Source organism: Limosilactobacillus pulli (genome assembly GCF_947381555.1).
Lineage (GTDB): Bacteria > Bacillota > Bacilli > Lactobacillales > Lactobacillaceae > Limosilactobacillus > Limosilactobacillus pulli.
Genome location: NZ_CANCWQ010000005.1, coordinates 1 through 57,671 on the forward strand (window position 1 = coordinate 1; position 57,671 = coordinate 57,671).

57 protein-coding genes, 1 other RNA gene, 2 pseudogenes and 1 other annotated feature (1 of these 61 running past the window's edge) are annotated in these 57,671 nt (G+C 46.8%); of the genes and pseudogenes, 4 read left to right on the forward strand and 56 right to left on the reverse strand.

Annotated elements, in window-relative coordinates; translation table 11 throughout:
• Positions 1 to 141: 141 nt before the first annotated feature.
• The 37 genes from QOS03_RS02530 to tadA form a co-directional block, all read right to left on the reverse strand.
• Positions 142 to 438, reverse strand: coding sequence for a CHY zinc finger protein (locus QOS03_RS02530; RefSeq protein ID WP_408612059.1), 297 nt, complete (start codon positions 436 to 438; stop codon positions 142 to 144).
• Positions 438 to 1,424: a biotin--[acetyl-CoA-carboxylase] ligase gene (locus QOS03_RS02535; RefSeq protein WP_283575232.1), complete on the reverse strand. Its 987-nt coding sequence runs from the start codon at positions 1,422 to 1,424 to the stop codon at positions 438 to 440. Before QOS03_RS02535 ends, QOS03_RS02530 begins: the two co-directional genes overlap by 1 nt.
• 11 nt (positions 1,425 to 1,435) lie before the next feature.
• Positions 1,436 to 1,987 carry a biotin transporter BioY gene (locus QOS03_RS02540; protein ID WP_169461298.1) on the reverse strand — a complete coding sequence of 184 codons (552 nt, stop codon included), beginning with the start codon at positions 1,985 to 1,987 and terminating at the stop codon, positions 1,436 to 1,438.
• A gap of 105 nt (positions 1,988 to 2,092) precedes the next feature.
• Positions 2,093 to 3,280, reverse strand: coding sequence for a pyridoxal phosphate-dependent aminotransferase (locus QOS03_RS02545; RefSeq protein ID WP_283575233.1), 1,188 nt, complete (start codon positions 3,278 to 3,280; stop codon positions 2,093 to 2,095).
• Positions 3,281 to 3,321: 41 nt separating this feature from the next.
• Complete coding sequence (locus QOS03_RS02550) at positions 3,322 to 6,765, reverse strand: pyruvate carboxylase (RefSeq protein ID WP_283575234.1); 3,444 nt, start codon at positions 6,763 to 6,765, stop codon at positions 3,322 to 3,324.
• Positions 6,766 to 6,977: 212 nt separating this feature from the next.
• Positions 6,978 to 7,742: an enoyl-ACP reductase FabI gene (gene fabI, locus QOS03_RS02555; RefSeq protein WP_283575235.1), complete on the reverse strand. Its 765-nt coding sequence runs from the start codon at positions 7,740 to 7,742 to the stop codon at positions 6,978 to 6,980.
• A 15-nt stretch (positions 7,743 to 7,757) separates the two neighbouring features.
• Positions 7,758 to 8,531 (reverse strand): acetyl-CoA carboxylase carboxyltransferase subunit alpha, encoded by a 774-nt coding sequence (accA, locus tag QOS03_RS02560; protein ID WP_283575236.1) that lies wholly within the window; start codon positions 8,529 to 8,531, stop codon positions 7,758 to 7,760.
• On the reverse strand, positions 8,524 to 9,375 hold the full coding sequence (locus tag QOS03_RS02565) for an acetyl-CoA carboxylase carboxyltransferase subunit beta (protein ID WP_272208531.1): 852 nt from the start codon (positions 9,373 to 9,375) through the stop codon (positions 8,524 to 8,526). The genes accA and QOS03_RS02565 overlap by 8 nt, the downstream gene beginning before the upstream one ends.
• Positions 9,372 to 10,742 (reverse strand): acetyl-CoA carboxylase biotin carboxylase subunit, encoded by a 1,371-nt coding sequence (gene accC, locus QOS03_RS02570; protein ID WP_283575237.1) that lies wholly within the window; start codon positions 10,740 to 10,742, stop codon positions 9,372 to 9,374. Before accC ends, QOS03_RS02565 begins: the two co-directional genes overlap by 4 nt.
• Before the next feature lie 9 nt (positions 10,743 to 10,751).
• Positions 10,752 to 11,186: a 3-hydroxyacyl-ACP dehydratase FabZ gene (gene fabZ, locus QOS03_RS02575; protein ID WP_169461305.1), complete on the reverse strand. Its 435-nt coding sequence runs from the start codon at positions 11,184 to 11,186 to the stop codon at positions 10,752 to 10,754.
• A gap of 3 nt (positions 11,187 to 11,189) precedes the next feature.
• Complete coding sequence (locus QOS03_RS02580) at positions 11,190 to 11,615, reverse strand: acetyl-CoA carboxylase biotin carboxyl carrier protein (protein WP_283575238.1); 426 nt, start codon at positions 11,613 to 11,615, stop codon at positions 11,190 to 11,192.
• A gap of 7 nt (positions 11,616 to 11,622) precedes the next feature.
• On the reverse strand, positions 11,623 to 12,855 hold the full coding sequence (gene fabF, locus QOS03_RS02585; RefSeq protein ID WP_283575239.1) for a beta-ketoacyl-ACP synthase II: 1,233 nt from the start codon (positions 12,853 to 12,855) through the stop codon (positions 11,623 to 11,625).
• A 9-nt stretch (positions 12,856 to 12,864) separates the two neighbouring features.
• Positions 12,865 to 13,596, reverse strand: coding sequence for a 3-oxoacyl-[acyl-carrier-protein] reductase (fabG, locus tag QOS03_RS02590; RefSeq protein WP_283575240.1), 732 nt, complete (start codon positions 13,594 to 13,596; stop codon positions 12,865 to 12,867).
• A complete protein-coding gene (locus tag QOS03_RS02595; protein WP_283575241.1) occupies positions 13,587 to 14,519 on the reverse strand; it encodes an ACP S-malonyltransferase in 933 nt (310 codons plus the stop codon). Before QOS03_RS02595 ends, fabG begins: the two co-directional genes overlap by 10 nt.
• Position 14,520: 1 nt before the next feature.
• A complete protein-coding gene (locus QOS03_RS02600) occupies positions 14,521 to 14,769 on the reverse strand; it encodes an acyl carrier protein (protein ID WP_169461310.1) in 249 nt (82 codons plus the stop codon).
• 40 nt (positions 14,770 to 14,809) lie between these two features.
• Entirely contained in the window at positions 14,810 to 15,784 is a 975-nt protein-coding gene (locus QOS03_RS02605; protein WP_283575242.1) for a beta-ketoacyl-ACP synthase III, read from the reverse strand.
• Between the two features lie 16 nt (positions 15,785 to 15,800).
• A complete protein-coding gene (locus tag QOS03_RS02610; RefSeq protein ID WP_272208524.1) occupies positions 15,801 to 16,241 on the reverse strand; it encodes a MarR family winged helix-turn-helix transcriptional regulator in 441 nt (146 codons plus the stop codon).
• A 72-nt stretch (positions 16,242 to 16,313) separates the two neighbouring features.
• Positions 16,314 to 16,760 carry a 3-hydroxyacyl-ACP dehydratase FabZ gene (gene fabZ, locus QOS03_RS02615; protein WP_169461312.1) on the reverse strand — a complete coding sequence of 149 codons (447 nt, stop codon included), beginning with the start codon at positions 16,758 to 16,760 and terminating at the stop codon, positions 16,314 to 16,316.
• Positions 16,761 to 17,061: 301 nt separating this feature from the next.
• A complete protein-coding gene (tsaD, locus tag QOS03_RS02620; protein WP_169461313.1) occupies positions 17,062 to 18,114 on the reverse strand; it encodes a tRNA (adenosine(37)-N6)-threonylcarbamoyltransferase complex transferase subunit TsaD in 1,053 nt (350 codons plus the stop codon).
• Between the two features lie 2 nt (positions 18,115 to 18,116).
• A complete protein-coding gene (gene rimI / locus QOS03_RS02625) occupies positions 18,117 to 18,683 on the reverse strand; it encodes a ribosomal protein S18-alanine N-acetyltransferase (protein WP_283575243.1) in 567 nt (188 codons plus the stop codon).
• The gene (gene tsaB, locus QOS03_RS02630; RefSeq protein WP_283575244.1) at positions 18,667 to 19,392 is read right to left on the reverse strand and encodes a tRNA (adenosine(37)-N6)-threonylcarbamoyltransferase complex dimerization subunit type 1 TsaB; all 726 of its coding nucleotides are present in this window, start codon (positions 19,390 to 19,392) and stop codon (positions 18,667 to 18,669) included. Before tsaB ends, rimI begins: the two co-directional genes overlap by 17 nt.
• Positions 19,393 to 19,498: 106 nt before the next feature.
• On the reverse strand, positions 19,499 to 20,497 hold the full coding sequence (galE, locus tag QOS03_RS02635) for a UDP-glucose 4-epimerase GalE (RefSeq protein WP_169461316.1): 999 nt from the start codon (positions 20,495 to 20,497) through the stop codon (positions 19,499 to 19,501).
• Positions 20,498 to 20,605: 108 nt separating this feature from the next.
• Positions 20,606 to 21,565, reverse strand: coding sequence for a Ppx/GppA family phosphatase (locus tag QOS03_RS02640; RefSeq protein WP_283575245.1), 960 nt, complete (start codon positions 21,563 to 21,565; stop codon positions 20,606 to 20,608).
• On the reverse strand, positions 21,558 to 23,807 hold the full coding sequence (locus QOS03_RS02645; protein WP_169461383.1) for an RNA degradosome polyphosphate kinase: 2,250 nt from the start codon (positions 23,805 to 23,807) through the stop codon (positions 21,558 to 21,560). The genes QOS03_RS02640 and QOS03_RS02645 overlap by 8 nt, the downstream gene beginning before the upstream one ends.
• Positions 23,808 to 23,811: 4 nt before the next feature.
• On the reverse strand, positions 23,812 to 25,311 hold the full coding sequence (locus QOS03_RS02650) for an exopolyphosphatase (RefSeq protein WP_283575246.1): 1,500 nt from the start codon (positions 25,309 to 25,311) through the stop codon (positions 23,812 to 23,814).
• A gap of 307 nt (positions 25,312 to 25,618) precedes the next feature.
• On the reverse strand, positions 25,619 to 26,380 hold the full coding sequence (locus tag QOS03_RS02655) for an acyl-[acyl-carrier-protein] thioesterase (RefSeq protein WP_283575247.1): 762 nt from the start codon (positions 26,378 to 26,380) through the stop codon (positions 25,619 to 25,621).
• An 18-nt stretch (positions 26,381 to 26,398) separates the two neighbouring features.
• Positions 26,399 to 27,265 (reverse strand): 16S rRNA (cytidine(1402)-2'-O)-methyltransferase, encoded by an 867-nt coding sequence (rsmI, locus tag QOS03_RS02660; protein ID WP_283575248.1) that lies wholly within the window; start codon positions 27,263 to 27,265, stop codon positions 26,399 to 26,401.
• Between the two features lie 11 nt (positions 27,266 to 27,276).
• A complete protein-coding gene (locus QOS03_RS02665; RefSeq protein WP_169461321.1) occupies positions 27,277 to 27,627 on the reverse strand; it encodes a DNA replication initiation control protein YabA in 351 nt (116 codons plus the stop codon).
• Positions 27,628 to 27,645: 18 nt separating this feature from the next.
• On the reverse strand, positions 27,646 to 28,662 hold the full coding sequence (gene holB, locus QOS03_RS02670; RefSeq protein WP_283575249.1) for a DNA polymerase III subunit delta': 1,017 nt from the start codon (positions 28,660 to 28,662) through the stop codon (positions 27,646 to 27,648).
• Between the two features lie 36 nt (positions 28,663 to 28,698).
• Positions 28,699 to 29,019, reverse strand: a complete 321-nt coding sequence (locus QOS03_RS02675; RefSeq protein ID WP_169461323.1) for a cyclic-di-AMP receptor — start codon at positions 29,017 to 29,019, stop codon at positions 28,699 to 28,701.
• 34 nt (positions 29,020 to 29,053) lie between these two features.
• Positions 29,054 to 29,695, reverse strand: a complete 642-nt coding sequence (gene tmk, locus QOS03_RS02680; protein WP_283575250.1) for a dTMP kinase — start codon at positions 29,693 to 29,695, stop codon at positions 29,054 to 29,056.
• A gap of 13 nt (positions 29,696 to 29,708) precedes the next feature.
• The gene (locus QOS03_RS02685; RefSeq protein ID WP_272208515.1) at positions 29,709 to 29,960 is read right to left on the reverse strand and encodes a YaaL family protein; all 252 of its coding nucleotides are present in this window, start codon (positions 29,958 to 29,960) and stop codon (positions 29,709 to 29,711) included.
• Between the two features lie 9 nt (positions 29,961 to 29,969).
• On the reverse strand, positions 29,970 to 30,569 hold the full coding sequence (gene recR, locus QOS03_RS02690) for a recombination mediator RecR (protein WP_169461326.1): 600 nt from the start codon (positions 30,567 to 30,569) through the stop codon (positions 29,970 to 29,972).
• A 12-nt stretch (positions 30,570 to 30,581) separates the two neighbouring features.
• Positions 30,582 to 30,890: a YbaB/EbfC family nucleoid-associated protein gene (locus tag QOS03_RS02695; RefSeq protein ID WP_169461327.1), complete on the reverse strand. Its 309-nt coding sequence runs from the start codon at positions 30,888 to 30,890 to the stop codon at positions 30,582 to 30,584.
• Between the two features lie 32 nt (positions 30,891 to 30,922).
• Positions 30,923 to 32,656, reverse strand: coding sequence for a DNA polymerase III subunit gamma/tau (dnaX, locus tag QOS03_RS02700; protein WP_283575251.1), 1,734 nt, complete (start codon positions 32,654 to 32,656; stop codon positions 30,923 to 30,925).
• Positions 32,657 to 32,786: 130 nt separating this feature from the next.
• Positions 32,787 to 32,883, reverse strand: an RNA gene (ffs, locus tag QOS03_RS02705) — signal recognition particle sRNA small type.
• Positions 32,884 to 32,930: 47 nt separating this feature from the next.
• A complete protein-coding gene (gene tadA / locus QOS03_RS02710; protein WP_408612058.1) occupies positions 32,931 to 33,419 on the reverse strand; it encodes a tRNA adenosine(34) deaminase TadA in 489 nt (162 codons plus the stop codon).
• A 266-nt stretch (positions 33,420 to 33,685) separates the two neighbouring features.
• Here tadA and nrdH point away from each other — a divergent pair, with 266 nt between their 5' ends.
• The 3 genes from nrdH to nrdF all read left to right on the forward strand — a co-directional run bounded on the left by nrdH (position 33,686) and on the right by nrdF (position 37,228).
• Entirely contained in the window at positions 33,686 to 33,907 is a 222-nt protein-coding gene (gene nrdH, locus QOS03_RS02715) for a glutaredoxin-like protein NrdH (protein ID WP_169461329.1), read from the forward strand.
• 87 nt (positions 33,908 to 33,994) lie between these two features.
• Positions 33,995 to 36,166: a class 1b ribonucleoside-diphosphate reductase subunit alpha gene (gene nrdE, locus QOS03_RS02720; RefSeq protein WP_283575252.1), complete on the forward strand. Its 2,172-nt coding sequence runs from the start codon at positions 33,995 to 33,997 to the stop codon at positions 36,164 to 36,166.
• A 42-nt stretch (positions 36,167 to 36,208) separates the two neighbouring features.
• Positions 36,209 to 37,228, forward strand: coding sequence for a class 1b ribonucleoside-diphosphate reductase subunit beta (gene nrdF / locus QOS03_RS02725; protein WP_283575253.1), 1,020 nt, complete (start codon positions 36,209 to 36,211; stop codon positions 37,226 to 37,228).
• 68 nt (positions 37,229 to 37,296) lie between these two features.
• Here the strand turns inward: nrdF and brnQ are convergent, their stop codons facing one another.
• The 5 genes and pseudogenes from brnQ to rplJ all read right to left on the reverse strand — a co-directional run bounded on the left by brnQ (position 37,297) and on the right by rplJ (position 44,030).
• The gene (gene brnQ / locus QOS03_RS02730; protein ID WP_283575254.1) at positions 37,297 to 38,667 is read right to left on the reverse strand and encodes a branched-chain amino acid transport system II carrier protein; all 1,371 of its coding nucleotides are present in this window, start codon (positions 38,665 to 38,667) and stop codon (positions 37,297 to 37,299) included.
• A gap of 515 nt (positions 38,668 to 39,182) precedes the next feature.
• The gene (adhE, locus tag QOS03_RS02735) at positions 39,183 to 41,822 is read right to left on the reverse strand and encodes a bifunctional acetaldehyde-CoA/alcohol dehydrogenase (RefSeq protein WP_283575255.1); all 2,640 of its coding nucleotides are present in this window, start codon (positions 41,820 to 41,822) and stop codon (positions 39,183 to 39,185) included.
• A 252-nt stretch (positions 41,823 to 42,074) separates the two neighbouring features.
• Positions 42,075 to 42,974, reverse strand: a pseudogene (locus QOS03_RS02740) (phosphatase PAP2 family protein).
• A gap of 109 nt (positions 42,975 to 43,083) precedes the next feature.
• The gene (rplL, locus tag QOS03_RS02745) at positions 43,084 to 43,449 is read right to left on the reverse strand and encodes a 50S ribosomal protein L7/L12 (RefSeq protein WP_169461334.1); all 366 of its coding nucleotides are present in this window, start codon (positions 43,447 to 43,449) and stop codon (positions 43,084 to 43,086) included.
• Positions 43,450 to 43,523: 74 nt separating this feature from the next.
• Positions 43,524 to 44,030, reverse strand: coding sequence for a 50S ribosomal protein L10 (rplJ, locus tag QOS03_RS02750; protein ID WP_169461335.1), 507 nt, complete (start codon positions 44,028 to 44,030; stop codon positions 43,524 to 43,526).
• A gap of 28 nt (positions 44,031 to 44,058) precedes the next feature.
• Positions 44,059 to 44,178: a sequence feature (ribosomal protein L10 leader region), on the reverse strand.
• Positions 44,179 to 44,499: 321 nt separating this feature from the next.
• Here rplJ and QOS03_RS02755 point away from each other — a divergent pair.
• Positions 44,500 to 45,828, forward strand: a complete 1,329-nt coding sequence (locus tag QOS03_RS02755; RefSeq protein WP_283575256.1) for an APC family permease — start codon at positions 44,500 to 44,502, stop codon at positions 45,826 to 45,828.
• A gap of 655 nt (positions 45,829 to 46,483) precedes the next feature.
• Here QOS03_RS02755 and rplA read toward each other — a convergent pair.
• The 14 genes and pseudogenes from rplA to QOS03_RS02825 all read right to left on the reverse strand — a co-directional run.
• Positions 46,484 to 47,176: a 50S ribosomal protein L1 gene (gene rplA, locus QOS03_RS02760; protein ID WP_283575257.1), complete on the reverse strand. Its 693-nt coding sequence runs from the start codon at positions 47,174 to 47,176 to the stop codon at positions 46,484 to 46,486.
• Between the two features lie 94 nt (positions 47,177 to 47,270).
• On the reverse strand, positions 47,271 to 47,696 hold the full coding sequence (gene rplK, locus QOS03_RS02765) for a 50S ribosomal protein L11 (RefSeq protein WP_033934284.1): 426 nt from the start codon (positions 47,694 to 47,696) through the stop codon (positions 47,271 to 47,273).
• A 149-nt stretch (positions 47,697 to 47,845) separates the two neighbouring features.
• On the reverse strand, positions 47,846 to 48,397 hold the full coding sequence (gene nusG, locus QOS03_RS02770) for a transcription termination/antitermination protein NusG (RefSeq protein WP_283575258.1): 552 nt from the start codon (positions 48,395 to 48,397) through the stop codon (positions 47,846 to 47,848).
• Positions 48,398 to 48,511: 114 nt separating this feature from the next.
• Positions 48,512 to 48,691, reverse strand: a complete 180-nt coding sequence (gene secE, locus QOS03_RS02775; protein WP_169461337.1) for a preprotein translocase subunit SecE — start codon at positions 48,689 to 48,691, stop codon at positions 48,512 to 48,514.
• Positions 48,692 to 48,703: 12 nt separating this feature from the next.
• Complete coding sequence (gene rpmG / locus QOS03_RS02780; protein ID WP_169461338.1) at positions 48,704 to 48,853, reverse strand: 50S ribosomal protein L33; 150 nt, start codon at positions 48,851 to 48,853, stop codon at positions 48,704 to 48,706.
• A 59-nt stretch (positions 48,854 to 48,912) separates the two neighbouring features.
• Entirely contained in the window at positions 48,913 to 49,494 is a 582-nt protein-coding gene (locus QOS03_RS02785; RefSeq protein ID WP_283575259.1) for an RNA polymerase sigma factor, read from the reverse strand.
• A 232-nt stretch (positions 49,495 to 49,726) separates the two neighbouring features.
• Positions 49,727 to 50,834 (reverse strand): annotated as a pseudogene (locus QOS03_RS02790) (MFS transporter).
• A 3-nt stretch (positions 50,835 to 50,837) separates the two neighbouring features.
• Positions 50,838 to 52,133: an alkaline phosphatase family protein gene (locus QOS03_RS02795; protein ID WP_283575260.1), complete on the reverse strand. Its 1,296-nt coding sequence runs from the start codon at positions 52,131 to 52,133 to the stop codon at positions 50,838 to 50,840.
• Positions 52,134 to 52,189: 56 nt separating this feature from the next.
• Positions 52,190 to 52,936: a 23S rRNA (guanosine(2251)-2'-O)-methyltransferase RlmB gene (gene rlmB, locus QOS03_RS02800; RefSeq protein ID WP_169461342.1), complete on the reverse strand. Its 747-nt coding sequence runs from the start codon at positions 52,934 to 52,936 to the stop codon at positions 52,190 to 52,192.
• Complete coding sequence (locus tag QOS03_RS02805; RefSeq protein WP_283575261.1) at positions 52,926 to 53,339, reverse strand: Mini-ribonuclease 3; 414 nt, start codon at positions 53,337 to 53,339, stop codon at positions 52,926 to 52,928. The genes rlmB and QOS03_RS02805 overlap by 11 nt, the downstream gene beginning before the upstream one ends.
• 1 nt (position 53,340) lies before the next feature.
• Positions 53,341 to 54,753: a cysteine--tRNA ligase gene (cysS, locus tag QOS03_RS02810; RefSeq protein WP_283575262.1), complete on the reverse strand. Its 1,413-nt coding sequence runs from the start codon at positions 54,751 to 54,753 to the stop codon at positions 53,341 to 53,343.
• A gap of 306 nt (positions 54,754 to 55,059) precedes the next feature.
• On the reverse strand, positions 55,060 to 55,668 hold the full coding sequence (locus QOS03_RS02815; protein WP_272216005.1) for a phosphatase PAP2 family protein: 609 nt from the start codon (positions 55,666 to 55,668) through the stop codon (positions 55,060 to 55,062).
• Positions 55,669 to 55,797: 129 nt separating this feature from the next.
• The gene (gltX, locus tag QOS03_RS02820) at positions 55,798 to 57,297 is read right to left on the reverse strand and encodes a glutamate--tRNA ligase (RefSeq protein ID WP_169461346.1); all 1,500 of its coding nucleotides are present in this window, start codon (positions 57,295 to 57,297) and stop codon (positions 55,798 to 55,800) included.
• A gap of 74 nt (positions 57,298 to 57,371) precedes the next feature.
• Positions 57,372 to 57,671: the 3' end of a PIN/TRAM domain-containing protein gene (locus QOS03_RS02825; protein ID WP_283575263.1), read on the reverse strand. The gene runs 891 nt beyond the window's last position; the window shows 300 of its 1,191 coding nt (coding positions 892-1,191); the start codon falls outside the window, past its right edge — the gene reads right to left on this strand; it ends in the stop codon at positions 57,372 to 57,374.

Sequence of the window (57,671 nt, forward strand, 5' to 3'; positions counted from 1 at the left end):
ACTGGCGAACTCCAATTGAGATCTTCTTGCTTAATCTGCGTCATTAAATTTGTTCAAGTTATTTATTGCAATCTGCCTTATCTTAATCAGCGTCTCATATTCTAATCCTGTTTTAATTAAAAATCAATGATAAAAAGTGATTTATTTAAAATAGATCTGGCCATGCAGACTGCATTTTGGATTAAAAGCATGCCCACAGCGCGGACAGGTCCCCAACTGATATTGATCGAATCTCATCAGACAGCCACAGATACCGCACATAACCGGCCAATCATCTTTATTGCTGGCGGCAAAACGATAGTTCTCCAGTGCATCATGGCACTGATAACAGGCATAGTATCTTTGACAGCGCGCACATTTCATTGCTGCCACGTCAACTGACAGGTGGTAATGGACACAGCGACCCGCTTGATCCAGATCCAAGCCATAAATCCTCATCATGACATCATCTCTGGCAGATTAACCTTGGTAACCTCGCCACTGATAAATGATTGCTTGGTTCCATCGGCAAGCTCTACTACCAGGCCACCTTGCTCATCAATATCAATTGCTGTTCCAACGACCTGACGATTGCCAATTTTAAGTTCGACTGGCCGATTCAAGACCAGTGAATGATCACGATACTCCGGCAAAAACTTTCCAGAATCATACTCATGATAGATGCTCATGATCTCTACCAACAGTTCAGCAGCCAAACGATTACGATCAACGGTCTGGCCAGGAGCAATGCTGCCGGCCTTTTGGGCAAATTCATTTGGGAAATCTGCTGTCGATAGATTGATGCCAATACCGACAATCAATGCTGCCGACGAAGCTGATTCAAGCTCCAGCGTAGCTTCGGTCAAAATGCCGCAGACTTTGTGACCATTCATGTAAATATCGTTGACCCATTTATATGAAAAATCATGATCGGGAAAAGTCCGTTTAAGCACGTGACCGACCGCAACGGCGACCCCAGTTGTCAAAAGACCGATCTTAGGTAAGGCACTCATTGGGTTGTGCGGCAACACCAGACTGAAATAAAGCCCGGTTTTTTGCGGCGAATAGAACTGACGCCCCCGTCTGCCATAACCAGCTGTCTGCTGATCAGCCAAAAAAGCAACCGGTCGATCAGGCTGATGGCTGCTGAGATACTGCTTAGCCCAGTTTTGCGTTGAGTCAATCGATCTGGCAGTATGAATCTCACCTGCAAAGCGGCCCTTGGTCTGCATTTTGATTACAGCACTATCCAGGTGATCAGATCCCAAATAGCGATAGCCAAGCGAACGCTGACTTTCAATCCGATGTCCTTGTTTACGCAAGGTATCGACGCCTTTCCAAATACTTTCGCGACTAATGCTCAGCTTTTGGGCCAACTGACTGCCTGAAACCCACTGATTTTCATTAAGCAAAAAAATCTTCAGCAGCTCATCTTTGGTACTCATCATTATTCCCCCTAGTCTAGGTTCAGCGTTGGTACGCTGCGCAGCTGACGAGCAATGGCAACGGCAACGCCTGCTTTAATCAAATCACCGGGAATAAAGGCCAGGTTAGACATCAAAGCGGCTGCCAGCGTCATATGCGACTGCCAGCTGAGCCAGACCGAGCCCGTAACATCAATAAACACCACGCCAGCAACGATCACCATTAAAAATTCCTGCCACCAGTTCCAGCTGCCGCCAAAATGTCTTCGCAGACTACCAATCAAAAGCGGCGTAAACAGCCATGCCAAAAGATAGCCACCGGTTGGCCCGGCAAAAACGGCAATACCACCGCTGCCACCAGTCAAAAATGGAAAACCAACCGCTACCAAAAACAGCAGCAATGCAACTGAGGTCGTTCCCTCTTTGGGACCAAGCAGCTCACCAGCCATCATGACTCCCATATTTTGCAAAACGATTGGTACTGGAATAAAACCCAATGGAATTCCTGGAATCATGCCTAAAACGATCAACATGGCCGTCATCAAAGCGGTCTGTGTTAAATGAACTATATTTTGTCGTTTCATTTTATCCCTCTTTTTCTTGTCACCCATTTTTTTAAAAATGGGTGACAACATTTTTAAAATAAGAGCTCAGCTCGCATTGAACTGAGCTCAGCAATTGACGATTAATTATTTTTGATGGTTGGCCATAAAGGCTTGAATCCGCTGTACGGCTTCTTTCAAAACATCCATGCTGGTTGCATAGCTGATCCGTACATGGTTTTCCATCCCAAAGGCGGCGCCGGGAACGACTGCCACATGGGCCTCTTCAAGCAGGGCATTGACAAACTCGTCAGTTGAGGCAAATCCGGTCAGCTTAACGGCCTCGCTGACGTCTGGGAAGGCATAGAAAGCACCGGCTGGCTTAACGTCCAACTTAAAGCCAGGAATCTCATTTAATAACGGATAAAGCGTGTTGATGCGTTCTTCGTAAGTAGCGCGCATTTCTTCAACACAGGACTGGTCACCGGTAATAGCTGCCAGAGCCGCATATTGACTAACAGCGGCCATGTTGCCGGCTGCATGACTCAAGAACGTCTTCAATCCCTTGACTACGTCAGCATCAGCAATTGCGTAGCCGACGCGCCAGCCGGTCATTGAATAGGTCTTGGACATTCCGTTGACCAGAATCGTCTGCTGGCGAATCTCAGGCGACAGATCCAACAGTGAAACAAACTTGGTACCATTGTAAACCAGCTTGCCATAGATATCGTCGGCAATCACGATCACGTTATGCTCAACGGCCCAATCACCAATTGACTGCAGCTGCTCACGCGTATAGACGGCACCAGATGGGTTGTTTGGCGTATTTAAAATCATGGCCTTGGTCTTAGGCGTGCGAGCGGCTTCCAGTTCTTCTGGTGCAACCGTCAGACGGCCTGCTGCCGGCTTGACGAACACCGGCTTGGCACCTGCCAGCTTGACTTGTTCGCCATAAGTTACCCAGTAAGGCAATGGGATCAAAACTTCATCGCCTTCGTTAAACAGTGTTTGTCCCAGGGCGTACAGCGTCATTTTGGCACCATTCATTACTACTACGTTGTCGGCTGTGAAATTGGTGCCATGATCAGCGTTTTCCTTATCGGCAATTGCTTTTCGCAAAGGCTCGATACCGACTGCCGCGGTGTAGAAGTCAACGTCACCGGATTCAATTGCCTTGATGGCGGCTTGACCGATATGTTTTGGCGTATTGAAGTCTGGCTGACCAATCGAAAGGTTTAAGACGTCAACACCTTGTGCCTTCATCGCCTTGGCCTTGCCGGACAAAGCCAGCGTTGCTGAGGGTTGAATGTTGCTTACGCGTTCTGAAATTTCCACTGTTTTAACCTCGCTTTACAAATCAATGCTGCTAAATCTGATTAGCTTAAAGGACTCATCTGAATCAAAAGATCTTGACTTTCCATCGTTGAACCAGCCTTGGCGTAGACTTTGTCGATCTTGCCGTCAAATGAAGCCTTGATCGTTGTTTCCATCTTCATGGCCTCAGTTACGACCAGTGTCTGGCCCTTCTTGACCTCATCACCGTTTTCGACCATCACGTCAACGACCGTTCCGTTAAGCGGCATCCCAATCTGACCTGGATCGTGCGGATCGGCTTTTGGTACGCTGACCTTGGCCGTAGCGGCATGCGTTTGATCCTTGACCGTCAAGACCAGCTGCTGGCCGTTTTCAGAGAACAACAGTTGACGGTTACCATCAACGTCCATGTCTGAAACGGTATTAAGCTGCAAAATCTCGGTCCGCCCTGGCCGCAGGTTGACGTAGATCTTTTCTCCTGGCCGCATGCCTTGGTAAAACGTGTTCGTATCCAGGACGCCAATCTGGCCATACTGGCGATTGCGCTTGACGTAATCCAAAAAGACGTCTGGATAAAGCACGTAGCTGATGACCTCTTCGGCAGTTGGCTGACGCTTCAGCTGTTCAGCCAATTCCTTGGTCGTCTGATCAAAGTCAACTGGCTTGGCCAGACTGCCAGGACGTACCGTAATGGCAGGATGATCCTTTAAGACAACTTGCTGCAGCTGCTTTGGAAAGCCACCATATGGCTGCCCCAAATCACCAGCAAAGAAGTTGACGACTGATTCTGGGAAGTTCAGCGTCTTGCCACGTTCCAAGATATTACTGCTGTCCAGACCATTTTGAATCATAAAGATGGCCATATCGCCAACCACCTTGGAACTTGGCGTAACCTTAACGATGTCGCCGAGCAGGGCGTTAACTTCACGATACTTGGCCTTGACCTTATCAAAGTCGTCCAGTCCCAGTGACTTGGCCTGCTGCTGCAGATTGGAGTACTGGCCACCAGGCATTTCCGTCTGGTAGATATCGGTCTGTGGCGACGTGATGCCGTTCATGAAGTCTTGATACAATGGCTTGACCTGAGCCCAGTAATCATTGATCTTTTCAACCGTTTCAATATCCAGTTCTGGTTGCCGCTCATTGCCAGCCAGAGCATAGTAGAAGCTGCTCATGCTTGGCTGACTCGTAGTCCCAGAAAGTGCGCTGGAAGCCACGTCAACCACGTCAACTCCGGCTCTGGTAGCCTGAACGTAGGTTGCAACCCCATTGCCGGTCGTGTCATGCGTATGCAGGTGAACCGGTACGTCATACTTGCTCTTCAGCTCACCAACCAGCTCATAGGCTGCCTGTGGCTTGAGCAGACCGGCCATGTCCTTGATCCCGATGATCTGGGCGCCGGCATCAACCAATTGACCAGCCAGCGTCTTGTAGTAGTCCAGCGTGTACTTGTGCTCGTCAGGACTAAGCAGGTCACCAGTGTAGCACATCGTTCCTTCCGCAATCTTACCGGTTTGACGAACGTATTCAATGCTTTTTTGCATCTGTTCAATCCAGTTCAGACTGTCAAAGATCCGAAAGACGTCAACGCCATCTTCAGCACTCTTGTCGATAAACTTCTTTAAGGCGTTATCTGGATAGTTCTTGTAGCCAACCGCGTTTGATCCCCGCAAGAGCATCTGCAGCATGGTATGTGGCATCTTTTCACGCAGAATCTTCAGACGTTCCCAAGGATCCTCACCCAAGAAGCGATAGGCCACGTCAAAGGTTGCGCCACCCCATACCTCAGCAGAGAAAACGTTTGGCATGGCACGATCATAAAGATCTGCAATTGGCAGCATGTCCTTGGTCCGCATCCGCGTGGCAAACAGACTCTGGTGGGCATCCCGCATCGTTGTATCAGTAATCAAAACGCGCTTTTGATCACTAACCCACTTCATAGCAGCCTCAGCCCCGTCACGATCCAAGATGTCCTTGGCATTGACGATTGGCAGGCCATTGTGCCGTTCCAAATTGATCTTTGGCACTTTTAATTCGGCAGCATGGACCTGTTCGCGTGCCTTAACGCCATTAAAGCCATTAACGGTAACGTCACCAACGTAGGTCAGCAATTGCTTGGCTGAGTCTGGCTTTTCGTGCTTAAAGTCAAATAATTCTGGTGTCTGATCAATAAACGTCGTGTGGGCCTGCCCAGCCTCAAAGACTGGATGGTGCAGCACGTTTAGCATAAATGGAATGTTGGTCTTAATCCCGCGAATCTGGAACTCATGCAGTACCCGAATCATACGACGGACGGCTGATTTAAACGTCCGTGCATGCACGCAGGCCTTAACCAGCAGTGAGTCAAAGTATGGCGTGATTACGGCTCCCGCATAGGCATTGCCCCCGTCAAGCCGCACGCCCATCCCACCAGGTGAACGATACGTTTCAATGCGACCCGTGTCTGGCATAAAGTTGTTTTCAGGGTCTTCGGTCGTAACCCGACATTGGATCCCATAGCCGTTGTGCTCCAATTGATCTTGAGCCGGCAGCTCGAGATCCTTATATAAATCAGCACCATCGGCAATCAGGATCTGTGACTGCACAATGTCGATATCGGTAATCAGTTCCGTAACGGTGTGTTCAACTTGAATTCGGGGATTGACCTCAATAAAGTAAAAGTCATCATCGGTTACCAGAAATTCAACCGTCCCGGCATTTTGATAGTGTACGCTTTCCATCAGCTTAACGGCTGCCTGGCAGATTGCCTGGCGCTTTTCTTCGGTCAGGGCCAGACTAGGCGCGAATTCAATTACTTTTTGATTCCGCCGCTGAACTGAGCAGTCACGCTCAAATAAGTGCATGACGTGCCCGTGTTGGTCAGCCAGAATCTGGACTTCAATATGTTTAGGATTCTTCAGATACTTTTCAACGTAGAGCTCATCATCGCCAAATGACTGCTTGGCCTCGCTGCGAGCTCGGTCGTAGGCGCCATCAAGCTCATCATCATTATGAACGATCCGCATCCCGCGGCCACCGCCACCCATGGCTGCCTTGATCATAATCGGATAGCCATGGGTATGTGCAAACTCGCGGACTTCATCAATTGATTGAACCGGCTCATCCGTACCAGGAATCGTCTTTAAGCCAGCTTTGATTGCAACCTCTTTAGCGGCCACTTTGTCACCAAACAGCTGCAGCTGACGAACGGTTGGGCCGATAAAGATAATGCCGTTGTCCGCACATTTTTGTGCAAACTCTTCATTTTCAGCTAAAAAGCCGTAACCGGGGTGCACCGCATCGGCACCGGTCTGCTTAGCGACCCGAATAATGTCATCCATGTCCAGGTAGGCTTCGATTGGCTTTTTGCCGGCACCAATCTGATAAGCCTCATCCGCACGGAAACGATGGACGCCGTATTCATCTTCCTTGGCGTAAACGGCAACCGTCTTCAGACCCAGTTCATGACAGGCCCGAATGATCCGGACTGCTATTTCACCACGATTGGCAATTAAAACTTTCTTCACGAAATACACCACCTTGAACAATCGTCAACAGTAACGAACTTTCTCCCTACCTCAAGGCAAAATTATATCATAAATTTTTAGCTTGATTGCCTAAAAAATGAGAAATCAATAAGATTTATCAAGTAAAAACGAACCATTTTTTTATTTTTAAAACTGCCTAGCAATTTTTCGCAAAATTAAAAGGATTCAGAGCGCTGAATCCTTTTAATTAGTTAGATTAAATGAACACCTTTGTCAACGTAAATGACATCGCCGGCGATTCCTTTTGAAAGATCACTCATCAAAAAGGCACAGGTACCGCCGATCTCTTTCAAAGTCACAGATTGACCATCAGTCGTCCGATCCTGCGACATCTTTAAAAGATCGCTATGGTTGTCGATTCCAGTAACGGCCAGCGTCTTCATGGCCCCAGCGGAAATGGCGTTTACTCGTACACTCATTGAACCCATATCGCGAGCCAAATAGCGAACACTGGCCTCCAGTGCCGCCTTGGCTACTCCCATAACGTTATAGTTTGGAATTGCCCGCTCCGAGCCAAAGTAGGTCAGAGTCGCAATGCTGGCGGGATCGTTAAGCAGATCCAGTTCATGAGCAGCCTTGGCAACGGCAATCAGTGAATAGGCCGAAACATTTTGAGCCAGGGCATATCCTTCACGACTGACGTTTAGAATCGAGCCACTCAGTTCTTCTTTTTTTGCATAGGCAATTGCATGCACCAAACCATCAACCTTGCCAAATCGCTTCTTAATGGCCTTAAAAGCTGTCTGAATGCTGTCATCGTTGGCAACGTCGCATTCAATCAAGCGCTGTTCGTCATTTACCAGACGACTGACGCTTTTTTTCATGCGTTCGTTTTGGTAGGTATAAATGACCGTTGCCCCTTGCTTTTCCATTTCCTGGGCACATCCCCACGCAATTGAGCGCTTATTGGCCACACCCATGACAATGATTCGCTTATTGCTTAAAATTCCTTCCATTATTTTCTTCCCTCACTAAAACTTTCTAAATCGCTGCTGACGACGCTGTAACAGCTCAGTAGGCGTTAACTGTTGCAAAGCTGCCAATTCACGAGTCAAGACTTCATCCAGATTGGCAATTACGGCTTGATGATCAGCCGGTTCAGCAATGATCCCTTCTATGATCCCTTGTTTTTTTAGAGCCTGAGGCGTCAGCTGCATGATTTCAGCGGCCTCAGCTGCCCGTGAACTGTCTTTCCACAGAATCGATGCAAAACCTTCTGGTGAAAGAATTGAATAGGTACCGTTCTCAAGCATCCAAACCTCATCACCGCATGCCAAAGCCAGCGCCCCGCCACTGCCGCCTTCACCAAAAACGACCGTAATAATTGGAATGGCCAGCTGGCTGATTTCCAAGAGATTCTGAGCGATTGCCGCACCCTGACCGTTTTCTTCGGCTGATTGCCCCGGATAGGCACCTGGTGTATTGACAAAGCAAAAGACCGGCCGTTTGAATTTTTCAGCCTGCTTAATCAAGCGCAGCGATTTTCGATAGCCGCCTGGTTCCGGACAGCCAAAATGGCATGCCATGCGTTCTTCAATGGTCTGGCCACGATCAGTAGCAATCACGGTGACTGGCTGACCATGAAAATCGGCAATTCCGCCTTTAATGGCCGGATCATCAGTGCCATTGCGATCACCGTGCAGTTCAATAAAATCAGAAAATAATTGCGTTAAAATCTCGGCACTGGTGATCTTTTCCTCGCTGCGGGCAGCTTTAACAATCTCAACAGCTGTTTTTTCAGACACGCATGGCACCTCCCATCTTAAGCAGGCGCTTTAGGACTGCCTTTTCATCGGACCGCTTGACGATTGCATCAACAAAGCCATGTTTGAGCAGGTTCTCAGCTGCCTGCAGGTCATCAGGAATCTTTTGGTGCATCGTCTGTTCAATCACTCGCCGACCGGCAAAGCCAACCAATGCATGCGGCTCAGCCAAGGTAACGTCTCCTTGCATAGCAAAGCTTGCTGTCACCCCACCAGTCGTCGGGCCCGTTAAGACAACCGTGTAGAGCAGGCCGGCCTGATCATGAATAGCGACGGCATTGCTGATCTTGGCCATCTGCATCAGCGAATGAATTCCTTCTTGCATCCGTGCCCCGCCAGAAGCCGTAACAATGATGACCGGCAGCCGATGCTTGGTTGCATATTCAAACAACCGCGTAATCTTTTCGCCGGCTACGGTCCCCAAAGATCCCATGATAAAACCAGGATCCATGATGCCTAAAGCCACTCGATAGCTGCCAATTTCAGCCACGCCGGTTAAGACGGCATCATTGAGTGCTGTCTTTTCCTGGGCGGCTTTTAACTTGGACTGATAGCCAGGAAACGATAATGGATCCTTGGTCTGCAGATCATTATCCATTTCCTCAAACTCATCAACCAGCCATTTGAGACGCTGTCTGGCACCAATTCGAAAGCCATAATAACATTGAGGACATTGAGCATAGCAGTCCAACTGGCGACTGACGATCGTCAAGCCACACTGCGGGCACTTGCGCAACAGGTCATCGGGAACCTTGGCATCGGCTTTGCGATCAGCTTTGACGTGGCGTTCGCTAAGCGTATTCTTTTTTTGAACGTAAAGCTTCACCTGCCGTCCTCTCCTTTCCAATACGGCATGAAGTCCTGCTCCAGATAATTGGTTGTCATCGTCCCTTGCAAAAATTCAGGATCATTTAAGATTGCCAGATGAAAATTCTGATTGGTCGTAATCCCGGTAATCACCATCTCACCAAGCAACCGCTTAAGTTTTTCAATCGCCTCAATTCGATCATGTCCCAGGGCAATTACCTTGGCAATCATCGAGTCGTAATAAGGCGTTACCTTTGCTTGCGGATAGAGTGCGGTATCGATTCGCATCCCCAGATTGCCAACTGGCAGATATAGATAATTGACTGTGCCAGTCGAAGGCATAAAGTCTTTTTGTGGATCTTCAGCATTGATGCGACATTCAATTGCCACCCCATGCAGCTTGATGTCGTCTTGCTTAAAAGGCAGCTGCTCACCGGCGGCAACCATCACCTGCGCTTTAACCAGATCAATACCGGTTACCATTTCCGTAACGGTGTGCTCAACTTGAATACGCGTATTCATTTCCATGAAATAAAAATGATGCGTCTGATCCATTAAAAACTCCAAGGTCCCGGTATTCCGATAGTCGATTGCTCGCACTGCCTTGAGTGCCAGTTGTCCTAAATACTGTCGCTCATTTTGAGTAATCAGCGAACAGGGACTTTCCTCGATTACCTTTTGCTTATTGCGCTGCAAAGAGCAGTCACGCTCTGGAAACCAGACGGCATGGCCAAAGTCGTCACAAAAGACTTGAACCTCAATATGCTTGACGTTTTCTAAAATCTTCTCCAGATACATTCGGTCATCATTAAATGATATCCTGGCCTCGCTTTGCGCCTCATCAAACGCACGCTGCATCTGCTGCTCATCTTCTATGCGCCGAATTCCCTTGCCACCACCACCAGCAGCGGCCTTTAGCAAAACCGGATAGCCGATCTTTTCAGCTGCTGCTCTGGCACTGGCTGCATCGCTAAGATAACAATCACTACCGGGAATTACCGGAACGCCGCTTTTTTTCATCTGTTCTCTGGCATGTTCCTTGTTGCCCATCAGATCAATCGTTTGCGCCTTAGGACCAATAAAGACGATTCCACAGGCTTCACACATCTCAGCAAAAGCCGCATTTTCCGAAAGAAAGCCAAAGCCAGGGTGAATTGCCTGGGCACCCGTACCGATTGCGGCCGCTAAGATATTCTGCATATTCAAATACGAATCCTGGGGCCGAGCACTACCAACACAGACAGCCTCATCAGCCAACTGAACGTGCAGGCTGTCGCGATCTGCTGTTGAATATACGGCTACGGATTTGATCCCTAGTTCCCGTAAAGAGCGAATGATCCGCACTGCGATCTCGCCACGATTGGCTACCAATACTTTCGAAAACATACTCTTCACCTAGCCAATCAAAAAGGTAAGCTCTGCTGTGCAGGCCTTTTTCCCGTCAACCGTTGCAATTCCCTTGCCAAGTCCCACGTGACCACGAACCTTTTCCAGCTCTACTTCCAATCTCAGCGTATCGCCGGGCCGCACAACCTTACGAAACTCGGCGGACTTGATGCCGCCAAAATAAGCCGTTTTGCCCTTAAACTCCGGCTCAGACAAAAGCGCTACAGCTCCAGTCTGTGCCAGCGACTCAACGATCAGCGCACCCGGCAGCACCGGATTTTTTGGAAAGTGGCCATTAAAGACCTCCTCATTGATCGTAACGTTGCGAATTGCTGTCGCCTTCTTGCCTGGTTCCAGCTCAACCACACGATCGATCAAAAGCATCGGATAACGATGTGGAATGATCTTTTGAATCGCATTTGAATCCAAAATCGTTTCAGTCATTGACTAATCCTCCGTAACTTCAAACAAGGGCTGATCAACCTCTACCAGTTCGCCATTTTTAACCTTGACTGCACTAATGACGCCATCCTGATCGCTTTTAACCTCGGTCATCATCTTCATCGCCTCAATAATGCAGACGATATCACCCTTATGCACGCGATCACCGACTTTAACATAGGCCGGCTGCTCTGGCTTGGCCTGCAGATAGACCGTACCGACCAGCGGTGCTTTGATCTGCTGAGTAGCTGCAGTGGTTGCTTGCGCTGGATACTCAACGGGCGGGATCGTTGCCGCACTTGCAGCCGTCGTGCTGACTGCCTGCTGATTCTTGCTTAGGTAAAGATGAAAGGATCCGTCATCGATTTTTAGTTCTCTGGTGTCATAGGCTTCAAACGCCTTCATTAAGTGTTGAACGTCTTTTAATTCCAATTAAAAATCACTTCCATTTTCGAAAAGCCAATACGGCATTATGTCCACCAAAACCAAATGAGTTGCTCAGCGCATATTCAGCATCGGGCTGCTTTTGATTGGTTTGGTCAACCAGATTGACCTGACAGGCCGGATCTTGATTCTCACAGCCAATGTTTGGCGGCAAGATACCTTTTTGCAATGCTGCAACGGTAATTACTGCCTCAATAGCTCCAGCTGCCCCCAGCAGATGACCTGTCATTCCTTTGGTTGAGCTGACCATTACCTTACTTTGATCGCCAAAGACCTTGTTGATTGCCAAGGCCTCACCGGCATCATTGGCATGCGTAGCCGTACCGTGTGCATTAATGTAGTCGACCTTGTCTGGTTCAATTCGGGCCTCGTCGATTGCCTGCTGCATGGCTCTGGCAGCGCCACGTCCCTGTGGATCCGGCGAGGTAATGTGATAGGCATCCCCGGTCGCACCATAGCCGACAATCTCGCCCAAGATTTTAGCACCGCGCTTTTGGGCATGCTCAAGGCTTTCCAAGACCATCGCAGCACCGCCTTCACCAAGAACGAATCCATTACGATCCTTGTCAAATGGTCGCGAAGCTTTCATTGGGTCAGTCGTTGTACTAAGGGCCGTTAAAGCCGCAAAGCCAGCAATGCCAATCTCGTTGACGGAAGCTTCCGAACCGCCCGCAATCATGACTTGGGCGCGCCCTTCCTTAACTTGACGATAGGCCTCACCAATCGAGTTCGTTCCTGTTGCACAGGCCGTCACGATTGACGTACATATATTTTGGGCATTAAAGCGGATGGCAATGTTGCCGGCTGCCATATTGGCAATCGCCATTGGCACAAACATTGGCGAAACCCGCTTAGGACCCTTGTCGTGCATCTTGATCACTTGTTCTTGGATCGTGGTCAGGCCACCGATCCCCGATCCATAAATAACGCCCAGATCCTCAGGGGCCGTGTTTTCTTCAGTAATCCCAGCCATTTGAACTGCCTCAGCCGCGGTTTGGATGGCATATTGCGAATAAAGATCCATCCGCCGCGCTGCTTTTTTGCCAACCACTGCACCAGGATCAAAATCGTCAATCTGACCAGCTACCGTGATTCCAGTTGCTTGTGCATCAAATTTGGTAATTGGCTTAATACCGATCTCACCGTTTAAGGTATGCTCGACAAAGGCATCAAAGCCATTGCCGTTTGGGGAAACAGCCCCCATACCTGTAATTACAACTCTTGTCATAAGCTTCTCCTAAATCGTCATTCCGCCATCAACTACAATCGTCTGACCGGTCACATAATCGTTTTGCGCCAAGAACAGTGCTGTCTGGGCAATTTCATTGGGCAGACCGAATCGTTTCAGAGGCAGGCTCTCTAAAATCTGGTCCTGCGCTTTTTGCGGCATAGCAGCCGTCATGTCGCTGGCAATCATCCCCGGTGCAATGGCATTACAGCGAATCCCTCGCAGTGCGCCCTCTCTAGCTACCGTCTTAGTTAAGCCAATGATTCCCGCCTTGCTGGCAGCATAGTTGGCCTGGCCGGCATTACCATGCAGACCAACGACGCTGGCTAGATTGATGATGACGCCCGCCCGCTGCTTATACATCTTTTTAAGCAGCGCCTGAATCATTAAAAACGGTCCTTTCAAGTTGACTTGTAGAACTTCGTCAAAGTCTGCCGTCTTCATGCCAATCAGCAGGCGATCACGCGTAATGCCAGCGTTATTGATTAATACATCAATTCCGCCAAACTTTTCCCACGCAGTCTTGGTCAGTTCCTTGACGACCTTTTCATCACTGACATCGCCAGGCAAAAAGGCGTATTCAGCACCCAGTTCATCCAGCTGCTGTTTTAAAAAATCTGGCAGCTCATGTCTGGCATTTAAGATCACGCGGCTGCCAGCCTTAGCAAATGCCAGGGCCGTGGCAGCACCGATTCCTCTTGAACTGCCAGTAATCAGTACCGTCTTGTCGGTTAGCTCCATTGGGCATGCTCCTTTACAAAGTTCTCATAGTCCTGACGCGTTTCAATATGCTCTCTTGTCAGCCCCACAGCAACTTGCTTGGCAAACTTGCTGAGCGTCTTGCCAGGACCAATTTCTAACGTTCCATCGATTTGAAAGTGATCGATCAGATACTGCAGATCTTCACCAAAATGCGTTGGCACAGCCAATTGACGCTCCAAAATTGCAGCCGTTGCTTCAGGTTGAAAAGGTGCAATGGTCGTATTGCTGATAACGGGTAGCTTAGGCTGAGCAAACTCAACCCCTTGCAGGCGCGTCTTCATTTTTTGGCGCGCCCCATTAAATAATGGCGTATGAAAGGCCCCGCTGACGTTTAATTTGATGACTCGCTTGGCTGCTTGATGCTCATTTAAAAGATCAACGACTTCTGCAATCCTTGCTTGCTTTCCACCAATTACCAATTGCCGTGGCGAGTTGTAGTTGGCAATCCAAGCATTTGCAGCTTGTTCACAGATCTTTTCAACTTTTTCAACGTCAGGATCGATTACGGCAGCTAAGGTACTTGAAACCTCATCCGCATCTGCTTGCATGTATTCACCGCGATCCTTGAGCAGTGCAAAGCCAGCATCGATTGACAAGGATTCAGCCGCCATCAAGGCTGGATATTCACCTAATGAAAGTCCGATCATGCCGGTTGCTGGCAAGTTGGGCAAATCTCGCTGCAACATGCGCCAGATTCCCAGACTGAAAGCTGCCAAAGCTGGCTGGACGTATCTGGTCTGGTTCAACTCGCCATGCTCGCTTTTCAAGAGCTTGATGATATCAAGGCCTGCTGCCTCACTAGCTTGACTGAGCGTCTGTGAAAACGTCGCGTCTTCAAGCAGGTCGCAACCCATCTGCGGCTTTTGTGCTCCTTGACCGCTAAACAGAATCCCCAGTCGCATCCTAGTCTTCCTTAGCTGCCAATTGCTTAGCTACCAGTTCAACGACATCGTTGATCGTTTCGGCACCGTCTTCAACGTCCAGTTCAATGTCAAACTTGTCTTCCAGTTCGTTCATGATTTCAAAAACATCCAGGCTGTCGGCTTCCAAGTCTTCTTTGATCTTGGCATCCAGCACGATCTTAGCTTCGTCGATGTCCAGTTCTTCAGCTGCAATTTCTTGTACCGTTGCAAAAATTTCTTCTTTAGTCATTTGTTTGTCCTCATTTCTTTTGTTAGTTAATTGTTAAAAACTAATATCTCAAAATAATCGTTCCCGTCGTCAGACCGCCGCCAAAACCACTCAAGGCTAAAATATCGCCTCGTTTGATCATTTCTTTTTCAATACATTCGTCTAAAAGAATCGGTTCGCTGGCGGCAGAAGTATTGCCATATTCAGCAATGTTGATAGGAAACTTTTCTAAAGGCTGATCGAGGCGCTTGGCTACCTGCTTAATAATGCGGGCATTGGCCTGATGCAGCAAAAAAACATCAATCTGATCCAGCGTCAGACCGCTTTGTGAGCTGGCAGCCAAAATCGATTTGGGAACCTCATGCGTGGCAAAACGGTAGACCTCTCGTCCATTCATCTTAAACGGCGTCAGTCCCGTCAGCTGCTTGGGAAAATCACATCCTGACGTCGTATTGCCAGCACTGAGCTCATCGCTGAACTCACCAAACGTCTTGAGGTGGGTACTAAGCAGCGTTGGTGTCTCAACCAGCGTCTGTTCCAGTAAAACGCCACCGGCTCCATCCCCGAATAAAACAGCCGTCGTGCGATCCTGCCAGTCAATCAGCTTGCTTAAGACCTCACTGCCGATCACCATAGCCTTTTTAACCATTCCTGAACTCATCATCCGACTGGCAATCGTCATTCCATAGACAAATCCCGAACAAGCTGCTGAAATATCAAAGGCGATTGCATTTCCTGCCTGCAGCCGTCCTTGAACAATCGCCGCCGTTGAAGGCGTATAGGCATCTGGCGACATGGTGGCAACCAGAATCAAATCAAGATCCCTTGCCTGCCAGCCGCTTTTTTCCAAGAGCAGCTGACCAGTCTTAAAAGCCAAATCAGCCGTATTTTCACCGGTACTGATATGACGCCTTTTGATCCCCGTTCTCGATTGAATCCATTCATCAGACGTATCCATGATTTTGCTCAAGTCGTCGTTTTCAACGATTTGATTGGGAACCCAGCTGGCCGTCTGTACGATTCTTAAGTCTTCCAAAGGCTTTCTCATCCTCTCAGGCATGTTCATCCAGAAAATCTTCCAAGTTGCGTAACGCCTTGCGAACGACTTTCAGTTCTTCATCGTTCATATCTTTTAAAAAGCCCTTAACCATCATGTTGTGAAAGGCACGGTGCGCACGAAACAGCACGCGGCCCTTATGAGTCAAGCCAAGCCGAATCACGCGCCGATCCTCTTCATCACGGTAGCGTTCCACATAGCCCTTTTTCACCAATCGATCAGCCGTTGCCGTCATCGTGCCTGGTGATACATGCAGCTTTTGCGCAACCTGTGAAACGGTCTGGTGATTGTACATGGTGATTGCATCGATTGCGTGCATTTCCTTGATCGTCAAATCACGAAACATGCTTTTACGCAGCTCGTGTTCTTCAACCCACAAGATTCCGTTATAGGCCCGTACCAATGCCTGATTAATTTCTTGGTAGTCGTCATTCATAATGTATTTTTCTCCTTTGCTTATCAGCTCAAATAGTTTGATTATCAAAATACATTATAGACTAAACCGCGGCTAAATCTTAGCTTGGCGATCCGCCACAATAAAGACTAATTCAGCGCTGCAGACCTTTTTGCCCAAGACCTTGGCTACTGCCTTAACAATTCCCATTTGCCGCCGCTTTTTAATCATTTCGATCTCAAGTTTTACTACATCGCCGGGGCGAACCATCTGGCGAAACTTAGCATTGTGAATTGCTCCCAGATATGCCGTTTTCTTGAAAAACTCTGGTGATTTCAGAATCAGAATCGAAGCCGCCTGGGCCAGCGTTTCAATTATCAAGACCCCCGGCATGACCGGATTGCCAGGAAAGTGACCTTGGAAAAACGATTCATTGATCGTAACGTTTTTGGTTGCGATAATGCTTTTTCCAGGTTCCATGGCATCGACATAATCGATATAGCAAATCGGGTAGCGATTGGGAATCAGATCCATGATTTCTTGTGCCGTCATCAGTGCCAATTTTGTCACCTGCCTTCAAAAAAGTATTTCGAGTATCAAAGTATTCGATATTCGAATTATATGTCATTCAAATTTTTAGTCAACCGTTTTCGAATTAATGTAAGCGTTTGCTAGGTATGTAATAATATCTTTTGATGTCTCAAAATACCGTTGTTGATGACAGTCTGGGTGCTTAATAAGAAATATGATAACAAAATCATATCTTGTGGAAAACTTTTTAAAAATATTTCGAATATCAAAATTTTATTATCAAAAAAGCTCGTGTTCAGATCAAGAACACGAGCTTTTGATTTTCGATCATCTATTCGCTTAACGCAAGATCCGGATTAGCATTTTTTCTAGCAAACGACAGACCGGGAACCGCGTTAAGATCCCAGTCGGCTCGATCGCCATGCTGATAATCCACCCAACCGGCTGCTCCAATCATCGCCGCATTGTCGCCACAAAGCTTCAATGGTGCCATCAAGAGTTCAACATCTGGATGCTGAGTCTTAAGATCTTGTTCTAATCTTGTGCGCAGTCCGTGATTGGCCGCCACGCCGCCAGCCAAAATCAGCTGCTTAACCGGATAGTCGCTTAATGCCCGCATCGTCTTTTCTGCTAGCACATCAACTACGCTTTGCTGGAAGCTGGCTGCCAGATCATATTTATCCAGCTCCTGTCCACGTTGTTTGGCATTGTGAACGGTATTGATAAAGGCGCTCTTTAAACCACTAAAGCTGAAATCGTAATTATCCTCTTTTTCCATTGCCCGCGGAAAATGAAAGGTATCTGATCCCTTGGCCGCCCATTCATCAATCGTCTTACCGGCCGGATAGTTGACGCCCAGCACCCGACCAATCTTGTCATAGGCTTCACCGGCTGCGTCATCACGCGTTTCGCCAATAATCTCATATTCATGCTCGCTGGCCATATAGACCAGTTCGGTATGCCCGCCTGAAACCAAAAGCGCCAGCTGTGGGTATGCAAACTCGCTTTCAAAACGAGCCGCATACAAGTGCCCTGCCATATGATTAACCGGCACCAATGGCAGATGATGCGCCCAAGCAACCATTTTGGCAGCCGTTACGCCAACCAAAAGCGAGCCGACCAGCCCTGGTCCATATGTAACGGCAACTGCGCTCAGCTCATCATAATCAACTCCTGATTCAACCAGCGCCTTATCAATGCATTTGGTAATCTGTTCAATATGATGGCGACTGGCAACTTCAGGTACAACACCACCAAAGCGCTGATGACTCAAAATCTGGGTTGCTACGATATTGCTCAAGATCTTTTGTCCATCCTCTACGACGGCCACGCTGGTTTCGTCACAGCTGCTCTCAAATGCCAAAATCAAGTTTCTCTTTGCCACTTTTATTCTATTCCTTTCAAATTTTCCAGCTGAGCGACCATGTCCAATGCATCTTCATGATCGTCCAGATAATAATGCCGTTTGATCTCACCATCGATAAAGCCCATCTGCCGATAGAGCCGCTGAGCCTGGTAATTTGATACTCTAACCTCCAGGCTCAGCGTTTTCATTTTCTGAGCTAAGGCAAGCTGTCTAATCGTTTGCAGCAGATAGGTACCAATACCTTGCCTTTGATAAGCCGGATGGACGGCAAAATTGGTGATATGCGCATCGGCTTTATCCTGATCAAAGGCACAGCCAATAAAACCCAGCACATCGGCTTCAGCGTTTTTCAACACCAAATATAGCCGATCATTACGCTTCAGATCCGCGGCAAACGCGGCTCGATTCCACGGTGCCACGCCATAAATCAGTTCTTCGATATGGACCATGGCGGCAATATCGGCTTCTTTGGCCTGACAGATCATCCCTGGCTTTTGATTGATACTGATTGAACGGCTGGCAAACGTCATTGGTACCCGGTCAATACCGTTAGTCTGCTCTAGCCAATTTTTAAACTTCTCGAACATAGTCCTGCTTGGGTGCATCTGGATGCTGATGCTGCCAGACTGCTTCAGCCTCTGTAATTCTCAGATATTGTGGCACAAAGTCGTCGATATCTTGGACCGGAGTTTCTTTTGCGCCCAGCAGTGCCAGCTGATAGGTTGACGGAATCGCAAATGCAGACGATAAAAACTGTATTTGTTTAGGGACAGCGGTCAGCTGTTTTTTGAGACGATCAGTCAGCTCCCCTGCCAATAAGACCGGTTTTTCAAATTTTACCAATTGCTCCAGTAAATCCTGCATTGAAAGGTGCTGATCATTAAGCACACTGATCAGCTGACCATCCTTCCATTGATAGGCCCCGGCAAAAACGTTTCCGCGCCGAGCATCAAAAAATGGTACGATCAAGGCATTCGTACCTGGATTAACGTTGGCAGCTACCGTCTTGAGACTGGAAATACCAACCAATTCGATTTTTAATGTATCGGCCAATACCTTGGCACTGGTAACTGCGATTCGAATTCCAGTATATGATCCAGGACCCTGGGCAACGACAATACGATCCAAGTCTTGCGGCTGCCATTGTACTTTTTGGAATAGATCGTCAATTACCGGTAAAAGAAAAATGCTGTGATTACGTACCATGTTTAAAGTCGTCGTGGCCAAGAGCTGATCGTTTTCTACCAGGGCCACACTCATGGGATGATTAGAGGTATCAATTGCAAGTATTCTCATGTCATTCTCGTTCCTTTCATACTTAGCAATTTTATCACACTACTAAAAAATGAGTGAGCCAAGCATTGCAAGTCTTGTCACACTCATTTTAATAATCAATCAAAGATTAGTTGTTACGGTCATCGTAGCCCTTTGGATGAGTGGAATGCCACTTCCAGGCTGTTGCAATGATATCGTGCACGTCATCGAACTTTGGCTTCCATCCCAAAACCTCACGTGCCTTTTCACTGGCTGCAACCAAAGAGTCTGGGTCACCAGGACGACGAGGTGCCATCTTGGCAGGAATCTCCTTGCCCGTAACCTCACGCGCAGCTTCTAGCATCTGCTTGTTGGAAAAACCAGTTGACGAGCCCAGGTTGAACTGGTTGGACTGGTTGTTCTTCTTTAAGTACTGCAGTGCCAAAATGTGGGCATCGGCCAGGTCCATAACATGAACGTAGTCACGCACGTTGGTACCATCCGGCGTGTTGTAGTCATCACCAAAGATGCTCAGTTCCTTACGCTTGCCTTGAGCAACCTGCATGATGATTGGAACCAAGTGCGTTTCTGGTCCATGGTCTTCACCAATCGTGCCATCAGGAGCCGCACCAGCCACGTTGAAGTAGCGCAGAGCTACGAACTTAATGCCATAAGCCTTGTCAGCCCAAGCCATCATTTGTTCCATCATCAGCTTGGACAGGCCGTATGGGTTGATTGGCTTTTGTGGATCGGTTTCCTTGATTGGCATGTGTTCTGGCGTACCGTAAGTAGCTGCCGTTGAGCTGAAGACGATGTACTTAACGCCAAAGTCACGCATCGCTTCCAACAGCGTAACCATACCACTCGTGTTGTTGTCAAAGTACTTCAAAGGCTCACTCATTGATTCGGGAACGATTGAAAAGGCCGCAAAGTGAACAACGGCTTCAATGTCTTCGTTGACAAAGATCCGGTCCAAAAAGGCGCGGTCGCGAATGTCGCCATAGTAGAACTTAGCCTTTGGATTGATTGCTTTTTTGTGTCCAGTTGAAAGGTTGTCTGCTACGACAACGTCATAACCATGTTCAATTAAATCTTTAACCATGTGTGAGCCAATGTATCCGGCCCCACCTGCAACTAAAATAGCCAAAGTGTTTTCCTCCCTTAACTTGACAGGTTTACCTCATCGTTTCTCTCTTGGTAAAATTATAACATAAAATTTTAGTAAAACCCTAGTCTGATTCAAAATTTAAAAATTTTAATCATTTAATGGCTGCACAATGCTGCTCATAATCTCGTGATCCAAAAACTTGAACAACAATCCTTCTCTAAGCCCATTGTTGCTAAAAGTCAGCTCCTTGACATCCAATTGACGCAAAATTGCCATCAATGGCAGCAAGCCCCCAACAATAACGTCTGCACGTTCAGAGGCAATGCCGTGGACGCTGGCACGCTGCTTTTTGTCCATCGCCAACAGCGAGTGCATAATCCGGTTGGCATCATCAGTCGACATTTTCAAACCATGAACCGGCAACCGTCCTTTGCCCTGTGATTCCAGCTGCCAGCGATAGATCTTAGCCAGGGCCCGATTGCTGCCGCCTAGTGCCACGACTTCTTGATGCCGTGCTCGCTGCAGCCAGTGCTGAGGTCCCAAGGCGTGATCGACTCTGACGATGGCATCGAACAGATCGGCTGAGTTGATGCGATCATCAAGATGATACTTTTGAGAAAGCAGCACTGAACCAATTGGTAGACTGATAATCTCTTCAGCCTGCCCGTCATCGACATAGATCAGCTCCATGCTGGCCCCGCCCGTATCAATAATCAGACCATTTTTAATTGGCAAGGTTCTGGTGACGCCAACATAGTCTAAATAAGCCTCTCGCTCACCAGAGATTACTTTAATGTTAAAACCGGTTTCTTCTTTAACCCGCTTTAAAAACTCGATCTGATTGGCTGCTTGACGAACCGCGGCCGTCGCCACTGCGATTACGCGGACGTTTTCCAGTACCATGCAGATCTGCTTGAAGTCTTTAAGAGCTGCAATCGTTCGTTCCATCGGCGTCGGCTTAAGCATTTTTTCTGGGCCCATATTTTCCGAGAGTCGAACGTATTCTTTTTCGTAGCGCACCAGATTATAGTTGCCGGACTCATCAATTTCAGTAACTTGCAGTCGAACCGAATTCGAGCCCAGATCGATAACCGCCAGATTAATCATTAGTTTCGCCTTTCTTATCATCGCTCAAGTGCAGATTGGAATCATGACGCATCATTGGCTGGAAAGCACTGGCTGCTTGATGCTGCTCGGTTTCCTTCTTGTCAGCTCGGTTGGCTGCTTGAGCCTGCTTAATAAAGTACTCCTGGCAGCTGAATGGCTGTGCCTTGCCGCGATCAATGCGGTCATATTTGTTGCCATGCAAAATCCGTGTTTTGACATTGTCTTGCCACATCTTGTCAAAAATATCAATTGCTCGGGCCTTGGTATCACTTTCCAAAACTGGGAACAGCTCCTCAACGCGCCGGTTTAAGTTCCGCGTCATCATATCGGCACTGGCCAGATAGATCTCTTCATGACCGTTGCCTTTGAAGTAGTAGATTCGTGAGTGCTCCAAAAAACGTCCAACGATTGAGTGCACCTCAATGTTTTCGTGCAGCTGTGGCAGATCGTTACGCAGACAGGTAATCCCACGAATCAGCAGCTGAATCTTAACGCCAGCCGCAGCCGCTTCATAAAGTCGTGCAATAATCTGCTTATCAGACAGCGAATTCATCTTCATGCGGATCAAAGCTGGGCTGCCTGCCTTGGCGATTTTGATCTGTTCATCGATCTTGGTGTCGATAAACTCACGAATGCCATCAGGCGAGACACGTAGCTTGTGGAAATACCTTGGCCGTGCAAAACCCGAAAGCATGTTGAACAGGTTGGTCATATCCTCGCCCAGTTCGTAGTCGCACGTAAACAGTCCCATATCAGTGTAGAAATGAGCCGTAACATCATTGTAGTTACCAGTTCCTAGATGCATGTAGCGCCGGATGCCATCCTCGTCACGCCGAATAACCAATGCCAGCTTACAGTGCGTCTTTAAGCCAACCAGCCCGTAGATGACATGACAGCCCATTCTTTCCAGCCGTCGTGCCCAGCGAACGTTGTTTTGTTCATCAAAGCGTGCCTTGACTTCAACCAAAACCGTTACCTGCTTGCCTTGCTGAGCAGCCATCCCCAGATACTTGATGATTGGCGAGTTGCCCGATACCCGATACAGCGTCATCTTAATGGCCAGTACTTGATCATCGGTAGCTGCTTGATGAATGAAATTGACGACTGACTGGAAATCATCATAAGGATGCTGAACCAGATGATCCTTGTTTCTAATCGCAGCAAAAATATTGTGATCCATATCAAAGCAAGGAGCAAGATGTGCTTTGAATGGTTGGTAGCGCAAGTCATCGTGTCCCTTAACCATGCCGGAAAGCTTCTTTAAAAACGTCAGGTCGACTGGTCCGTTGACGCGATAGACTGCTGTTTCATTGACATGCAGGTTCTTAATCAGATGATTTTCCAACCATGGATCGATGTCGCGCTCAACTTCCAGACGCATGACGTGCCCATGCTCACGTTCCCGTAATTGATGCTGAACCGCCCGCAAAAGATCTGAGGTGTCTTCTTCGGCAACGTCTAAATCCATGTCTCGCATGACCCGATAAGTACCAGATGAGATGATCCGGTATCCTGGGAACAGCACCGACAAAAACTCTTTAATCAGCTCATCCAATAAAACGAATTGATTTTCGCCCGGCAGCTTGACCAAGCGTTTGTAGATCTCAGGTACCCGCACCGTGGCAAACTTTTCCTCATTTTCGGTATTTTCGTCATGCGGCTCTTGCGAACGACCTTGAATCTCTTGATCGCCTTCCAAAATCTCGTGCTCTTTGACGTGTAGGCTTTCAGGATCGCGTTCCAGTTTGATGGCAATGTTGAGCGAGTTGTTGGAAATAAATGGAAATGGTCGTGACGTATCATCGGCCATTGGCGTCAAAACCGGCATCAATTCCTCATTAAAGTAGCGACGCACGTATTCATACTGTTCTGCTCCCAGCTCTCTGATGTGCAGAATCCGAATGTCTTGGGCCGCTAATTCTGGTAGCAGTTTTTCATTATAGACCTGATAGCGCTGCTCGACCATGCCATGCTCTTTTTGATTAACCGCATCCAGCTGCTCTTTGGGCGTCATCCCCGAAGCATCGGTAGTCGTAACATTGGCAGCCGAAAGCTTATGCAGTGAGGCTACCCGTACCATAAAAAACTCATCAACATTGCTTTGCGTAATCCCCAAAAAATTGGCCCGTTCCAGCAATGGATTTTCAGATGCCAAAGCTTCCTCTAAGACTCGGCCATTAAAGTCGATCCAGGAAAGCTCACGGTTGACGTAGTTTTGTGGTTGATAGAAATCTTTGTACATCATATTACTCCCCTTCCTTGGCAATCAATTCCGGCTTAAGGCCATATACATCGGTAAACAGCTGATTCTTGCGCTGAAAGGCCCATTTTTCCAAGACCAGATCATCATTGGCATGTGCCGTAATCAACAGACGATCATCCTGCAGCTTTAACTCAATTCGCGAAATCTTTTGCAGGCGCGAATCGTCCAATGAGTCGGCCACCCTTAAAATTGCCGCCAGCTTGGCTACGGGCATTTGAATATCATCATCCATATACCGATAGTGAGCCTGAGCAACATCGGGACTTTCCGAGCTATGATAGCGGGCAACTTCGGCAATCGTGCGGTTGTCATCAGCCGAAAGCCCAATCAGCGGATTGGCTTCTAAAATATATTGCGAATGCCGATAGTGTCCTTGTGGATTGATAAAATTACCAATGTCTTCAATCTTGCAGGCAATCTCCAACAACAGGCGATCATGCCGATCAAGGCGATGAATTGGCTGCAGCGCATCAAACAGCTGCAAAGCAACGTGCGTAACAAACGTCGAATGTGCCGTATCGGCTCCATAGCGCTGGGCCATGTTGGCAGCCGAGGTTCGAATCATGTTGTCAACCAGTGAATGATCCCCCAGCTGCATGATCGTTAGACCATCAAGAATATGCAGACTGGTAGCATAAATCTTTTGTGCATCCAACAGGTGAATCGTCCGCGAGATAACCAGATAGTTTGGCAACACCCAATTGACGCTTTGCTCATTGACGTTATAGTGATTGATGATGAACTGATTGGATGAGCTGACGATTCGCTGATAGCGTTTTTCAAAATCTTCTCGTGGCACCTTGCCCAGCATTTCACCAGGCTTAACATAGCTTTGTGCCATTGTGCCAACGTTATGAATCAGCAGGTTGGAGTTTTTAACGTGGCGCAGTTCTGGTACCAGGTACTCTAACTTGCTTGAGATGTAGTCTAAGATGATCTCACTTGGCGTCGTCGTGGTCTGACGCAATGTCTGTGCCAAATGATTGACGCGCGCCTCGCCTAAATCGATATCCCATGACGTTTGAAACTTGCCATGGCGGAAATAGGAAAGGCGCGTAGTATTCAGGCCGATCGTCAAAACGTACAGGGCCTTTTTGCTTAATTCATTGAAACGCGGCATCCGTGCCATTACGGCTGCCAATGCACTGGCCATCAATTGATCGTTGCTGAGCCACTTGATGTCAAGATTAGTGCGAACCTTCAGTTGATCAGCAATGTAGCGGGCCTCAACCAGATTCAGATCTTCTAAGGATCCATAAAAAGTGAATTTTTCAACTTGATATTCATGCAGAACCCGTTGAAATCCCTGCAGATTATCAACAATTGCCTGCATGTTTTGCGCATAGTTGGCAACGTTGTGGCTGCCAACGATCAAGGCTCCTGATTGAACCTCAGTAATAATCTTAAGGGTTGGGAGCTCTATAATCCGAAGCGTCAAGCGATCCGGCTCTAGGAAAATAATCCCAAATAACGAATTTTTCAAGATAACACTCCTCACATGATTTTATTCATTTGAATGCCCTTTTTTCTATTATATGTTTAAGAATACCACCAATTCCAGACCGTTTGAGCCTTAAACGTTTTTTGCACGACAAATAAAACAAAATCTCCACTTTGCACTGAATAAAACAGCGGAAAAATAAAAGAGGCTGGGAATTAACTCAACCTCTTAACTACGTATAGATAACAATGCCTCAGCGCAGTAGCTGGCTGGCAGTTCAAACACTGATAAATCAGCATTTGACTGACCTAGCCATCCTTGCGGAGTTTTTTCTTACTCTCTTTTTGATTTATTCATACCAGATCATTGTTGAGGCAGCTGACAGTTGACCGTCAAAAACAACCCGGTGATCAGTGGCCAGCTCACCATTTTCATTATAATATGGGCTGCTGATCTCACTGGTAATGGTTTGACCATAGCGAACCTCTTTTTCATAGCTCATGGTCATGTGCTTGAGCCGATGACTGCTTAAAAACTCAGCCCCCAGTGGATCCTGCATCCAATCAAAGTAGCGAGCATTATTGACGTGACGATTTGAATCGATGTCAAAGAAGCGGACGTGATAGTTGTTTTTAAACTTAACGTCTTTCAACTCGCACGCCTTGGCCAGCCTTGGCAACCGCTTTTTTTCTGGACCATGGTAAGGCTCAATGATTGCTGAAGGAATCGACATCAAATGACGAGTCTTGAGATTCATATAGACAAACAAACCTGTCAAGTGTGCGTATTCAATTTTATGATCCGCTGATTGAATCCAAAATTCACGCAAGGCAAAAAAGCGATTATTGGCAATTGCTCGCGTACCAAGAATTATTTCTTCACCATTGACCGGCTGCTGCTTGGCAAAACTGCCTTCGTAGCTGGTAATCACCCAGCTACCGCCATAACTCTGCACGACTGCCGTATCCAGTCCTAGCAAATTACCATGATCTTCTGATACCTGCACGGCCATGCTAATTAGCATGCTCAGGTTGGGATGGCCGGTAGCATCACATTCATAGTAGCTTAAACGATGCCTGGCTTCATATACCAATGGAGATTCCAACGTCATTTCACCTCTTTTAGCGTTTTAAAGCTCGTGATACTGTTTATAAAGATCCTGACGCTTGATCTGATTGCGTTTGGCAACCAGCTTAATGGCTGCATTGGTGGAAAGACCATGCTGAATCTCTTGATCGATCTGCTCTTTTAAGCTTAGCTCAGCTGATGCTTCAACTGGCTGATTAGGATTATCGTTGCCCGCCACCAACACAACGAATTCACCACGCATCTGATTTTCAGCAGCCCATTGACTGAGCTCTTTTAACGAACCACGACAAAATTCCTCGTAGCGCTTGGTCAGCTCACGAGCCAAAACTGCCTGTCGACTCTCGCCAAAGACCTCGACCATCGACGCCAGCGTCTTGGCCAAACGATGTGGTGCCTCATAAAAGATCATCGTTTCCTCATGTCGATTCAAAGGCGTCAATTCCGCGATCTGCTGTTGATGCTTACGGCTTAAGAAACCATAGAAATAAAACGGCTGTGGAGCAAGGCCAGAAGCAATCAGCGCCGTCAACCCAGCATTGGCTCCCGGCAGCGCTACAACTTGCAGGCCTTCTTTCACTGCGGCTGCCACTAACTCTTTGCCTGGGTCAGAAATCGATGGCATTCCGGCATCACTGCATTGGGCAATTGATTGACCCTGTTTTAAAAGCGCAATCAGCTGTGGAATTCGCTGCTCGGTATTATGCTCATGAAAGCTGATCTGTCTGGTATCGATCTGAAAATGATTCAACAACATCTGCGTGTGCCGCGTATCCTCAGAAGCAATCAAGTCTACGTCTGCCAGCGTCTTGACCGCCCGAAACGTCATATCGTCAAGATTGCCGATTGGCGTAGGTACTAAGTAGAGACGACCCGTTTCGTTTTCAGTAAAGCTTCGAATCTGTTGCATAGATATCACCCTTATTTTTGCGGCTGATCATGACGTCCATAAATTGCATCCAGACAAAACGCACATGAGTCATCCTCATCCAGGCGTTTGCCATAGTACTCGTTGCAGACGTGGAATCCCTCTTGATACAGTTTCTGCAGATTGCGCCGTGAATCGGTCAAACCGTCCTTGGTTGCCTGCTGGTGCTTTTGCTTGAGCATTTGATGCAGATGCTCGTTTTCAATCGACAGTTCGGCATTTTCTTCCAAAACCGCCGTCATCATCGCCTGCAGTTCTTCCATACTGTCGACCAGATCCTTGGTCTGTTTGGTAACCCTGGTAAATCGTTCGTAAATCTTGCTTTTGTCTACTCGCTCGCTCATTTGTGTCTTTCCCCATTTCTATCGCTGCAAGACATTAATAATGCGCAGTGAAAGCTGCTCGGCCGTATTCTGAAATGAAACGTTCTGATCCATTAGATGTCTGGTCTCAAGCGTCAGCTCACTGACTTGCAGCAGCTGATCCAATCGATAGCGTTGTGCAGTTTCTTGAATGATTGCCAATTGATCGATAAAGTGCAGACTGTCGCTTTCGCTGATGCCACTAGCCACCATCAAAGTATCACGCCAGATCAAAGTCATCAGATCCAGGATCACCATTTGTCTTTCCCGATCAGTAGCTGTTTTTAAGAGCGTGGTCTGAACCGTAACGAAAGCAATCAGATCCGTGCGGCTGCACTCCTTGTACCACTGGATGACGGCTTGAACCGCTTGATTGAACCAGTCGTCTGCCATCCACTCTTCGATCTGCTCGGTTGAATCAGTCAGTCCCAATGCGATCGCCTGTAGACCGGTGGGAATTTTTATTTGATTCAGCTTCTCTTTTAGAATCTTTTTGGGCAATGGCTGCAGCTCGATAATCTGCGTTCGGGAACGAATCGTTGGCAAAACGGCACTCTTGTTGGTCGTCAGCAGCAGAATATAAATGCCGGGCAGCGGCTCTTCAATAAATTTTAACAGACTATTGGCAGCACTTGTCGTCATTTTTTCAGCATCTTCAATTATAAACAGCTTTTGACTGCCTTCCATAGCGCTTTTGCCAAACTCGGCCTTTAAGCGTCGAATCGTATCCACTTTAATCTGGCGGCCTTCTGGAGCGGCAACGACAACATCCGGGTGGTTGCCGGACAAGATACGCTGACATTCGCTGCAGGTTCCATCCGGCTCACCAGCCTCTGAATGCTCACAAAAAAGGCGCAGGGCCATCCACTGCGCCAAAGCTTTTTTCCCTGATCCAGACGGGCCAGCAAATAGATAGGCATGGGCCAGCTCGCTTTGCGCCATGGTTTTTTTGAGACGCTGACTGATTGCCGGCTGCAGCTGCTCAGCTTGCCACTCTGATTGTGTGGCATGTTCCATTTTGAATCACCTCGTCTTGATCGGCCTGCTGATTTGCTAAAACTGTAAAAACTTTTCGACTGGGAGAATAAAGACCGTAGCACCACCAATTTGAACATTAATTGGAATGGCCGATGAACCGTTGTCGATCTGAGCCGCTGGCGTCATGTACTGTTCACGCGACTTGGCATTATGCTTAATGATTTCCAATACCTCGTCAACTCGTTCGTCTTCTACAACCACCATAAAGGTCGTATTGCCTTCTCTTAAAAAGCCACCGGTTGATGATAGCTTGGTTGCTCCGATGTTGTTGTCGATAAATGCATCGCGCAGCTTACCGGCATCTTTTGGTTGAACGATTGCCATAATCATTTTCATAATGAATTCCCCCTTTAAGGTCACGCTAAGTCATTTAAAACAATTGCGAAAATCGCTGATGAATTGCCTGTTGAACCTGCAAAATTACCTGGTCCAATGGCTGGCTGGCATCAATAGTAACGATTCGCTGCGGGTTTTCTTGAGCCAATTTCTGATAGGCACTTCTTACCTTGCGATGAAAGGATAGTTTTTCCTCATCCAAGCGATTGACCTCATCGGCTCGATTTTGTGCAATCCGCTGCAGGCCCAGTTCTGAATCAATATCCAGATAAATCGTCAGTTCCGGCATCAAGCCATCAATGGCAAACTGATTGATCTGCCAGATATTTTCTTCTCCAAGGCCGCGCCCAGCACCTTGATAGGCTATTGAGCTGTCAATGTAACGATCACAAAGAATCACCTTGCCGTTTTGGAGCGCTGGCAAAATATCAGCAACCAGATGCTGCCGCCGGGCCGCTGCAAATAACAAAGCCTCCGTTCGTGGATCCATGTCAGTATTATCGGCATCAAACAAGACATCGCGAATCTGTTCGGCAATATGGTTGCCACCCGGCTCTCTGGTGTATACAACGCCATCGCTTCCCAGCTGCTCTTTAAGATCGGCTGTAATCTGCCGCATCACGCTGGTCTTGCCTGCTCCATCCGGTCCTTCAAACGAAATAAATTTACCATCCATTGCTATTCCTCGATTACTGCTTGATCACGCTGTCGTTTAGATAGCCATGCAGATGACTGCGCCGCGCCTTGCCATAAAGATACAGATATTTTTGCTCCTGCAGCTTGGTACGACTGTAGAGCTCGTTGTCAACCTGGCCTTCATAGACGGCATGCTCAGTTTCTTTGGCATGATCCCAACTGTCTTTGACGTTATAGATCAATTCCAGCAGGTTCTGGTTGCCAAGCTCTTCAACTGCATGGGGATTACGATGCTTAAAAAACATAATCTTCACCTACATTTCCGTTCGACCCTGAACTGCTCTGAACAAGGTTACCTCATCGGTATAGTCGATATTGGCACCGGCTGATAGTCCATGGGCCAGCCGTGTAACTCTGATTCCGGCTGGCTTAATCAGTTTGGCCAAGTATTGGGCCGTTGTCTCACCATCCAATGAGGCATTGGTGGCCACAATGATCTCCTTGACCGTTGTATCTTGCTGCAGTCGTTTAAGCAAGGCCGGAATATTGATATCCATTGGTCCGGTTCCCTCACTTGGCGAAATTGAGCCATGTAAAACATGGTAGAGACCATGGTATTCATGCATACGCTCCATGGCCATAATATCTTGAGAGTGCTCAACCACCAAAATCGTTGAGCGATCACGTGACTTATCTCTGCAAATTGGACATGGATCGTCTTCGGTAATAAAACCGCAGATGCTGCAATAGTGCAGATCCTTTTTTACGCTGAGCAGCGACTTGGCAAAATCCTCAACGTCGCTTTGATCCATCCCCAGCGTATAAAAGGCCAGGCGAGTCGCGGTCTTTTCACCAATTCCCGGCAGTTTCATGTAACTGTCGATTAGTTTGGCGATTGGCTCAGGATACTGCATCGCCAAGCCTCCTTAAATATTCAATCCCTTGGCATACTTGCCGAATTTCTGCTGCGTTGCGGCATCGACTTTTTCCAGTCCATCGTTGACGGCTGCCAAGACCAGGTCTGCCAGCATGTCAACGTCATCTGGGTCAACGGCTTGTGGGTCAATCTGCAGGTCAGTCAGTTTCTTGTCACCGGTAAAGGTTGCCTTGACCAGCTCATCAGGTGAAACGCCTACAAATTCTTCTTTGGCCAGATTTTGCTGTTCTTCCATCATCTTTTGCTGCATCTTCTTGGCTTGCTTCATCATCTGCTGCATGTTCATTCCGCGCATCATAGTATCATCCATCCTTTATCTATTATTATGGTTTAATTATCTTCTATTTTTACCAGATCGCCAAACATTTGCCTAGCTTTATCAACGATGGGATCTTTTTTCTCATTAGCTGTCGGCTGAACCGGAGCTGCTTTTTTATCGGTTCCGGTTGTTTTGCCCTTATTCAGGTAGCCATGCTCAACCAGATAGTTGTGTCGGATTTTTGGCCATTGATCCATCGGTACGAAAGCCACGCGCATCTCATTGCCAGACAAACGCTGCAGGCCGGCTTCCATATCAGCCGCCAGACTGCCGCTATTGGCTCGCTGCAGTAAAAAGCTGCTGTCAAATGAGACGACGACGCCTTCTGGACTGGCGGCAACTGGTTGCGACGTATTGATTAAAGCTCTTTGCGGCGTATCCAGCATGTTGAGCAGATCGCCCCAGATTTCCTGGAGACTGCGCAGATTCTGCTTGGTAGCATGTTCCAGAATCGGGTAAACACGATCCAGCTTTAGAACTGTCTTAGGCTGCGATCTAACTCCAGCCGCACTGTTTTGACGCCGGGCCGCTCGTGGCTGAGTTGCGACGCCATTTTGTCTTAGGCTGGCAATCGTTGACTGCAGCTGTTGAATCTCTTGCTGGAGATGACCGATTGTCTGGCTGATCTGCGGATCTACTTCACCGGTTTGAGCGGTCTTAGGTCGAATCTGACTTAATTTAACGGTCAGAACCTCCAAATAGACGTCCGGATGCGTCGTAAAGCGCATCTCTTCTTGAATCTCGTTTAACTCGTCAATCATTTGGTAAAGCTCATCGGCACTGGCTGACTGGCTTAATTGCTGAAAATCGGCTTCCTTGAGTCCAGAACCGGCGACATTGACCAGCTGCGGTGATTCTTGATACAGCAGCACATCGCGAATAAACGAGATCAGATCTTCAATAAAGCGCTGACCATCTTTGCCCTGGTCCAAAATTTCTTTCATGGTGTGCAGAGCCGCTGCACTTTGATGCTCAGTAATCTCATCAAAATATTTTTTCAACAGCTGCTTGGTGACGCTGCCGGTAACCAAAAGCGCGTCATCCAGTTTGACTTGATTATCGCTAAACGACAGAACCTGATCCAAAATACTTAATGCATCACGCATCCCGCCCTCGGCCGCATTGGCAATCACCCAGAGTGCGTCTTCTTCATACTGGGCATGCTTTTGATCCAAAATGTACCGCATTCTTTCAAAGGCATCCTGCGCTGAGATGCGGCGAAAGTCAAACCGCTGCACTCGACTGATGATCGTCAACGGAATCTTATGCGGCTCAGTGGTGGCCAAAATAAAGATTACATTCGCTGGCGGCTCTTCCAAAGTCTTTAACAGCGCGTTGAAGGCACCAGTTGAAAGCATATGCACCTCATCAATAATATAGACCTTATAGTCGGCTTGGGTCGGTGCATACTTGGCCTTATCGCGAATATCGCGAATTTCTTCAACCCCATTATTGGAAGCAGCATCGATTTCAATAACGTCTCCCAGCTGCCCGTTGGTGATTGCCCGACAGATCTCACATTCATTGCAAGGCTCACCGTCTTTTTGATGATGACAGTTGATGGCCTTGGCAAAGATCTTGGCAGCAGAGGTCTTACCAGTTCCTCGTGGCCCGGCAAACAGATAGGCATGACTGATCTGATTGGTTATAATTGCGTTTTTAAGCGTCTGGGTAACCACCTGCTGACCGACAATCTCGTCAAATCGCTGTGGCCGCCAGACCCGATAAAGCGCCTGATAGCTCATCTTAGCTGCTCCCTTTCTGATAAAAGTCCATATTGTTTTTATTATACTAGCAAAAGCGTGCCAATTCGATTTAAAAAACGTTCAATGCATAAAAAAAGCTGTGCGAGACAAGCCACACAGCGGTTGATTTTTCAAAAAAACATGGGGCACAAGCTGTAGCGAACTTAGTGCTGCTTCCTTCCGGACCTGACACGATTCGTAGGCACAACTTTGCCCCATGACCTTACGGCAAATAATATCTTACACTATTTTGAATTTAAATGCCAGTCTTCAATTAATTCTTTTGCTGAGCAGCTTTTTTTGCAGCCTTGCGCTCTTTACGAACACGTTTAAAGAACCGCTTCAGCATCTGCTGGCATTCGGTTTCCTTGACGCCTGACACAATCTCGACTTGATGATTAAGCCTTGAATCACTCAGCAGATGATACAGACTGTCGACCGTTCCGGCTTTAGGGTTTTTGGCTCCATAATATAACGATCGGATTCTAGAGTTCATGATTGCGCCACTGCACATCATGCATGGCTCCAGCGTTACGTACAGATCACATTCTTCCAGCCGCCAGCTCTTAAGATACTCACAAGCTTCCATGATTGCCAGCATCTCAGCATGATAGGCAGCGTTTTGAAATTTTTCCCGCATGTTGTGACCGGCCCCGATTACCTCACCATGGTAAACGACTACCGCTCCGATCGGTACCTCATTTAATAATTCAGCTTGGTGAGCCTCAGCCAGTGCCATTTCCATATAATCTTCCGGTTGCAAAATTTTTCTCCCTTATCAATTGTTATTAATCAGTGTATAATGGTTTTTGTGATTTTGCTACTGCATGAGTTATGAAGCAATCATCATTGAAAATAAAAATTTCCGCAGCATGTAGTAATGCCTCAATCCCTTATCAGCTAGCCACTACATGTTGTGCTAACATTTTGTAAGCATACATCATATGGTGCGTCAATGCTTGTAATTTCTTTATAACCCGCTATACTAGAAAACATTAAATCACGAAAAGCTAAAGGGGATTGAGATTCATGATTACCGTTTTTTCTAAAAACAACTGCATTCAATGCAAGATGACCAAAATGTTTTTAACGCAGCACCACGTTGACTTTATTGAGCACAACATCGATGAGCATCCAGAATACGTTGATCAATTGAAAGCTGATGGTTTTAAGGCCACGCCTGTCATCAAGCTGCCAGATGGTCAATCCTTCACTGGTTTCCGTCCCGACATGCTCAAGCAATTGGCCTAACAGTCAATTATACTGCGTTATCTCCGGGGATCGTTCAATTATTTTGCGCGATGCCCGCTTTTTATTGCACTGAAAAGGAGTTATTCAATGGCACTATCAGACATCGACCTTACCAAGGTAAAGTACTACGACCTCAACAATGAGCTCAACATTCCTAAAAACGGCCAGATTCAACTGGACAAGGATCGCGAGGCATTAGAAGACTTCATCAAAGAAAACGTCGTGCTAAACACCAAGCATTTTTCCTCATTAAAGGAACGCTTTGACTGGCTGGAAGCAAATGACTACATCGAAACCGGCTTTATGCATAAGTATCGTTTCGAGTTTATCGAAGAGCTTTATGCCTATTTAAAGGCTCAGGATTTTCACTTTCATTCATTTATGGCTGCCTATAAGTTCTATGCCCAATACGCGCTGCGGACCAATGACAAGGAATACTATCTGGAAAACTACATTGATCGCGTTGCCATGAATGCGCTGTTTTTGGCAGACGGCAATGAACAATTGGCCATGCAGCTGGCCGATGAACTGATTCACCAACGCTATCAGCCTGCCACGCCAACGTTTTTAAACGCTGGCCGCAAGCGTCGTGGCGAATTCGTCTCCTGTTTTGAGATTCAGGCAACTGATGACATGAACTCAATTGGCCGCACGATTAACTCTGCTCTGCAGCTTTCCAAAATCGGTGGTGGGGTCGGTATCAATCTTTCAAACCTGCGTGAGGCCGGTGCTCCAATCAAAAAGATCAAAGGCGCTGCCAGTGGGGTCGTTCCGGTTATGAAGCTTTTGGAAGACTCATTCTCTTATTCCAATCAGCTTGGCCAGCGACAAGGTGCCGGTGTGGTTTACCTTAGCGTCTTCCACCCTGATATCGTGGCTTTTTTGTCTGCTAAGAAAGAAAACGCCGACGAAAAGATTCGGATCAAGACGCTATCGCTTGGAATTACCGTCCCTGACAAGTTTTATGAGCTGGTCGAAAGCAATCAGGACATGTATCTGTTCAGTCCTTATGATGTTGAACGAGTCTACGGCGTTCCTTTCTCATATGTTGATATTACTGCTGAATATGAAAACATGGTCGTAAACGATGCGATTACCAAATACAAGGTTAACGCGCGTGATCTGGAAGATGAGATCTCCAAGCTGCAGCAAGAATCAGGCTACCCATATATCGTCAATCTGGATACCGTCAACCGTGCCAACCCAATTGATGGCAAGATCGTCATGAGCAACCTTTGTTCTGAGATTGCTCAGGTTCAACGCCCATCAATTGTCAACGATGACCAGACGTTTGCCAAGCTGGGTACTGACGTCTCATGCAACCTGGGATCCACCAATATCGCCAACATGATGGAGTCACCAGACTTTGGCCGTTCCGTCAGTGCCATGGTACGTGGTTTGACCCATATTAGCGATATCGAGCATCTTGACGTTGTACCATCAATCGAGCACGGTAACGATATGGCCCATGCAATCGGTCTGGGGGCCATGGGACTGCATGGCTATCTGGCAAAACACCATATCCAATACGGCTCGCCAGTCGCCCTTGAGTTTACCAGCGTCTACTTCATGTTGCTCAATTATTGGACAATCAAGGCTTCAAACGATATTGCCCGTGAGCGTCATGAAACGTTTGCCGAGTTTGAAAAGAGTACGTACGCAGATGGTTCTTATTTTGACAAGTACGTCAGCCAAGACTGGGGTCCAAAGTCGGATGCCGTCAAGGAACTGTTTGATGGTATCTTCATCCCTGGCATTGAGGACTGGCAAGCACTTAAGGCTGCCGTTCAAAAAGATGGTCTTTACAATGCCTATCGTCTGGCCGTTGCTCCTAATGGCTCAACTTCATATATCGGCGACTCAACTTCCAGCCTGCACCCAATCATTAACCGGATTGAGGAACGTCAAGAAAAGATGATTGGTAAGATCTACTACCCTGCGCCATACCTCAGCAACGATACCATGTCATACTACAAGTCAGCCTACGACACTGATATGCGCAGCGTCATCGACACCTACGCAGCGGCTCAAGAGCACATTGACCAGTCACTGGCTATGACGCTGTTTATGCGCTCAACGATTCCAGCTGGGATGTATGAATGGAAAAACGGCCGCACTGATAAAATGACTACACGCGACTTAAACATTCTACGCCATTATGCCTATCAAAAAGGCATCAAGTCCATCTACTACATTCGGACGTTTACCGATGATCAAGATGAGATCGGTGCCAACCAATGCGAAAGCTGCGTTATCTAATTTTTACTACCTCAATTAAGACTAAAGGAGTTCAATTTAATAATGAAGATTGAAAATTTCGTGCCAATCAAAAACTATAAGGCAATCAATTGGAATGAAGTCTCTGACATGATCGACAAAGCCACTTGGGAAAAACTGACTGAACAGTTCTGGCTAGATACGCGAATCCCGGTTTCCAACGATATGGACGACTGGCGTGAACTCGATGTTGATCATCAATGGGTCGTTGGTCACGTATTTGGTGGTCTGACGCTTTTGGATACGCTGCAGTCCGAAGCTGGTCTGACCGCATTGAAAGAAAACGTCAAGACACCACATGAAACAGCTGTCTTAAACAACATTCAATTTATGGAGTCCGTACACGCCAAGTCCTACTCTACAATTTTTTCAACGCTGAATACGCCAGAAGAAATCGATGAGATCTTTGACTGGTCTGACACCGAAGAATATCTGCAAAACAAGGCCACGCGGATTGGCAACATCTACCTTGATCCAAGCGTCAATCCATTGAAGAAAAAGGTTGCCAACGTCTTTTTGGAAACGTTCCTTTTCTACTCAGGCTTTTACACGCCACTTTACTATTTGGGCCACAACAAGCTTAACAACGTGGCAGAAATCATCAAGCTGATCTTGCGTGATGAGTCAGTCCATGGTACCTACATCGGCTACAAGTTCCAAGTTGGCATGAAGGATCTGACCGAAAAGCAGCAGCAGGATATGAAAGATTGGATGTACAACTTCTTGTACGAGCTCTACGACAACGAAGAAAAGTATACTCACCTGCTGTACGACCAGGTTGGCTGGACTGATGATGTCTTGACCTTTATTCGCTACAATGCCAACAAGGCTTTGATGAACCTGGGTCAAGATCCACTGTTCCCTGATACGGCCAGCGACGTTAACCCCGTTGTAATGAACGGAATCTCAACGACGACTTCCAACCATGACTTCTTTAGTCAAGTCGGCAACGGCTATCGACTGGGTGAAGTTGAAGCCATGAGCGACAGTGACTATCACGTTGCTGATCCAAACGCCGGCAAGAGCCTTAACGACAAAGACTAGTTTTTACCAATCAAAAAACGTGCGAATGCTGAATGCATCCCGCACGTTTTTTATTTATACGTTTGTTGCTAATCTTCACTGATTGCTGGAGAGGTCATCCATTCCTTGGCAAAATGGATAATCAAACCTAATGCCAGACCAGCGATGCCAAATGAAAGCCAGCCAAAGCCCAGACTGAAGAATGGGAAGAACTTGGCAGCAAAGCCAATCATTGCTTGAACGGCAACCGTATTATGCAAAATAGCCGGCGTTGCGTTCATCATGTCAAAGAAGGCTGGAATCAAAGTAAAGCCCGTCGTAATGCGGTAAACCAGTGGATCGTTTTTGAAGAGCGGAGACATGATCCCCATGATGATCAGCGTAATTGCCAGCGGGTACAGGAACATCAAGATTGGCGTTGACCAGGCAATAATCTGGTCCAGACCCAAGTTGGCAACCAAGAAAGAAAGGCCACAGTTAAAACGCAAGAAGGCCTTGTAGGAAATCTTAGGGAAGCGACGATGGAAGTCTTGTGAGAAAGCAACAACCAGTCCCATTGCACTGGTCATGCAGGTCGTTGTTGCCAAAACAGTCAGAATTGCATCACCCGCCGTACCTAGGTAGTAATTGGCAATCTGTTCCAGCGTCGTACCACCGTTGTCTGCCATTTTAAAATGCGCCAAACTGGTAGCACCAAGCCAGATTAAAGCAATGTAGATCAAAGCAATCCCCGCAATTCCCAGTGCGCCACCTTTAGCAGTTGCCCAGGAAACGTCACGCTGACGCTTGATGTCCAGACCCTTGACGGCCGTGATAAACGTAATGCCGAATGCCAGGGCTGCCAGACAGTCCATCGTGTTGTAGCCTTGCAGAAAACCATTGGTAAACGATGCATGACGGTAGGCAGAAGTGATAGCGGCCATGCCAGCGTGTCCCATTGGGCTGATAAATGCCATAAAGAAGATGATGAACATCAAGCCTAAAAACAGTGGATTAAGCATCTTACCGATCATATCGGTGATTTTACCTTCACGAGTGGAGAAGTAGTAGGTCAGACCAAAGAAGGCGGCTGAATAGATTAAGATTCCCCATTTATTGGCACCAGCTGAAAGATGTGGTGCAATGCCGATTGCATAGGAAACGGTTGCCGTTCGTGGGGTTGCAAACAGTGGTCCCAACGTTGCATGAACCAAAATCAAGAAAATAAGTGCATACCAGGCACCGTTGGGACGCGCCAGATCATAGATACCATTAGATCGCGTAATACTGATTGCCAATAAGGCCATCAATGGCAGGAGCACCCCTGAGATCAAAAAGCCACTTGCGGCACTAAACCAATGTGCACCAGCCATTTGTCCCAGGTGAACCGGAAAAATCAGATTACCAGCCCCAAAGAGCATCCCAAAAATCAAGGATCCAATCAATAGCGTATTGCGAAAAGTCAGTTTGTTCGTATTCATAAAAGTCAATCCCCTTTCAATCAGTAAATAAGTTTTAAAAAGAGATCTTAGCTAAGATTTCGTGATCAACGGAAAATAAAAAGCGCCTTTTTCAAATCAGACCATGATTTGAAAAGGACGCTTTTGCGTGTTACCACCTTTTTTTGCTCAACCGTCACCAATTGAGCCTCAACGCGTACGTGTTCATACGCTGGCGCGATCACGGGCGCACCCGTCCGACACTTCTTACGTCGCATCGGCCACTCACCGGCTACTTTCCAGTTATGGCTCCTGTCCCCGCTCACACTTCATCGGGGTCGCTGATCAGTCAGCCATAACCTTACTCTCCGGATCACTGTGTTTTGTTCCGTTGATTAACTTGTTTAATACGCTAAGGCATAGCTGAGAATTTGTCAATCTATTTCTCATGTTTTTTTAATTATAATCAAAAAAGACGGTCGTGGATCCGCAACCGTCTTTTAAAGTTGAGAATTTAAGTTGAGAAAATTAATTGAGGATAATCAGAAAACTTTAAACTATTCTTCCGTTTCAACGCCGGTACCATCGTAGCAGCGTTCCAGCAGTTCCTTAAGCTGGCTGACCAGTGGTTCAACTGGGTTAGCCGTCGTACATTGATCTTCATAAGCCAATACAGCCAATTGATCAACAACCTTGTCAAAGTCTTCACGCTTGACGCCATTAGCCTTCAAACTCAGCGTTACGCCACACTTGTGAGCCAGTTCGATGATCTTTTGAACGTAGGCTTCGACCAGCTCTTCAGTCGTGTTGCCCTTCAAGCCTAAGAAGCGAGCGATTTCGGCGTAATCCTTATCAGCACGGTAGTCTTCGTAATGTGGCCACATTGCCAGCTTGGTTGGGCGCTTAGCGTTGAAGCGGATAACCTGTGGCAGTGCAATCGCAATTACCAGACCATGAGGCAGATCAAAGGCACCACCCATCTTGTGGGCCAAAGAGTGCGTAATCCCTAAGAAAGCGTTGGCAAAGGCCAGACCTGCAATCGTGGAGCTGTCGTGCATCTTCTTGCGGGCCAGCTTATCACCCTTGACAGATGCCTCCAGATTTTCCATAACGCCCTTGATGGCTTCCAGCGACCAGCCACGCGTGTAGTCAGTTGCCATTACGGAAACATACGATTCAGTAGCGTGTGTCAAAACATCCAGACCAGTCCATGCCGTCGTGTTGGCAGGCACGGATTCAACGAATTGCGAGTCAACGATAGCAATATCTGGCGTCAGAGCGTAATCAGCCAATGGGTACTTAACGTGCGTCTTAGAGTTGGTAATAACTGCAAATGGCGTAACTTCAGAACCCGTACCGGAAGTCGTAGGAATCCCGATGAATTGGGCCTTCTTTGGCCGACCGATCTTGTAGGCCCGCTTACGGATGTCAAGATACTTTTGACGAACCCCGTTCCAAGTCGTATCTGGGTGCTCATAGAACATCCACATTGCCTTGGCAGCGTCCATTGGTGAACCACCACCCAGTGCGATAATCGTATCAGGCTGGAAGTCATTCATCCAAGCTACACCCTTGTCAACCGTATCCGTCGATGGGTCTGGTTCAATATCAGAGAAGATCTCGTATTGAACCCGATTGTTACGCAGCCGCAGCTGGTCAATAACCCGTTGAATGTAGCCACGCTTGATCATGCCGGGACCGGTAACGATAAATGCCTTGTTGATGTTTGGAATTTCTTTAAGGTACTTCAGTGAGTTCCGTTGGAAGTATACCTTTGGCGGAATCTGTACCCATTGTGGATTTTCACGACGCATAGCAACCTTCTTAATGTTCAGCAGATCCCAGTCAGAAACGTTGTGTGAGATCGAGTTACTGCCGTATGAACCCGTCCCCAGCGTAAATGATGGCGTCATGTTGTTGTAGACGTTACCAATACCGCCCAGACCAGATGGTGAGTTGACGATGATCCGAGAAGCCTTCATCTTCAACGAGTATTCCTTAATCAGTTCATCATCATTAGTGTGAATAGCGGCCGTGTGACCTTCACCACCATATGCCAGCAGCTCGCTGCAGATACGGAAAGCATCTTCACGATCCTTGGCACGGTACATCGTCAACACTGGTGAAAGTTTTTCAGCAGACAATGGATACTTAGGACCAACGCCATCCAATTCGGCAATCAGGACCTTAGTGTTAGCCGGAACGTTCTTCAAGTCACACATTTCGGCAATATCATTGGCAGAACGACCAGCAATTGGGCCACGGACCTGGTGACGATCTGGGTCAATAAAGCCGTTGGTAAAGGTTGGAATTTCGCTTGGCTTCAAGAAGTAGCAGTTCCACTTCTTGAATGCTTCCTTAACCTGGTCGTAGATTTCGTCATCGACAACAACCGAGTTTTCAGTAGCACAGATCATACCGTTATCGAAAGTCTTTGAAAGGACGATGTCGTAGATCGAACGATCAATATTGGCGCTCTTTTCAATGTAGGCCGGACCGTTACCAGGACCGACACCCAGTGCAGGATTACCAGAACTGTAAGCTGCCTTAACCAGGCCAGGGCCACCAGTAGCCAGAATCGTAGCAATGCGTGGATTCTGCAGCAATGCCGTTGTATTTTCACGACTGCATTGTGGAATCCATTGAATAACGTCCTTTGGTGCACCGGCAGCTTCAGCAGCAGCTTCCAGAATCTGACCAGTCTTTACACATGACTTGAAGGCTTGTGGGTGGAACGAGAAGATGATTGTGTTCCGCGTCTTCAAGGCAACGATTGACTTGAAAATTACCGTTGACGTTGGGTTGGTAACCGGTACGACCCCAGCAATTACCCCCAGCGGATCAGCAATCGTAATCATTTGGTTTTCATCATCTTCATCAATGATCCCAACCGTCTTGTCGTTGCGAATGTTGTTCCAGATGTATTCACTGGCGTAGATGTTCTTGATGGCCTTGTCTTCAGCAACCCCACGGCCGGTTTCGTTAGCGGCAGAAACCGCCAGATCCATGTGGTGTTCCTCAGCAGCCAGCGCCAGGTTTTGACAGATCTTGTCGACTTGTTCCTGGCTAAATGTGCGTAATTGATCAAGTGCCTTTTCACTCTTGTCAATCAATCCATTAATCAGTTCTTCAGCAGTTTGTTCCTTGTCTTTAGGCTTTTCAGTGGCCTTAACAGTGGCTTTGGCTTTAACTGTCATTGCACTTACTCCTTCTCAGTTAATTACTTTTCAACAACTTTGTTATCCTTTGAACAATTATTACTATACTCTTTTTCTCGGATTTGTAAACACTTTTTGTGAAATTAATAACAATCACTGGATTTTGGAAAGCGATTACAACGTGATCTCTTCAAGCCTTGTAGCAGTAAGAAAAAGTTTTGATTATTTTTAAAAGCAGTTCGTTGTTTCCTACTTTCATCGTCCTTTATTCAGCGTTTATTGTATTCTGATTCACAGATTTAAACCACTAAATTTTTGTAAGCAAAAGTCTCTAATCAGTTTCTTGCCAAGTCCGTTCATCACAAAGATGATCAATGCCGTCAGAAAAAACGAGAACGTAACGTCAGAGAAGAAATGGGCTCCTACAATTACACGGCTCAGTCCGATCAAGACACCATAGATGATCCCACCAATAAAGAATCCCTTGCGCTTGACTTTGGAGACGAACCACGAGAAAACGATACATAGCGTTGCTGCCATCGTATGTCCTGATGGAAACAACTTATGACCATTAACGCCATTAATCGTCAGCCAGTTGGTAAACTCATGATTACCAGCCGTCAGTTCATAAGGGCGATAGTGTCCCCACAGTTCCTTTAAGGTCAGATTAACTTCCAGAGCAAACCAGACCGTAAAGGATACCAGTACAGCAATCTGCATATAGCGCGTCAGTTGGCCTTGCGTCTTATTCTTCAACCACCATTGCGCCAGCAGCGTAAAGGCAGCAAAAAACAATATCCAGACGGTGATGATTATCGATTCTGAAAAGCCACCCGTTGCCGAGTCGCTGTTGGCCATTGCAATCGCCGTACCATTTTTGAGATTAGTATGAGCTGAATAAAGATAGTCCAAGAACTCATTAACGTATTGCTTGTTTTGCTAAAGTGACAATGTCAGCCCACCGACAAACAATGGTACTGCCATCAATTTTTCAAAACCGCCCCACCAAGCATAAGTCATCGCAATTTGGCCGCATAAGGCAAAAATCAGATAAACTGGAAATTCCCCGAACGTCTGGCAGATGATGCCGACCCAGCTGTGATAGTTGATTAATGTATTGCTGATGGCTAAATCGCCAAAATAGGCAATCGCTAATAAAATAATGCAGATAATTGCTGAAATGCCAAACAGTTTCTTTTGATTTTCTTTACAAAGAAATTAATCCATAAAAACATCAATATTTACATATACAAAAAGACGACCGCTAACAGCGATCGTCTTTTTGTTATTTAAGCTGAGACTACTTAAGGGTAACAGTAGCACCTGCGGCTTCAAGCTTTTCCTTGATGTCGTTGGCTTCGTCTTCCTTAACGTCTTCCTTGACAGCGGATGGTGCGTTGTCAACCAGGTCCTTAGCGTCCTTCAGACCCAGACCAGTAATGTCCTTAACAGCCTTGATGACCTTAACCTTTGCAGAACCTGCAGAAGTCAGTTCAACAGTGAAGCTGTCCTTAGCAGCAGCGTCGCCACCGGCAGCACCGGCAACAGCAACTGGAGCAGCTGCAGAAACGTCGAATTCTTCTTCGATAGCCTTAACCAGGTCGTTAAGGTCAGAGATTGATGCTTCCTTCAGAGAAGCAATGATAGCATCCTTATCAAAAGCCATGTTAATTTTCCTCCAATATTTCGGTTTATGCGCTCAGGCGCAGATTTTTAAAATTAGCGGGTACGCTATAAAGCTTAGGCAGCTTCTTCTTCGCTCTTCTTGTCGGCAACAGCCTTGACTGCACGGGCAATCTTCCGCATTGGATCTTGCAGAGCACTTGCCAACATGGACAGCAGGTCTTCGCGACTTGGCATCGTAGCGTATTCGTTGATCTTGTCGAGGGTTTGAACCTTCTTTTCGATGAAGCCACCCTTGATTTCCAGAGCTTCGTGGTCGTCAGCAAACTTCTTCAGAATCTTTGCTGGGGCAATAGCATCTTCGTCTGAGAATGCTACGGCCGTTGGGCCAACGAACGTGCTCTTCAGATCTTCGTAGTCCGTACCTTCAACGGCACGTTCCAGAATCTTGTTCTTGATAACCATCATCTTGATGCCTGCATCACGCAGCTGCTTACGCAGATCCGTAACTTCAGCAACCGTCAGACCACGGTAGTCAACAACAATGGCCGTTTCAGCGTTCGTCAGCATTTCATTGACGTTCTTAACTACTTCAGCCTTCTTAGCAATCGTTGCTTCGCTCATGAATTTCACCTCCTGCGATGTATTTTGATCGGATTTAAAAAAATCCCTATGACCGGCAGACATAGAGAAGGAACATTTCATTTCTTCCTCGGCAGGCATTCATTAAGGCTTACGCCACCTGAGTCTTAGGCAGAGTCATATTTAATCAACTTTGCCAGTATAACAGGATTGAGCCGAGATTGCAAGGATGTTTTTTGAATTTATTTTCATTGATAATTTGTTGCGTTTAATTTTTTCTCATGTTATTGTAAGAATCGTAAAATTTTCCAGCGTCTGGAGGAGCGATTTAATGACTCTGCATTATTTCAAACTTCATCAATCTTCATCCTCAGCTTCAATCTGAAAGCAGTTGAGGATCTTTGACGCGCTCAAATTACCAGCGACACCGAGCATGCCCGACTGCTTTTGAACCTTCTTGGCAGTTGGACGGCTCGGTTTTTTGTTGGACTAATGAATGGAGGAAATTCCTATGAAAAAACAGCCGCAAACAGAGCTTAAACGCTCGTTAGGCTTCGGTTCGGCGCTTTCAATCGTAATTGGTACCATCATCGGCTCCGGTATCTTTTTTAAGCAAGGTTCAGTCCTGGACAGTGCAGGATCTTCAACCATGGCCATTCTCGCCTGGGTTCTGGGTGGTATCATCACGCTGACGGCTGGCTTGACGATTGCTGAGATTGGCTCACAAATGCCATATACCGGTGGTCTGTATGTCTATATCGAAAACCTTTATGGACGCATTTGGGGCTTTTTAGCTGGCTGGATGCAGATCATTGTCTATGGTCCCGCAATTATTGCCTCAGTTGCCGGCTTTATGAGCATTCTGATGGCCAACCTTTTTGGGCTTAGTGCTGCTTGGCGCATTCCGTTGGCTGTAATCACAATCCTAGTCATTGGTGCCATGAACATGCTGGAAAATCGCGTTGGTGCAGTATTTTCCGTGATCACTACGATTGGAAAAATGGTGCCAATTGCCGCTATTATCATCTTTGGTCTATTCTGGGGCCATCAAGATGCCTTTGGCCAAACGCTCAGTCAGGTTCATCAATCGGCCGGAAATTTTGGTGTTGCTATCTTAGCAACCTTGTTCGGTTATGATGGCTGGATTTTGATTGCCAACTTGGGCGGTGAGATGAAAAATCCCCAAAAACTGCTGCCAAAAGCGATCATCCTGGGAATCAGTGCGGTTTTGCTAATCTATACTTTGATTACAATTGGCGTTTTACGCTTTTTGCCAGTTCAAACGATTCATCGGCTCGGCGAAAATACCACTGCCTATCTTGCCGTCAAAGCTTTCGGTACGATTGGCGGCAAGCTCTTATCTGCCGGTATCATTATTTCAATGATGGGAACGATCAATGGTAAGATGCTGACGTTTCCAAGAATCGTCTATGCAATGGCCAAACGACGTGATATTCCATTTTCACGTACGCTTTCCTATCTAACGCCAAAAGGTAAGTCGCCGGTAGCGGCAACTTTGTTTATCATTATTTTGGCTACAATCATGATGATGTTCTTTGATCCAGATCATTTATCCGATTTGTGCGTCTTCACCGTTTATTGTTTTTACATTCTGGCGTTCTTTGGTATCTTTATTCTGCGCAAAACCAATGAAGCACCACGACCATTTTCCACCCCACTTTACCCATGGATTCCGATTATTGCCATTGCTGGTGGCATCTTCGTTTTGGTCAGCGAAATTATCAATGATCCGGCCGGCGTAATGCTTTTTGCCGGTGTCGTGATTATCGGCTTACCAGTCTTTTGGATCGTCAAAAAGCTCGACCAGCCAGCAAAATAGTTTACGACATAACAAAAGAAGCGACCGTGTTTTGATTTCACGATCGCTTCTTTGTTTCAATTTCTTTTATTATATTGATTTTTATTAATTTATCGATTTGCCAGCCATCTTGCGTTGTTCAAATTATGGTGGTTTATACATAAGATCGCCCCATTTTAAATGGTCATCAGCGCCAAATATTGAACCTGACTAACTAAATTCACTGCCCATCGGTATCAGCTCCATTCATTTGACCATGCGACGAAACTATTTTGTTACTGCGCGAATCATCTTAACCATTAGGCACCACCTCAGATCTCCATCCAAAGCGTCTAGTTAAATTCACTGCCCATCGGTATCAGCCCCATTCATTTGACCATGCGACGAAGCTATTTTATTACTGCGCGAATCATCTTAACCATTAGGCACCACCTCAGATCTCCATCCAAAGCGTCTAGTTAAATTCACTGCCCATCGGTATCAGCCCCATTCATTTGACCATGCAACGAAGCTATTTTATTACTGCGCGAATCATCTTAATCATTAGGCATCACCTCGTTTGGTTCTTACCTTTGCTACATCTATATTATAGCACGATTTGTTAGCGCTTACATATTTTTAAATAAAAAAACCATCAAAATTAATTGATGGCTTTGATCGATCTCAAGCTGACAGCTTAGAAGCTTGCCAGGTCAATCGTTACGCTAGGACCAAAAGTCGAAGCTACAGAAACGTGCTTGATGTAAGCACCACGAACGGCGGCTGGACGAAGCTTAACGATCGTTTCTTCGATCGTCTTCAGGTTTTCAACCAGCTTGTCCGTGTCAAAGGATGCCTTACCGAATGGAACGGCAACGTTGCCGTCACGGTCAGTCCGGTAGGTAACCTTACCGGCCTTAGATTCAGAAACGGCCTTGGCTACATCCATCGTAACCGTACCCGTCTTAGGGTTTGGCATCAAGCCCTTAGGACCCAATACACGACCCAGACGACCAACCAGTGGCATCATGTCAGGCGTTGCAATGGCAACGTCAAAGTCCAGCCAGCCATCTTGAATCTTGTCAACCAGGTCTTGGTCGCCAACGAAGTCTGCACCAGCAGCTTCGGCTTCCTTGGCCTTTTCACCCTTAGCAAACACAACAACGGTTTGGTCTTTACCAGTACCGTTTGGCAGCACAACGGCACCACGCAATTGTTGGTCCGCTTGCTTCGTGTCTACGTTTAAGTTAAATGCAACTTCGAGGGTTGAGTCGAAGTTTGCAAAGTCAATGTCTTTTACTAATTGTACCGCGTCGCTGACAGCGTATTCCTTCTTGGAATCAACCTTCTTCAGGGCGTCTTGATACTTCTTACCGCGATGTTTAGCCATGTTGATGTTTTCCTCCTTGCAAATGTGGTCTAACGGAGTGTATACCTCCCACTAGGACTGTTCACTTTCATGAATCAGCCCGGTACGAGAAAGCTTAGCCTTCAACGACGAAGCCCATGCTCCGTGCCGTACCTTCGATCATGCGCATCGCTGCTTCAACGTCAGCGGCGTTAAGATCTTGCATCTTAGTTTCGGCGATTTGCTTAACTTGATCCTTGGTTACAGTAGCAACCTTCTTCGTGTTAGGTTCACCGGAACCGTGTTCAACACCAGCAGCCTTCTTCAGCAGTACTGCAGCAGGTGGCGTCTTCGTAATGAATTCGAACGAACGGTCTTCGTACACCGTGATAACAACAGGGATAATCATACCCTTTTGATCAGCAGTCCGTGCGTTGAACTCCTTAGTGAAGCCCATGATGTTAATACCTGCCTGACCAAGTGCAGGACCCACTGGAGGAGCCGGCGTAGCGGCACCTGCAGGGATTTGCAACTTGACAATGTTAGCTACTTTTTTTGCCACGAGACAAAACCTCCTTAGTCCGTGTTGTGGTAATGATGGGGTAGTAAGATTTGCCCCTCCCACTGTATGCCTTTAACAGCATACTCGAAAAGAATACCACTAAATTAATGTTTTTTCAATAGTCAGTCTCAAAAAAAACATTTTGACTATTATTCAACAGAATCAATTTGGTCAAAGCCAACCTCAGCAGAGGTCAAGCGACCAAACATTTCAATTTCGGCACGCAGTTTCAGCTTGTCATGATCAACTTCGGTAACCTTACCGACCATGTCAGCAAACGGCCCCGCAATAATCTTGACCGTGTCGCCGACTTTAACGTCGATATCAGTACGTGGTGCTTCTTCAGAGTCGTCTATCCGCTTTAAGATCCGGTCAACTTCTTCAGGCAGCAGAGGAGTTGGCTTGGAGCCACCACCATGAGAACCCAAAAAGCCGGTTACGCCTGGGGTATTCCGAGCGATGTACCATGCCTGATCAGTCATAACCATTTCAACCAAAACATAACCAGGGAAAGTCTTTTCTTCAATTTCCTTGGCTTCCCCGTCTTTAACCTGGCGAACCTTTTCTTCAGGTACGACGACCCGGAAAATGTAGTCTTGCATGCCCATTGACTGAGCCCGGGATTCCAAATTGCTCTTAACTCGGTTTTCGTAGCCAGAATACGTGTGCAGCACGTACCAGCGCTTTTCAGTTGATTCCACGTTGTTCCTCCATTTGTGTAAAACCAAAAAAGTTCAAAATAAAAAACCTCGCCCAAAGCGAAGTTTTTTCAACCAAACAGCAGTATACCAGATTCTGCATGATTTGACCAATAATTAGCCAACGATCAGTAGCATAAACTGGTGCAGCAGCCAGTCGATAATCGCAAAAAAGATAATAAAGAAAATCGTCAGCGAAACTACCGTAGTCGTGTCCCGTCGCGTTTCCTTAGCTGTTGGCCAGACCACCTTATGCATTTCAGCATTGACGCTTTTTACAAATTTTGTAAGTTTCATTGAAATCGTCCCTTATTTAGTTTCTCGATGCAGAGTATATTCACCGCAGTGCTTGCAGAATTTACTTAATTCTAGGCGCGACTCACGATCAGGCTTAACTGTTACCGTGTAGTTGCGTGCACCGCATTTGGTACATTCCAGTGCCGCTTTTTTTTGAGTCATTTTATGCCTCCAATATACTTGTCTAGCCTATCATGGACTTGGGATAAAAAGCAACTCACTTAAGCCTGCAAAGCCAAAATCAGTTTTTTGCGACAACGCGACAATGCTGATTGGATCGTTCGCTGACTGCAGTTGAATCTCTGACAAAGTGCTGGCATATCAATAAACAGGCTTGCGACCAGCACCTCACGCTCAAATTTTGAAAGATCATCAATCAAGAATCTTTCAAAAATCAAGCGACAACAAATCTGATCTTCCAATGATTCTTGACAAGCAACCGGCAATTGATCACTCAAGCTCACTAGACAATCAGCTGGGATTCTTTTCTTGGCTCGACATCTGCGATATTGACCCTTAGCCAGATTTTCCAGCGAACGATACAGATAATGACCAAACGAAGCACCCTGGCTACCGTCATAATGTAAGGCAGCCTGATAGAGCAGTTGATACATATTTGAAAGCCAGTCATGCAAAGATACGTCTGCTGGATGATACTTTTGCCATGCATAACAAAAAAGTCCCTGATAACTAACGAACAGCTTTTGAATTGCTAGTGGGTTGCCACTTTTCGCCTCACGTAAAATTGCTTTTTCAGCGGTCAGCGCTTGAAAACCAGCACTGCCGATTCTTGCTTTCGCCATTTTCTTCCTCTCGCTAGCGAATAGATTTGGGTTGCCATGACTGATCAGTAAACTGATAGAAAAGCAGCACGCCTTTACCTGATGCACTACTCCGGCGGTTTCCGTCTAAGGCCTGCACCCCTATTTATCATTTTTAATATACACTAGAAGTAAAACGGTTACAAGCAGTAACTATACTTTCATAAATTTACATTTGAGGTGAATTTGCTTACGAATAAAAAGCAATGTTCAATTATTTTGAAAGTGTCAGCAACCGCAAAAAGATCAGCAGACCAATTGCAAACAAGATTGCCAGCGAGCCCCGCCCCAATGGTTGACTTGCCGGTCAATTGCGTTACGATACCGACTAGAATCGGACCGATAATCGCTGAAAACTTGCCTAAGATATTGTAAAAGCCAAAAAATTCACTGCTGTTTTCTTTAGGAATCAGCTTGCCAAAATAAGAACGGCTCAATGCCTGGATCCCACCTTGACTGGTACCGACCAATATCGCCAAAGCCCCAAAATCATGCAGTGTCTTTAAATGCAGCATCTGTAGACAAATGAACAAATATATGCAGATTCCTAGGAGCAATGCCTTACGCGTCGAGGTGCGATTAGCCAGCCATACCAGATTGAAAATGGAAAGGCGATCAGCTGCACAACCAACAAGACAACCATCAGCATCGTGGTACTAATCCCCATATCCGCTCCAATCGAAGTAGCCATTGTAAAAATCGTATCTACGCCATCAATATAAAAGAAATATGCCACCAAGGACCAAAATGCATCCCGATAGCAACGAATGTGCTGCAAAGTTCTTATGACACGAATCAGACTAGCTTTAAATGGATGTGCCTCGGTAGGAACGCTGTAATGCTGCTGAGCATTTTTCAAAAATGGCATGCTAAAAACAAGCCACCATAATCCTGCCAAAATAAAACTGAACCGGGCAATCCCATAATCATTCAACCAGCCAAAGCCGTGTCCCAGCTCAACGATCAAAAATATTAAAAAAGCCACTACGCCGCCTAAACAGCCATTGCCAGTTACTTGGTGAAAGAATTCCCAAAATCAGCGTCATGACAATCCCGAGACCAGCAAACCAGTTCAGCCAGCGCCGCTTAGCATGCGGATAGTCGGCCATTGCTCCCAAAAACGGTGCTAAAAGCGAAACGACCAAAGTCCCCGCGCTGTTGGCATAGCTCCACAAGGCCGTTGACGTTGCTGCTGAGACCCCATTCTGGTGAGCAACGGACTTAAAATAAACCGGTAAGACGACCGTGACGACTAAAATTCCATAGCCAGAATTGGCCCAGTCATAAAAAATCCATTGCCACTGCTGTTTATTGAATCGCATGTTTCACTTCCTTAAGATTCCCTTGATCGGTTTACCCGCAGTTGGTTTTGGATAGTGCAGTCCCAAAAGCTGCGCAAATGTCGGACCCTCATCTACCAATGCGGCATGTTCTACTGCAGCCCCTGGTTTAATATCAGGACCATAAAAAACCGCGGTCGTAAAATAATTAGGCTTATCAGCACCATAGCCATGAACGCCACGGTAGCGATCTGGCTGACCCATCATTGCTGGCAGGGCTGGTTCAACGACTGCTGGCCGCTGTGATTCATCCGTAAAGTAATAACCTGCTTTAGCTTCAACCAAAAATGCACAGTGCGGATCGGCCCCCAACTTGACGGCCTGCGCGCCATCATAGATTTTTTCGATCCCCTTGACTCCAGCAATTGCTCGTCTGATTTCGTCTTGATCAACGCCTGGTTTTACGTAGACGTAGGTTTCGCCATCACACGTCTTAGCCATTACCCGCCAGTCGTTTTTAAAAGTCTGCTGATCTTTGATTGGCCTTAGCCAGCCTTTTTGTGCAAACAGCGTATTGAGATGAATCATCTGGTCAACATCAATCTGATAATGATCACCCAGACAAACAAAATCAGTCTGATCAAACGTTCCAGCATCCCGCGTTGCCTGAATGATTCTGCCGACACGAGCATCTAGTCGCTGCAGTGCTTCTTTTGCCTGCTTTGATCGAACGCCATAGCGATGCCGCATGCTGTCCATATCAACCAGATGAATCAAAGTCAGATCCGGTTGCTTGTGTTGAAGCGTCCAAGTCGCCATTGCCGTGACAAAATCATCCAGCCAGGGCTGCTTGATGCCGTGACGCAGGTGGCCAAATCTGCGATTCATCTGATATAAAAACCATGGTGAGCTGGCTTTTAAGGATACCAGTACCTGGTTGGTCCAAATTCGATTGGGAAAAATCTCAGCAACGTTCCAATCGATTTTACTGCCAGCAGTTACCGGCCATAAAAAGGCTGCCGTCTTTAATCCAGCCTGGTGTGCAACATCATATAGCGTTGCTGCCTTGATCTCTTTTCTTTGATACCAGTACCAGTCTGGCGATTTTCGCGTTGGCTGCAGCTTGGTGTTGTTAACAATACCATGAACGGCTGGATACTGCCCAGTAATAATTGACGTGTGTAATGGATAGGTCAGCGTTGGAAAAATCCCCCGCACTTTTTTAACCCAGGTTCCTTGGGCAATCAGCCGATTTAAATTGGGCGTCAGATCACGTTGTTCATTTAGATCGGCAAAGCCCAGTGAATCCAGTGAGATCACCACTAGTCGGCGTTGTTTCATAAATAATCACCTCTAAATAGTAAAACCGCAGCGCGAAGTGACGCTGCGGCATTGTTTTAAAGCGGGTGCCGTGAATTGAATCCTTGATAGATCAACAGGCTGGCCGCAACACTGGCATTCAGGCTCTGCACGTGGCCGATCATTGGAATCGTCAGCATTTCGTCACAGGTCTTTTTCAGCAATGGCGAAATGCCCTTGCCCTCATTGCCAATTACCAAGGCCACTGGTCCCTTGGCATCCCAGCGGCGGTAGTCGGTTCCCTTCATATCCGTACCAAAAAGCCATAAACCACGTTCCTTTAGTTCGTTGGCCGTCTGGACCAGATTGGTTACCCGTGCGACCGGAACGTGTTCAATGGCACCAGTCGACGTCTTGGCAACTACCGAGGTCAGCCCCACTGAACGCCGCTTGGGAATAATCAGACCGTGAACCCCAGCAGCATCGGCGGTTCTAAGAATTGACCCTAGATTATGCGGATCTGCCAGCTCATCTAAAATCAAAAAGAATGGTGCCTCATCATGCTTGGCCGCATTTTCAAACAGGTCATCAATCGTAGCGTAGCGATAGGCAGCAATTGCCAGGGCAACCCCTTGGTGATTTTGATGGTTGGTCATCTGATCCAACTTGTTTTTAGGTACGTTTGAGATCACTAAATGCCGTTCCTTGGCCAATTTTACGATTTGACCAATAATATCGGCCTTAAGATCTTTTTGAATGAAAACCTTGTTGATTTCTTGATCGGATTTTAAAGCCATGACCGCAGGATGGCGGCCAATAATAAATTCTGGTTCGTCAGTCTTCATGTTTTGTTCTTCCTGTCTCTACTTGCTTAATACACCATTGCGCTAGTTCACTGATTCGTTCATTTTGACCCGAAAGCTGCAGATAGCCAAACAGAGCCTCAAAGCCAGTTGACATACGATACGTCAAAACCGAGGTGTGCTTGGCATGCGTGTAGCTGTTGGCGTTGCGACCACGTTTAAAATAGCTCCACTCCTCTTCAGACAACAGGTTATCTTCTTTCATCAATTCAATCAGTGCCGCCTGCGCCTTAGCTGAAACGTAATGCGTTGCTTGATGCTGCAGACGATTGGGCTTGCTCATCCCAAGTGCCAATAAGTGTTGGCGAATAAACACCTCATAGACGGCATCCCCCAGATAAGCCAGGGCAATTCCATTCAGTTGCTGATAGTCGACTTTTTCCATTTTATTCCTTTCTGTAGCGCGTTCCTTGTGGGGTATCTTCCAAAATGATCCCTTGTGCTTTTAAATCATCACGAATCTGATCGCTTAAGGCGAAATTCTTGGCAGCTCGGGCCTCATTGCGCTTATTGATCAGGTCCTTGATGGCTTGATCATCAATCTCGCAGTTGGACGTTTCCAGCTTGACTCCAAAGATTCCCAGCAGATTTTCCAGTTCCTGTTTTAAGGTTCTGAGTGCCTCAGCTTTTACGACCGGCTGCTGGGCATAGACGTTGGCATACTTAATCAGCTCATAGACAGTAGCAATCCCATTTTGAACATTGATGTCATCATCCATCGCCGTAATAAACTGTTGCGTAAATGCTGCTACCCGTTGTGCCACGTCTTCGTCATTACCATCTTGAGCATCACGCTGCCGATAGGTCAGATTGTCATAGGTATTGCGAATATGTTCCAGATTGTTTTGGGCATCCTGCAGATTGGCCTCGCTATATTGAATTGGCCGCCGGTACTGCGTAGTTGCCATAAAGAATCGCAGTACCTGTGGATCAACATGCTTGATGATGTCATGAACCGTAATAAAGTTGTGCAAAGATTTGCTCATCTTTTCATTGTCCTTGCCAATCGTGACAAAACCATTGTGCATCCAATAACGAACAAACTTTTGACCGGTTTCGGCCTCGCTTTGGGCAATCTCATTTTCATGATGAGGGAACTGCAGATCCTGTCCTCCAGCATGAATATCAATCGTTTTGCCCAGATAGCGCGTTGACATGACCGAACATTCAATGTGCCAGCCAGGCCGTCCTTGACCCCATGGCGAATCCCAGTTGATCTCACCTGGTTTAGCTGCCTTCCAAAGCGCAAAGTCTAAAGGATCCTCTTTTTGGTGAATCTCTTCAGCTGTAATATGCTCGCTGGCACCGGTTTCCAAATCATCGATTGATTGGCCGGAAAGCTCACCATAGTGTTTAAACTTACGCGTTCGATAATAGACGTTGCCATCGACAACATAGGCATAGTCCTTTTCAATCAGGACTTTAATAAAGTCGATGATTTCAGGGATGCTTTCCGTTGCACGTGGCCGCTTGGTAGCTGGTTCAATATTTAAGGCAGCCGTGTCCTCCATGAAAGCCTTGATAAATTTGTCGGCCAGCTGAGGAACCGTAATTCCCTGTTCAGCAGCGGCCTTAATCATTTTGTCGTCAACATCGGTAAAATTGGAGACGTAATTGACCTGGTAGCCTTTAAACTCCAGATAGCGCCGAACGGTATCAAATGCGATGGCACTGCGCGCATTGCCGATGTGGATGTAATTGTAGACCGTGGGACCACAGACGTACATGTTAACAACTCCAGGATGCAATGGCTTGAATTCTTCTTTTTTACGGGTAAGCGTATTATAAATAGTCAACATAACGCCGTAATCCTCCTTGTAAAAGTAGTTGCAATAACAGTATTTTACCACAATTCACTGCGATTCCTGATTGACGTATTAAAAATAAATTGTTAAGCCTTTGTTCATACTTTTTTCATAAAAGGGTGCTAGTATTACAGATGTAGTCAAACGAGATAGCTTGGCTGCAATCAATTTAACCGAAACCTATTATTTTTCAATTACTCCTCCCAATAGTAACCGAAAAATACACATTTTACGAAATCTCCCCAAGATCTTCGTAATACTCCTCAAGCAGTGGCTCCCCCGGCCGCTGCTTTTTCTGTTTCAAAATAATCTGATCAGCCAATCGACCATTGGCGCATACATTCTTCTAAATAGCGCCACCCAGCCGGCAGCCATAACCATTGTACTGAAGACGTCGCTTGGATAATGGGCTCTTAAAACCAGGCGGGAAACAACCACCAACAACAGCCAGATCAGGCCTGCCATTCCAATTAAAGGCGTTGGCCAAAGTGCCCAAATCATCAGCACCAAAACCGTCGTTCCCAAAACGTGGCCGCTTGGAAAACTGTAGCCGTCGTCTATTGCCAGGTGACGTTGGGGACGCTGGCGCTTAAAGAATCTCTTAACGCCAATTCCAATTGCATCCAAGCTGCCCAAAGTCGCCAGTACCCAGAGTGCCGTTATCGAATCAGCCGTTAAATCAACCAGTCCCGCTAAAATAAAGGCATAGCCAACCGTCAGTTTAGGTTGACCAATAAATGCCACCGCGCGCCAAAAAAGACTGGTCTGCCGATTGGGAATCTGATTATGCAACCTTTGATCAAAGCGATGAAAAGCTGGCCAGCATTTTAACGACCACCCCATAAAAATCAGCGTGACCAAGGCTGCCAGCATCTGCAGTACGTCGTTTTGTGCCGGAATGATTCGCATTTTCTTTTCCTTTCGTTTTCAGCATCAATGATTCCAACAAGCAAAATGGGATCCTTATTCGGTTAAGCCGAATATTGGATCCCATTTTTTATTTAATCTGACTTTGGATCGTCTGCTGATCGTTAAAGCTTAAAGCTTGCCGTTTTCAACCCGGTCGATCATGTCATCCAAACGAGCCAGCGTTTCTTTTTGACCAATCAGCTCGATGCTTTCTGGCAGCTGTGGGCCGTGCGTTTCATGCGTAATTGCGATTCGCAGTGGCATCCAAAGCTTGCGGCCCTTAACCTTGGTATCGTTTTGCACGCTCTTGATGCAGTGCAGAATAGACGTAGCATCCATGAAGTCCAAAGCAGCAATCTTGTCACGGAAGTCGCGTAATACAACGGCCACCGTTTCGGCACTCATTTCTTCCTTGGCTTCATCAGTCAGAATTTGTGGCTCTTCAACAAATGGCTTGGCGTATTGCAGGATTTCCTCACCATAAGAGATTTCGCGCTTGAAGATCTCAACGATTCGACGCATCCATTCAATCTTGTATGGATCAGCGTGCTTTTCGATCAGCCCAGCATTGATCAGTAATGGCATAGCAACGTTGAAGACCTCATCAACTGCGGAGTTCTTCATGTACTGGTTGTTGATCCAGCGCAGTTTCTTACGGTCAAAGGCAGCTGGTGACTTGGACAGCCGCGTTTCATCGTACATCTTGACAAATTCTTTGAGTGAGAAGATTTCATCTTCACCAACTGGCGACCAGCCCAGCAGAATAATGAAGTTGTCCATGGCTTCTGGCAAGTAGCCCAGGTCGCGGTACTGTTCGATAAACTGCAGCACGGATTCGTCACGCTTGGAAAGCTTCTTTCCCGTTTCGTTGTTGATGATCAGAGCCATATGACCAAACTTTGGTGCTTCCCAACCCAGTGCCTCGTAGATCATCATCTGCTTAGGCGTGTTGGAGACATGGTCGTCACCACGGAAGACGTGGCTGATCTTCATCAGGTGGTCATCGATAACTACGGCAAAGTTGTAGGTCGGCATGCCATCCCGCTTCATAATTACGAAATCGCCACCAACTGAAGCCGAGTCAAACGACAGTGGACCCTTGACGATGTCGTCCCAGGCGTACGTGTGGTCTTTTGGTACACGGAACCGAATAACCGGCTTTAAGCCTTTTGCTTCAGCATCAGCTTGAGCTTGTTTGATTTCTTCATCAGTCATGCCGGCATATTCGTATTCGTAGTGTGGCATCTGGTGAGCTGCTTTTTGACGCTCACGCTGGGCAGCCAGTTCTTCTTCAGTCATGTATGACTTGTAGGCCAGATCCTTGTCCATCAGTTCTTGAACGTACTTTTCATAGATGTCCTTGCGTTCTGATTGACGATATGGACCGTAATCGCCGCCAATGTCAGGACCTTCATCCCAGTCCAGTCCCATCCATTTCAGATTGTCCAGCTGACTGCGTTCACCATCCGCGATGTTACGCTTCGTATCAGTATCTTCAATCCGAATGATGAATTTGCCATGGTAGTGCCGAGCAAACAAATAATTGAACAGTGCCGTACGTGCATTACCAATGTGCAGGTGTCCAGTCGGGCTAGGCGCATAGCGAACCCGAATTTCGTTTTTTGACAAGTTGTTCCGCCTCTTTCATAAAAATTGAAAATATTTCTATTCTAGTGTACCGTGCAATGCTTAAATTGCAAATACTAGTTTTTGTGATTATTGTGATCGTTATTCTTATGATCTGTCTTTTTGGTTGATTCTGCCAAACGTTTTTGACCTTGACTTTCATTGCCATTGATGCCATGAGTTGAGTGCAGTGGCCGCGCAAAAATCATTCGTCCGGCATCAGTCTGCAATGCACTGGTTACCTCAACATCCAGCTGCTCATTCATGTAGTAGCGACCATCCTCAACTACGACCATCGTACCATCATCGAGGTAGGCTACCCCTTGCTGACGCTCCGTACCTTTTTTGACAACGACAACCGTCAGCTGTTCACCAGG

Excerpts from the sequence above, each read along its gene's own strand:
- QOS03_RS02530 (WP_408612059.1), bottom strand. The coding sequence starts at position 438 with ATGAGGATTTATGGCTTGGATCTGGATCAAGCGGGTCGCTGTGTCCAT.
- QOS03_RS02535 (WP_283575232.1), bottom strand. The coding sequence starts at position 1,424 with ATGAGTACCAAAGATGAGCTGCTGAAGATTTTTTTGCTTAATGAAAAT.
- QOS03_RS02540 (WP_169461298.1), bottom strand. The coding sequence starts at position 1,987 with ATGAAACGACAAAATATAGTTCATTTAACACAGACCGCTTTGATGACG.
- fabI (WP_283575235.1), bottom strand. The coding sequence starts at position 7,742 with ATGGAAGGAATTTTAAGCAATAAGCGAATCATTGTCATGGGTGTGGCC.
- accC (WP_283575237.1), bottom strand. The coding sequence starts at position 10,742 with ATGTTTTCGAAAGTATTGGTAGCCAATCGTGGCGAGATCGCAGTGCGG.
- fabZ (WP_169461305.1), bottom strand. The coding sequence starts at position 11,186 with ATGACTGAAACGATTTTGGATTCAAATGCGATTCAAAAGATCATTCCA.
- fabF (WP_283575239.1), bottom strand. The coding sequence starts at position 12,855 with ATGACAAGAGTTGTAATTACAGGTATGGGGGCTGTTTCCCCAAACGGC.
- fabG (WP_283575240.1), bottom strand. The coding sequence starts at position 13,596 with ATGGAGCTAACCGACAAGACGGTACTGATTACTGGCAGTTCAAGAGGA.
- QOS03_RS02595 (WP_283575241.1), bottom strand. The coding sequence starts at position 14,519 with ATGCGACTGGGGATTCTGTTTAGCGGTCAAGGAGCACAAAAGCCGCAG.
- QOS03_RS02600 (WP_169461310.1), bottom strand. The coding sequence starts at position 14,769 with ATGACTAAAGAAGAAATTTTTGCAACGGTACAAGAAATTGCAGCTGAA.
- QOS03_RS02610 (WP_272208524.1), bottom strand. The coding sequence starts at position 16,241 with ATGAATGACGACTACCAAGAAATTAATCAGGCATTGGTACGGGCCTAT.
- rimI (WP_283575243.1), bottom strand. The coding sequence starts at position 18,683 with ATGTTCGAGAAGTTTAAAAATTGGCTAGAGCAGACTAACGGTATTGAC.
- tsaB (WP_283575244.1), bottom strand. The coding sequence starts at position 19,392 with ATGAGAATACTTGCAATTGATACCTCTAATCATCCCATGAGTGTGGCC.
- QOS03_RS02640 (WP_283575245.1), bottom strand. The coding sequence starts at position 21,565 with ATGATTAATCTGGCGGTTATCGATCTGGGCTCGAATTCGGTTCGACTG.
- QOS03_RS02645 (WP_169461383.1), bottom strand. The coding sequence starts at position 23,807 with ATGTACAAAGATTTCTATCAACCACAAAACTACGTCAACCGTGAGCTT.
- QOS03_RS02655 (WP_283575247.1), bottom strand. The coding sequence starts at position 26,380 with ATGACGTTGGAATCTCCATTGGTATATGAAGCCAGGCATCGTTTAAGC.
- rsmI (WP_283575248.1), bottom strand. The coding sequence starts at position 27,265 with ATGCAACAGATTCGAAGCTTTACTGAAAACGAAACGGGTCGTCTCTAC.
- QOS03_RS02665 (WP_169461321.1), bottom strand. The coding sequence starts at position 27,627 with ATGAGCGAGCGAGTAGACAAAAGCAAGATTTACGAACGATTTACCAGG.
- holB (WP_283575249.1), bottom strand. The coding sequence starts at position 28,662 with ATGGAACATGCCACACAATCAGAGTGGCAAGCTGAGCAGCTGCAGCCG.
- QOS03_RS02675 (WP_169461323.1), bottom strand. The coding sequence starts at position 29,019 with ATGAAAATGATTATGGCAATCGTTCAACCAAAAGATGCCGGTAAGCTG.
- tmk (WP_283575250.1), bottom strand. The coding sequence starts at position 29,695 with ATGGATGGTAAATTTATTTCGTTTGAAGGACCGGATGGAGCAGGCAAG.
- QOS03_RS02685 (WP_272208515.1), bottom strand. The coding sequence starts at position 29,960 with ATGTTTTTTAAGCATCGTAATCCCCATGCAGTTGAAGAGCTTGGCAAC.
- recR (WP_169461326.1), bottom strand. The coding sequence starts at position 30,569 with ATGCAGTATCCTGAGCCAATCGCCAAACTAATCGACAGTTACATGAAA.
- QOS03_RS02695 (WP_169461327.1), bottom strand. The coding sequence starts at position 30,890 with ATGATGCGCGGAATGAACATGCAGCAGATGATGAAGCAAGCCAAGAAG.
- dnaX (WP_283575251.1), bottom strand. The coding sequence starts at position 32,656 with ATGAGCTATCAGGCGCTTTATCGGGTCTGGCGGCCACAGCGATTTGAC.
- nrdH (WP_169461329.1), top strand. The coding sequence starts at position 33,686 with ATGATTACCGTTTTTTCTAAAAACAACTGCATTCAATGCAAGATGACC.
- nrdE (WP_283575252.1), top strand. The coding sequence starts at position 33,995 with ATGGCACTATCAGACATCGACCTTACCAAGGTAAAGTACTACGACCTC.
- nrdF (WP_283575253.1), top strand. The coding sequence starts at position 36,209 with ATGAAGATTGAAAATTTCGTGCCAATCAAAAACTATAAGGCAATCAAT.
- brnQ (WP_283575254.1), bottom strand. The coding sequence starts at position 38,667 with ATGAATACGAACAAACTGACTTTTCGCAATACGCTATTGATTGGATCC.
- adhE (WP_283575255.1), bottom strand. The coding sequence starts at position 41,822 with ATGACAGTTAAAGCCAAAGCCACTGTTAAGGCCACTGAAAAGCCTAAA.
- rplL (WP_169461334.1), bottom strand. The coding sequence starts at position 43,449 with ATGGCTTTTGATAAGGATGCTATCATTGCTTCTCTGAAGGAAGCATCA.
- rplJ (WP_169461335.1), bottom strand. The coding sequence starts at position 44,030 with ATGAGCGAAGCAACGATTGCTAAGAAGGCTGAAGTAGTTAAGAACGTC.
- QOS03_RS02755 (WP_283575256.1), top strand. The coding sequence starts at position 44,500 with ATGAAAAAACAGCCGCAAACAGAGCTTAAACGCTCGTTAGGCTTCGGT.
- rplA (WP_283575257.1), bottom strand. The coding sequence starts at position 47,176 with ATGGCTAAACATCGCGGTAAGAAGTATCAAGACGCCCTGAAGAAGGTT.
- secE (WP_169461337.1), bottom strand. The coding sequence starts at position 48,691 with ATGAAACTTACAAAATTTGTAAAAAGCGTCAATGCTGAAATGCATAAG.
- rpmG (WP_169461338.1), bottom strand. The coding sequence starts at position 48,853 with ATGACTCAAAAAAAAGCGGCACTGGAATGTACCAAATGCGGTGCACGC.
- QOS03_RS02785 (WP_283575259.1), bottom strand. The coding sequence starts at position 49,494 with ATGGCGAAAGCAAGAATCGGCAGTGCTGGTTTTCAAGCGCTGACCGCT.
- QOS03_RS02795 (WP_283575260.1), bottom strand. The coding sequence starts at position 52,133 with ATGAAACAACGCCGACTAGTGGTGATCTCACTGGATTCACTGGGCTTT.
- rlmB (WP_169461342.1), bottom strand. The coding sequence starts at position 52,936 with ATGAAGACTGACGAACCAGAATTTATTATTGGCCGCCATCCTGCGGTC.
- QOS03_RS02805 (WP_283575261.1), bottom strand. The coding sequence starts at position 53,339 with ATGGAAAAAGTCGACTATCAGCAACTGAATGGAATTGCCCTGGCTTAT.
- cysS (WP_283575262.1), bottom strand. The coding sequence starts at position 54,753 with ATGTTGACTATTTATAATACGCTTACCCGTAAAAAAGAAGAATTCAAG.
- QOS03_RS02815 (WP_272216005.1), bottom strand. The coding sequence starts at position 55,668 with ATGCGAATCATTCCGGCACAAAACGACGTACTGCAGATGCTGGCAGCC.